Source organism: Verminephrobacter eiseniae EF01-2 (assembly GCF_000015565.1).
Classification (GTDB): Bacteria; Pseudomonadota; Gammaproteobacteria; order Burkholderiales; family Burkholderiaceae_C; genus Acidovorax; species Acidovorax eiseniae.
The window spans coordinates 4,656,465-4,713,250 of the sequence record NC_008786.1 but is presented as its reverse complement, the minus strand read 5'-3'; the positions used below and the strand labels follow the sequence as shown (position 1 = coordinate 4,713,250).

The window sequence follows — 56,786 nt, the reverse complement described above, 5'->3', positions numbered from 1 at the left end:
ACCGAGGCTGCCTCGTTGCAGCAGTCCGGCGCGGTGATCGCCCGTCACGAGGTCATCGGCGTCGCCTGCCAGCGTCATTGCCAGCAAAAACCTATCGTTCGGATCGTTGGCTTCGATTCCATCGGCCAGAGGCGGCAGCGCGTCCAGCATGATGGAGCGGCGCATGTTGTTGACCATCGTGCCGACGCGGTGCGGCTGGAGCACATCCTTGAACTTCGCATAGCGGCTTGCGCGGCGCAGTTCGTCGATTTGCGTGGTCGAAGTCACCAGATCGAAACGATCCTTCTGCCATGCGCGGTAGATGGCATCGACTGCGCCGTGTGGCGAGAGTAACGCACTGAGCAGCACGTTGGTGTCGAGGACGACCCGCATCAGCGCTCGCGTGCCCATTGCACGGCTTCGGTCACGATGGCGGTCAAATCGGCCTCGCTCACGTCGGTGTTTGCTTGTTTGGCCTGTTCAACGGCACGCTCGAAGATATAGGTACGCACCGCCTCCTCGATGAAGCGTGACAGGTCACCCTTGCGGCCGCCACCTCGCGACGCTAGGAACATGCGCACGGACTGATCCGTGTCCGATGACACGGCAATGTTCCAGCGAATGGTGTTCATGATGATCCAGAATAGAGTTTATCTGCATAGGTGTTTATACATTCATCCTGATGCGGTTGCAATGGCTCGATAGTTCAATAAAACGGTGGCAAAGAATGCCGTGCAGCCGTGCAGCCGTGCGGCGGCGTGCTGACGACCGCTTGCGCGCCGATGGCGGCGTTGATCCCCGGCTCGTTGTCCACGACCTCCGCTTGGGTCGAGCTTCCTGGATATCCGTTCGGCCACCGGGCGGGCCACGCCATCCACCGAAGCGCCCGGGTGGAAAGGCCAGATCATGCGCAACGGGCCCGACGCAAAGCGCCCGCCGGGTGCGGCCGGGGCGCTGCGCCCCGGACAGGCACCGGTGACTTGCGCGGGTGCGCGCAGCAGAAAGCCCTTGCGGCGCATGGTTTGCTCGTGCATGGCGCGGCCTCCAACCCGGCGCGCGCCGAAGGCGCCTCGGGGGTGTTGCACATCAATCAGCCCTGATGTCGGCGGCCTTGATCACGAGCGCCCATTTTTTGGCCTCGGTCGCTATCGTGTCGGCCATCTGTTGCGGGTTGCCGCCATCGACATTGAAGCCATGCCCGGACAGCCGCTGCGCGTTTTCCTTCAGCGCAGCGATGATGGCCTGGTACAGCGTTTGCACGATGGCCGGTGGCGCTCCCGTGGGCATCACGAAGCCGTACCAGGTGTCCGAGTTGTAGCCCTTCAGGCCCGACTCGGACACCGTCGGGACAGCCGGCAATTTCGGGTCGCGCTGCTCGCTGCCGATGGCTATGGCGCGCACCTTGCCCGCCTGAATCTGCGGCAGAGCCGACGGTAGTTGCACGAACATCAGGCCGATCTGGTTGGCCAACAGGTCATTCATCGCCGGGCCGCCGCCCCGGTAGGGGATGTGCAGGATGCTGGCCTTGGTCATCGACTTGAACAACTCGCCCGCCAGGTGCTGTGAGGTGCCGACCCCGGACGATCCGTAGGAGAGCTTGCCGGGGTGGGCATGCGCATAGGCGAGCAACTCCGGCACGCTCTTGACCGGCAGCGACGGGTGCACCACGACGACGATCGGCATGCGCACGGCGATCGTGAGCGGCGCGAATTCCTTGATCGGGTCGTAGGGCAACTGGCTGTAGATGCTTTGGTTCATCGTGACGATGCCGGCGGACGTCAGCATGAAGGTGTAACCGTCCGGCGCGGCGCGCGCCGTCTGCTCGGCGGCCAGGATGCCGCCGGCGCCGGGCTTGTTGTCCACCACCACGGGTTGCCCCAGGTTTCTGGACATGGTTTGCGCGATCGTGCGCGCCAGGAAGTCGGTGCTGGCGCCGGCCGCAAACGGGGCAATCAGGCGGATCGGCCGGTTGGGGAAGTCCTGGGTCTGTGCGGCACTGCCCGCCGCCAGCAGCATGACGGCTGCCAGCCACTGGCGCCGGATCCGGATGGGCTCGTAAGGCACGCGGGACTCCTTCGATTCGCAATGCCCGCGAGTGTCGGCCATGCCGCTTCCGGGATGCGCAGGGAATGGTCAAAAAATAGTCCATATGTTGATATTGATGACAGTACGAAAATACTGCTTTCGTGCACTGATAGATGCCCGTAGAAATATCGATATATGGACTGATTTTGTCCTCTGCCGGCTTGTCTTCGCAGTGGCTTGACGCCTACGATCTGCGGCACTTTTGGCCGTCATCTCCACCAGACATGCACTCCTTGATCGCCCCGGGACCTCTGCAAGGCATACGGGTTCTCGACCTCTGCCAAGGCAGCGAGCAGTACTGCGGAAAACTGTTCGCCCAACTCGGCGCCGATGTGGTGCTGGTGGAGCCCGTGGCCGGCGCTGCCAACCGCCGCGAAGGGCCTTTCCTGGGCCATGCGGCGCATCGGGAACGCAGTCTGAGCTTTGCTTACTTCAATCAGGGCAAGCGCGGCATCGCCTTGGACCTGGAGCACTCAGCGGCGTGCGAGGTTTTTCTGGCACTGGTGCGCAACGCCGACCTGGTGATCGAGGCCGAACCGCCCGGGCGCATGGGCGCGCGCGGGCTTGGGGCCGAGGTTTTGCTGCGCGCGCAACCGTCTTTGGTCGTGACCAGCATCACGCCGTTTGGTCAGGACGGCCCGTTCGCCCATTTCCAGGCCGATGATCTGGTGGCATTGGCTTTCGGAGGGCTGCTCTCGCTCGGCGGCTATCCCGGCCTTGCGCCTACCGCCGCTTACGGCAACCAGGCCGTCCTCTGCGCGGCCCAGTTCGCTGCGGTGGCGTCGCTGGTGGCGCTGTCGGTGGCGCAAGACCAGGGGGGCCGGCCGACTGGCCAACATATCGACGTGTCGGTGCAGGAAAGTGTCACGATGGCGCTGGAGAACGCGGTGCAGTTCGTCGAGCTCGAGCAGCAGATCCGCAAACGCAACGGCGGCGAGCAGCGCCAGGCGGGCACCGGTGTGTTTCCGTGCAGCGACGGCATGGTGTACCTGATGGCGGGCGGCGTTGCCGCCAACAAATTCTGGCATGCCACCACCGAGTGGCTGGTGCAAGGCGGCGCGCCGGGCGCCGAGCAACTGCGCGAGCCGCGCTGGCTCGATGCGCAATTCCTGCACACGGAACAGGCCAAGCGCCTTTTTGCCGACATCTTCCTGCCGTTCGCAGCCAGCCAAACCAAGGCCCGGTTGTATGCCGAAGGGCAGCGGCGACGCATTCCGATCTGCCCCGTGAGCACGACGGCCGATTTGCTGCAAAACCGGCAACTGGCGTTCCGGCAATTTTTCGAGCAGACGACGCATCCGTACAGCGGCGCCCGGTTTGCCGTGCCGGGCGCCCCGTACCGCTTGTCGGCTTCGCCGTGGCAACTCGGGTCTGCGGCGCCTCGGCTGGGCGAGCACAGTTGCGAGGTTCTGGGCGCGCTGGGCTACGACCACGAAACGCAGGCCGTCCTGCTGCGCGCAGGGGCCTTCGCATGAATCAGCGTCCGCTGGCGGGCATCACCGTGGCCGATTTCACCTGGCTCGGTGCCGGCTCCTACACCACCAGGATGCTGGCCGACTTCGGCGCCGATGTGATCAAGATCGAAAGCGGCGCGCGGCTCGACAGTTTGCGCGACGCCAGGCCGTTCCAGGGCGGGGTTCGCGGCGTCAACCGCAGCGGCTATTTCGCCGATCGCAACGCCAGCAAGCGCAGCATCACGCTCAACCTGAAGACCGGGGAGGGCTGCGCGCTGGCGCGGCAACTGGTTCGGTGCAGCGATGTGGTGGCCAACAACTTCACGCCCGGCACGATGGAGAAGTTCGCCCTGGGCTATGACGCGGTGCGCGCGTTCAGGCCCGATATCGTGTACATCGCAATGTCGATGCACGGCCAGGCGGGGCCGCAGGCGCAGTATCTCGGCTACGGCCTGACCATCGGCGCGGTGACGGGGCTGCACCACCTGTGCGGCCTGCCGGACCAGGAGCCTGCGGGCACGGGCACCAACTTTCCCGACCATGTGCCGAATCCGGCGCACGCCGCCTTCGCCATCCTGGCGGCCTTGCGGCATCGCCGCCGCACCGGGCAGGGCCAGTTGATCGACATGGCGCAGATCGAGCCGACCATCGCCTTGCTCGGGCCCGCCGTGCTGGACTACACCGCCAACGGGCATGTTGCCGGGCGCGTCGGCAACCAGCAGATCGCAGGTGCGCCGCATGGCGTCTATCCCTGTCGCGGCGATGATCGCTGGATCGCGCTGTCGGCCACCGGGCAACCGGCATGGGCTGCCTTGCGCACGGTGCTGGCGGATCCCGCGCTCGATCAGGATCTGCGCTTTGCCGATGTCGCCGCGCGCTGGCAGCACCGCGCAGCGCTCGATGCTGCGCTGGCCCGCAGCACGGCCCATCATGACGCGCACGAACTCGCCCGACGCTTGCAGCAGCACGGCGTGGCGGCCGGCCCGGTGCAGGACGCGGCCGATGTCCTGCTGCGCGACGCGCAGTTGCAGGCGCGCCAGCATTGGGCCTACCTGGACCACCCCGAGATGGGCCGCACCGTCTACGGCACGCTGCCGCTGCGGATGTCGCGCACGCCGACAGGCCCGCTCCGGCCGGCGCCGCTGCTCGGTCAGCACAGCGACGAAATCCTGCGGGAAAAGCTGGACCTGTCCGATGACGACATCGCGGCGCTGCGCAGCCGGGGGGTGTTGCAATGAAGGCCGCCGAGCAAATCGCTGCCTTCGTCAGCAGCTTCGGCGCCGAGCGGCTCACGCCGGCACTGGTGCAGACCTGTGGCCGCGCGCTGCTCGATACCTACGCCGTGGCCATTGCCGGCAAGGATGAGCCGGCCAGCCGGCTGGCGCTGCGTTACGCGCGCCGCAGCGGCGCGGCCATGCCGCCCTGGCAGGCCGGCTATTGGGCGACGGGCGAGTTGCTGCCTTTGGAACTGGCGGCGCTGTGCAACGGCGTGGCGGGCCATGTGCTCGACTACGACGACGTGAGCGCACCCCTGCGCGGCCACCCCAGCATTGCGCTGCTGCCCGCACTGGTCGGCCTGGCCGAGGCCATGGATGCCAGTGGCGCCGAGTTCGTCTGCGCATACGTTGCCGGGTTCGAGGTGATCTGCAAGCTCTCCAAGGCCATGGCCCTGCGCCACTACGCGCGCGGCTGGCATTCGACGGCCAGCATCGGCACGCTGGCTGCCGCAGCGGCCTGTGCGCGGCTGCTGCGGCTCGACGCCCGGCGGACCTGCCACGCGATCGGTCTGGGCGTGGCCCAGGCGGCGGGAACCCGTGCCCACTTCGGCACCCACGCCAAATCGTTCCAGGCCGGCCAAAGCAATGCCGCAGGGCTGCGCGCGGCATTGCTGGCCAGCGAGGGCTTCGACGCCGCCAGCGGCGCGCTCGATGCAGCCTTCGGCTACATGGACCTGTACGCCAACGGCGAATCACTGGCCCCCGAACTGGCGACGCTGGGGCAGGCGCCGCTGGAGTTGCTGGGCAGCGGCATCGAGGTCAAGAAGTACCCGCTGTGCTATGCCACGCACCGGGCAATCGATGGGCTGCTGGACCTGCGCCAGGCCCATGCGCTGCGCTTGGCCGATGTGGCTGCGGTGCGCATCCGCGCCAGCGCCGGCGCGCTGACGCCGCTGATCCACGCCCGCCCGCAGACCGGGCTGGAGGCCAGGTTCAGCATGCAATACGCAGTGGCGGCGGCTTTGCTCGATGGCCAGGTCGGTCTGGCCAGCTTTACCGACGAGGCGGTGCGGCGGCCGCAGGCGCAAGCCTTCTTCGCGCAGGTGCAGACCGATGACAGCGCCGGTGGCCCCGCCTTCCCGCGCTGGACCGAGATCGACATCGCGTTGCGCGGCGGCAGGCGCTTGCAGCGCCGCGTAGACCTGCTGCGCGGCTCTGCGCAGGCGCCGTTGAGTCTGGATGAACTGCGCCTGAAGGTTCGGGACTGTCTGGCCTGGGGGCGCGTCGATGCGGATGTCGATGGCCTGGTCGCTGGCGCGCTGGCGCTGGACCGGATGCCGATGCGCCAGTGGCGCGCGGCGGCCGCACTGGTGCCCACCTGAAAGACCACCGACATGCCCTTGCTCTACGAATTGCGCGCCGGCGTTGCCATCGTGACGCTGAACCGCCCCGAGGCGATGAACGCCATCGACCCGGACACCAGACTCGCGTTGCATGCAGCGTGGCAGCGTGCCGCCGGCGACGACGCGGTGCGTTGCGTGGTGCTCACCGGCGCTGGCGACAAGGCGTTCTGCACGGGTTCGGACTTGAAGAAAACCATGCCGCCGAAGGAGAGCCATGCGCAACTGACTTTCGGTGGGACTGCGCCCAGCCATCTGTTGTCCGGCATGGAGATGGACAAGACCATCCTGTGCGCGATCAACGGCTATGCGATGGGGGCCGGCATGGAACTGGCGCTGGCCTGCGATCTGCGCATCGCGTCGGAGAACGCGCAATTTGCGCTGCCCGAGGTGCGCCTGGGCAGCATCCCGGGCGCCGGCGGAACCCAGCGGCTGCCGCGGCTGATCGGGCAGTCGGACGCGATGCTGCTGCTGCTCACCGGCGCGCGCATCGACGCGCAGGAAGCCCTGCGCCTGCGCCTGGTCAGCCGGGTCGTGCCGCGTGCGCGATTGCTCGACGAGGTGCTGGGCATCGCGGCGCAGATCGCGCAGAACGCGCCGCTGTCCGTGCGTGCCGTCAAGCGCCTGGTGCGCGATGGGCAGGACATGCCCATGGACCGGGCGCTGGCGCTGGAGAGCCATGTCTTCGGACTGCTGCGCGACACCGGGGACCGCCTCGAAGGTCGGCGCGCGTTTCAAGAAAAGCGGCCGCCGGTGTACCACGGCCGCTGACGGAACCCGGGAGCAACGATGAACCCGCTCAAGGACAAGGTCGCGATAGTCGGCGTTGGCGCCACGGCGCAAGGCAAGCTGCCCGGCGCGACGCCGGTCACGCTCGGGGCCGAGGCTTTCAAGCGGGCGCTGGACGATGCCGGCCTGAAAAAGGCGCAGATCGATGGCCTGTTGACGATGCCGGGAACCGTCTCGCCCGAGGGCGCGCTCAATTACTTGCGCATGGGTGAGACGCTTGGCATCGACCCGAAGTACACCGGCAGCATGACCATGGGCGGCGGCACCTGCGGCGCGCTGATCCAGAACGCCGCGATGGCAATAGCGTGCGGCATGGCCGACTGCGTGGCCTGCCTCTTTGCCGACACCGCGCGCAGCGGCAACTACCGCTTTGCCCGCGCCTCGGGCTGGGGCGATTCCTGGGGCATCTGGGGCATGTTCGGCGCGGCCGCCAACAGCGCCATCGCCGCCAGCCGCCACATGGCCTTGTACGGCACGCGCAGCCGGCACCTGGGCAATGTCGCAGTCGCCTGCCGCAGGCACGCCGCGCTGAACCCGAACGCGGTGATGCGCGCGCCCCTGAGCATCGAAGACCACCAGGCATCGCGCTGGGTGGTGGAGCCGCTGCACCTGCTCGACTGCTGCCTGATCAGCGATGGCGGCGTCTGCATCATCCTGACCTCGGCCGAACGGGCACGCGACCTGCGGCAGCAGCCGGTGCTGATCGCCGGCATGGGACAGGCCTACACCACCCAAAACATGGAGCGCGAGGACTGGTGGTATGTGCCGCACCAAAAGGAGGCCCTCGACCGCGCCTACGCGATGGCCGGACTGGCTCCCCGGGACATCGATGTGGCCCAGTTGTACGACAACTTCACGATGAGCGTGATCCTGTGGCTGGAGCACGCCGGTTTTTGTGGCGTGGGCGAGGGCGGCCCGTTTACCGAAGGCGGTCGTATCGAACTGGGCGGACAGTTGCCGGTGAACACCGCCGGCGGCAACCTGTCCGAGTCGTACATGGAGGGCTGGCTGCATGCCGTCGAGGGCGTGCGCCAGATGCGCGGCGAGTGCGGCGAGCGCCAGGTAAGGAACGCCCGCAGCTGCCTGGTGACCGGGCGGGGCATGGCGCTGAACTGCGCCAACGCAATGATCCTGCGCGCAGCATGAGGAAAATCCAAATGACCGAAGCCGCCACCTACGGCAAGCCGCTGCCCGCGCTCGACGAGTCCAACCGCGCGTTCTGGAGCGCCGCGCGTGAGCAGCGCCTGGTGCTGCAGCATTGCGGCGGCTGCGGCAGGCCGCGTTATCCGATCAACCATATCTGCCCGCATTGCCTGGATGGCCGCTTCGAATGGCGGGCCGTGTCGGGGCGCGGCAGCGTGCATTCGAGCATCGTGTTCCACCAGGTCTACGAGGCGGCCTTTGCCGGCGATGTGCCCTACAACGTCTCGCTGATTCAGCTCGAAGAAGGGCCACGGATGATCAGCAGCGTGGTGGGCATTCCCGCGTCCGAGGTCCAGGTGGGCGACAGGGTGCAGGTCTGCTTTGACGCCGTGACAGCGCAAATCACCATTCCCCGCTTCCGGTGGATCGGCCAAGGACAGACCGATGCGCGATGAACTTCCTTTCGTCCTGATGCGCGGTGGCACCAGCAAAGGCGTGTTCCTGCGTGCCGACGATGTTCCCGGCGACCGCGACCGCTTGACCCGCGTGCTGCTGGACCTGTTCGGCAGCCCCGATCGGCGGCAGATCGACGGCCTCGGCGGCGCGGACAAGCTCACCAGCAAGGCCGCCATCATCGGGCGACCCACGCGGGCGGACACCGACATCGGCTACCTTTTCGGCCAAGTCGGCACGGTCAGGGCCGAGGTCGACTACCAACTCAACTGCGGCAACCTGATCGCCGCCGTGGGCCTGTACGCGATCGAAGAGGGACTGATTGCGGCGCATGAAGGCAGCACGCTCGTGCGCGTGCACAACGTCAACACGGACCGGGTGGTTCATGTGCAAGTGCCGGTGCAGGGCGGCAAGCCTCTGTGGCGCGGCGATCTGGCCATCGCGGGGGTGCCCGGCACGGGCGCGCCGATCTCCCTGGACTTCTCGCGCGCGCTGGGCGCGATCACCGGACGGCTGCTGCCCACGGGCAATGCCATGGACGTGATCGATGTCGAAGGTCTCGGGCCGGTGGAACTGTCCGTGGTCGATGGCGCCAACCTGGCGATTTATGTGCAGCCCGGCGTGCTGCGCATGACGGGCCTGGAGACGCCGGACGAGATCGATGCGGATGCCGGCCTCCGGTCGCGTATCGACGCCATCCGCAAAGCCGTGGCCTACCGCTGCGGCTTGCGCGGCTACTGGGATGCCCGGCAGGCCCCGTCGACGCCGATGCTGCTCGTCGTGGGTGCGCCTGCCGACTACCGCAGTTGCACGCAGGGCGATCCGGTGGCCGCTGCCGACCTGGATCTGGTGCTGCGCCAATATGCCTCCGGCGCGGCCAGCAAGGCACTGGCCGGCACGCTGGCGGCCACGACCGGCCTGGCCTGCCGCCTGCCCGGCACAGTGCCCCAGCGCTTGCTGGCCATGGCGCGGGGCAACCCGGACAGGCGTCTGGCGTTCGGCCATCCGTCGGGCATCATCCATGTGCAGGCGCAGGTGCGCTCCAGGCCGGGCGCAGCGCCCACCATCGACCGGCTCGTCGTGCAGCGCACGGCGCGCCGGCTGGCGCAAGGCCGGGCGTTCCTGAAAGAGGCTTTCCAGCGCGGTGCGTGATGCATGGCGGGGCTTGGCGCTGGTCCGCGCGACGCTCCGGCAGACACCCGGGGGACCCTGGTGTCGCGTCACCGATCATCTGTCGGTCTGCGCTAGCCATCGAAGCGCATCGCGGCGTTGCATCGCTTGCCAATACGCTATGTATTGGCTGCGCGATGCGCCTTGCGCTGCGCTCCGATGGCTGCGCGCAGCCTACGACATCTGATCCGTGACGCGACACTAGGGCGCCGCCCACCGGAGCACGCGCGCCCTGGCCGATCACCGGCCGCCTGCGTCAAAATGGCTGTCGCCCCACAGACCCAAGAGCCAGGGCAGGGGCGGCGATACGAGGAGACAAGATACATGCACACCCCCGACAACGGGCGCCGCCGATTCATGCGCGGCGCGCTGGGCGCTGCGGCGCTCGCAGTCACGGCCGGCCCCCTGCGCGCGCAGGACTGGCCCGGGCGTCCGATCAACTTCATCTGCCCCTGGACTGCGGGCGGCACCGGCGACCAGGCGATGCGCGCGTTGTGCGTGGTGGCGGCCCGCGTGCTGGGCCAGCCGATCGTGGTGGACAACCGCGCTGGCGCCTCGGGCATGATAGGCGTCAAGGCCCTGGCCTCGGCCAAGCCCGACGGCTACACCATCGGCCAGATCCCGGTCTCGGTCACCCGCTTCGCGCAACTGGGCCTGTTGCAGGCCGACCCGCGCCGCGACTTCACCTACATCGCGCGCACCTCGGGCCAGACCTTCGGCATTGCCGTGCTGGCGCAGGCGCCATTCAAAACGCTCCGGGACTTTGCCGGCCACGCCAAGGCCCACCCCGGCAAACTGACCTACGCCCATGCCGGCGTGGGCAGCGCCACGCATGTGGGCATGCAAGAGTTCGCGCTGCTGGCCGGCATCGAGCTGCACCATGTGCCCTACAAGGGCGGCGCCGAAGCGCTGCAAAGCGTGCTCTCCGGCCATGTCGACGCGCTGGCCGATTCGAGCTCCTGGGCGCCGCATGTCCAGGCCGGCACGCTGCGCCTGCTGGCGACCTGGGGCGCGCAGCGCTTCCAGGACACGCCCACGCTCAAGGAGTCGGGCTACGACATGGTCGTGGACGCGCCCAACGGTGTCGGCGCGCCGCGCGGTCTGCCCCCTGCCGTGACGGCCCGGTTGCGCGCTGCATTCCGGCAGGCCGTGGCCAGCACCGAATTCAAGGCCGTCATCGACAGGCTCGACGCGCCGCTGATGTACCTGGACGGCCCCGACTACGAAAAATACATCCACGCGGCCTATCAGCAAGAAAGCGCGCGAATCGAAAAACTCAGGTTGCGCGAGTGGCAGTGAAACACCCTGCCGGGAAAGTCACCATGAGCACCACCCCCTTGCTGCGCCTGCACCCCCGCGACAACGTGCTCGTCACCACGACGGCGCTGGCGCTGGGCCAGCCAATCGCCGAACTCGGCCTGCGTGCGCGCGCCCAGGTGCCCGCAGGCCACAAAATCGCCGCGTGCCACATCGCCGCAGGCGCGCCGGTCAAGAAGTGCGACACCGTGATCGGCGTCGCGCTGCGCGACCTGGCGCCGGGCGAGCATGTGCACAGCCACAACCTGCAAATGGCGGACTGCCACCGCGACCCGGCCTTTGGCGCCGACCTGCGGCCGGTTCAGTACCTGCCCGAGGATGCGCGCGCCAGGTTCCAGGGCTTCGTGCGCGCCGACGGCCGTGTCGGCACGCGCAACTTCATCGGCATCCTCGCGTCGGTCAACTGCTCGGCCACCGTGATCCGGCATATCGCCGCGCATTTCACGCCCGAGCGGTTGGCCGCCTTTCCCCGGGTGGACGGCGTGGCGGCGTTCGCGCAGACCAGCGGCTGCGGCATGTCATCGCCCGGCGCGCATTTCGATCTGCTGCGCCGCACGCTCGCGGGCTACGCGCGCCACCCCAACCTGGCGGGCGTGCTCATCGTCGGCCTGGGCTGCGAGCGCAACCAGGTCGATGCGCTCATCCAAGCGCAGGGCCTGCGCACCGGCCAGGCCCTGCGCACGCTGGTGATGCAGGAAATCGGCGGCACCCGCGCCACCATCGAAGCGGGCATCCGCGCGGTCGAGGAAATGCTGCCCGAGGCCAACGCGGCCCGGCGCAGCAGCGTGAGCGCGAGCCACCTTTGCATCGGGCTGGAGTGCGGCGGCTCGGACGGCTTTTCCGGCATCAGCGCCAACCCGGCGCTGGGCGCGGCGATGGACATCCTGGTGCGCCACGGCGGCACCGCCATCCTGTCGGAAACGCCCGAAATCCATGGCGTGGAGTTCATGCTCACGCGCCGCGCCATCAGCCCCGCCGTGGGCCAAAAGCTGCTCGACCGCCTGGCCTGGTGGCAGCGCTACACGGCGGGCCAGAACGTCCAGTTCAACGGCCAGGTGACCCACGGCAACCAGGCCGGCGGGCTGGCCAACATCGTCGAAAAATCCCTGGGCTCGGCCATGAAGAGCGGCACCACGCCGCTGCGCGCGGTGTACGAATACGCCGAGCCGATCACCGAAAGCGGCTTGGTATTCATGGACTCGCCGGGCTACGACCCCGTGGCCTGCACCGGCCAGATCGCCAGCGGCGCCAACCTCATCTGCTTTACCACCGGGCGCGGCTCGATGTTCGGCAGCAAGCCCGCCCCCACCATCAAACTGGCCAGCAACACGCCGATGTACCGGCGCCTGCAAGAGGACATGGACATCAACTGCGGCCTGATCATCGATGGCGCATGCAGCGTGCCCGAAATGGGCCAGCGCATCTTCGAGCAGATACTGCACCACGCCAGCGGCGCGCCCACCAAAAGCGAGCAATTGGGGCTGGGCGACCATGAGTTTGTGCCTTGGCATTTGGGGGTCGTTGGTTGATGCCGGGGGCATGGCGGCCAGTGCGGGATGGATGTTGGGGTTTTGGGGGTGCTGGCCGCAGGTTGTTGCACCGGGGACGGAATTGCCCGATCGCCCGCCCAAGCCAGAGCGGTTTGGCGGGCAATTCCATCCGCTGGGGTCGTGCTGCTCATGGCGCCATGGCCCTGGGCACCACCGACCCGCGCACCAAGCCCCGAAGCATCCGGAAGATCAAAAGCATCAAAAGCACAGGCGCAACATGCGGGGAAATGTCAACTCCCCGCCACCTTCATCCGCTCCACGAGAATCGAGCCCACGGTCTTGGCGCCGTAGTTGTAGGCATCCGCTCCCACGGCCGCTATGCCCCTGAGCATGTTCTTGAGGTTGCCGGCGATGGTGATTTCATGCACCGGGTAGGCAATCTGGCCGCGCTCTACCCAAAAGCCGCTGGCGCCGCGTGAATAGTCGCCGGTGACCGGGTTCAGACCCTGGCCCATCAGTTCGATCACGAACAGCCCGGTGCCCAGTTTTTGCAGCATCGCGTCGAGATCGTCGCCGGGTTGGGTCAGGCGCGATGTGAGTGTCAGGTTGTGCGAACCGCCGGCATTGCCCGTGGTTTGCAGGCCCAGTTTGCGGGCCGAGTAGCAAGACAGGAAGTAGCCTTGCACACGCCCGTGCTTGACCACCTTGCGGGGCGCTACGCGCACGCCTTCGTCGTCGAATGGCGCGCTGCCTTTGCCGCCCGGGACAAAGGGGTCTTCCAGGATGTCGATATGCAGGGGAAAGATCATTTTGCCGAGCGAATTGGGCAAAAAGCTGCTTTTGCGGTACAGCGCGCTGCCGCTGATGGCCTGCACAAAGCCGCCGAGCAGGCCGGCGGCCAGCGTGGCCTCGAACAGCACCGGGCATTGCGTGGTGGCGATCTTGCGGCTGCCCAGGCGGCTCAGGGCGCGTTCGGCGGCGTAGCGGCCTATGGCCTGGGGCGAGGCCAGTCGGGCGGCGTCGCGCATCGAGCTGTACCAGGCGTCGCGCTGCATTTCGGCGTTTTTGCCGGGCAGTTTGGCGATGGGGGCCACCGAAACGCTGTGGCGCGAGGAGGCATAGCCGCCGCGAAAGCCGCGCGTGTGGGCGCTGAAGAAATGGCTTTGCTGGGCCGATACGCTGGCGCCTTCGCTGTTGCTGATGCGGCGGCTGGTCTGGAGTGCTGCGGCCTCGCATTCCAGCGCCAGGCGGGCGGCTTCTTCGCTGGTGATGGGCCAGGGGTGGAACAGGGCCAGATCACGATGGCTGGCGGGCGGGGCGATATCGGCTTCGTCGGGCAGGCCGGCCATCGGGTCTTCGGCGGTGAAGCGGGCGATGTCGTAGGCGGCCTGCACGGTCTGCTCTATGGCCCGGGTGGAAAAGTCCGAGGTGCTGGCCTGGCCGCGCCGGTGGGCCATGTAGACCGTCACGCCCAGCGATTTGTCGCGGTTGCGCTCGACGTTTTCCAACTCACCTTTGCGCACGCTGACCGACAGGCCGCAACCCTCGGAGGCTTCGGCTGCGGCATCGGTGGCGCCGAGCTTTTTGGCATGGGCCAGGGCGCGGTCTACCAGCTCTTCAAAAAATGGGCGGCTGTAACTGAAGCCGCTGTCGGGACGATGCTCGGGGCGATGCTCGGGGCGATGCGCTGGCGCAGCGGCCGCCGTGCTGGGGGTGTGGTCGGTGGGTGGGTTCATGGCGGCCGCTATGATACTTGCCGCTGCGCAGCGCCTTTTTTGCGCCCGTTTCCTTGCGCCCCCGGTGTGCGTTTTCTGCGCGTTTTTTGCGTGCTGTGCCGCCATTTTCTTTGCCTCCATCCGATGTCACGCAAACTCCAAAAAGGCTATTTCGTCAAGGGCCGGTTCGTTGCCGAAGGCAGCGCGCAGGACGTTCAGTTCAAGGCCGAACGCAAAGGCCGGCCCGACGCCAGCCGCACCGATCTGAAGCGCGAAAGCGCCGGCCTGCAAGCGCTGGGCAAGGAGTTGCTGGACCTGCGCGCCGATTTGTTCGATGCGCTGGGTTTGCCTGACGATCTGGTGCAGGCCCTGGCCGAGGCCCGGCGCATCACCGACTTCGAGGGCAAGCGCCGCCAGTTGCAGTATGTGGGCAAGATCATGCGCCGGCTCGAACCGGCCCTGGTGCAGGCCGCGCGCCAGGCCTTGGCGACGCAGCGCAAGGGTTCGGCCGCCGAGAAACTGCTGTTGCACCAGACCGAACTATGGCGCGACCGGCTGGTTGCCGATGACGCGGCGCTGCTCTCCTGGATGGCCGCGCACCCCGGCACCGATACGCAGCAACTGCGCGCACTGATTCGCCAGGCCCGCAAAAGTGCGCCAGCGGCCGGCCAGGCCGCGCTGTCGCAGGGCCTGGCACCGCGCAAGGGCCGCGCTTACCGCGAACTGTTCCAACTGGTGCGCGGGCATCTGGGTGGCGCGGATGTGCCGGACATGCATCAGGAGCACGACGATGAGTGACACCCCGGGCCACCGCAGCGACCAGCACCATGGCCATGATCCGGTCAGGATCGGCATCGTCTCGATCAGCGACCGCGCGAGCAGCGGCGTCTATGCCGACCAGGGTCTGCCCGCGCTACAGGACTGGCTCGGGCGCGCACTGTGCAATCCGATCGTTTTCGAGCAGCGCCTGATTCCCGACGAACAAGCCGGCATCAGCGCCACGCTGATCGAACTGGTCGACCTCGGTTGTAGCCTGGTGCTGACCACCGGCGGCACCGGCCCGGCGCTGCGCGATGTGACGCCCGAGGCCACGCTGGCCGTGGCCCACAAACTGATGCCGGGTTTTGGCGAGCAGATGCGCCAGATCGGCCTGCGGTTCGTGCCCACCGCGATTTTGTCGCGCCAGGTGGCCGTGGTCCGCGACCGGAGCCTGATCATCAACCTGCCCGGTCAGCCCAAGGCGATTGCCCAGACGCTGGAGGGGCTGCGCGACGCCGATGGCCAGTCGCTGGTGCCGGGGATTTTTGCCGCCGTGCCTTATTGCATCGATCTGATCGGCGGGCCTTACCTCGTAACCCGCGACACGGTCTGCCAGGCGTTCCGGCCGAAAAGCGCGCTGCGCGGCGCAGCTACTTGCCCACCAGCTCGTTGAGCTTGCCGGCTTGGAACTGCTCCTTGCGCGCTGCGTCGCCGGGCACGCAGTCATCGGCCTGCACCGAGGCCGATGACAGCTTTTCGATCGCTTGCCACAGCAATGCGATCTGGTGCTCTTGCGCGGCGGCGTGATCGATCAGGCCGCGCATGGCCTGCGAGAGCGGGTCGTCCTCCTGGGTGATGCCATAGGCCGTGAATGGGTGCGCCGGCTGTGGCTCGCTCGGCTTGGCGCTGCGGCCTTGCCGGGGCATGATGATGCGGGCCGGAATGCCCACTGCCGTCGCGCCGGCGGGCACGGGCTTGATGACCACGGCGTTGCTGCCGATCTTGGCCCCGTCGCCCACCTCGAAGCCGCCGAGCACCTTGGCGCCGGCGCTGACCACCACGTCCTTGCCCAACTTGGGGTGGCGCTGGGTGCCTTTGTACAGCGAGGTGCCGCCCAGGGTCACGCCTTGGTAGATGGTGCAGCCGTCGCCGATCTCGGCGGTCTCGCCCACCACCACGCCCATCGCATGGTCGAAGAACACGCGCTCGCCGAGCTTGGCGCCGGGGTGGATCTCGATGCCGGTGCACCAGCGCGCAAGGTGCGAGATGAAGCGCCCGAGCCACTTGAACCCATGGCCCCAACACCAGTGCGCCGGCCGGTGCAGCCAGATGGCGTGCAGCCCGGGGTAGCAGGTGATCACCTCCCAGGTGCTGCGGGCCGCAGGGTCGCGGTCGAGGATGCACTGGATATCGGAGCGCAGGCGGTCAAACATCGGTTCGGCTCAGGTGGGGTGGGGCGCACAGTCTAGGGCGTGTCGACGCCAAGTCGCGCGCCATGACCATGACGCCCATGACGCGCGCAATGGATTGTCCGCTCGGTTTGTTCTCCGGAACCGGCGCGGATGCCCTAGTGTCGCGTCACCGATCATCTGTCGGTCTGCGCTGGCCATCGAAGCGCATCGCGGCGTTGCATCGCTTGCCAATACGCTCGGTATGGGCTGCGCGCTGCGCCTTGCGCTGCGCTCCGATGGCTGCGCGCAGCCTACGACATCTGATCCGTGACGCGACACTAGCCGTCAGCGGCCATGGTGTGTGCGCGGGATTCCGTATTCAAGCCGCGATGTCCGGCATGTCGACGTGGCTGATCCGTGGAACGACGGGCCATCAATCCGACGCCATTTTTGTGGGCCGGTACATGCGACCGCACGGAAAGCCGGCCAACGCTTCAGTCCGCTGCTCGCCGGAGAATACATGACCACATGACGCCTTCAGAGGTGCGGCGCGACCGGCAAGACGCGGCTGACGAGCCGTGTCCAGTACGCCATGCCATGCCCGATCAGCCGATCGTTGAAGTCGTATTTCGGGTGGTGCAGGCTCATGATGTGGTCGGCATCGTCATTGCCCATCCACACATAGCAGCCCGGGCGCTCGCGGGAGAAGAAAGAGAAGTCTTCGGCGGCCATGGACGGCAGACGGTCGCGCACGACCTTTTCCGCGCCCAGAACCGATGCGGCCACCTCTGACGCGATGTCGGCGAGCGCCGGATCATTCACCGTCGCAGGATAGTTGCGCTGGTAGCGGATGCGAACCTTTGCCCCCAAGGCCGCCGCCGCGTTCTCGGCCACCTCGTGCAGGCGGTGCTCGACCAGGGCGCGCACAGATTCCTTGTGCGCACGCACCGAACCGCTGAGCGTCACCACCTCCGGGCCGACGTGATACGCCTGGCCACCGTGGATTTTTGCAACGCCCACCACTGCCGAGTCCAATGGATGCACGTTGCGCGCGGGAATCGATTGCAGCGCGGTCACGATGTGCGCCGCAGCCAGCACTGCGTCGATGCCTTCCTGCGGCATGCCACCGTGGCAACCCTTGCCCAGCACGTCGATGTCGAAGTAATCGACTGCGGCCATGCAGGCCGTGGCGTGGATGACTGCCTGGCCAAGTGGCACTCCTGGCCAGTTGTGCAGGCCCCAGAACGACTCCACCGGAAAGCGCTCCAGCAGTCCATCGTCCAGCATCGCCTTGGCGCCGCCGGCGCCTTCTTCTGCGGGCTGGAAGATCAGCACCACCGTGCCGTCGAAAGCGCGCGTGCGTGCCAGTTCGGCGGCCGCGCCGAGCAGCATGGCGGTGTGGCCATCATGGCCGCATCCGTGCATCACGCCTTCGCAGGTGGAGCGGTGCGGCACTGGCTTGTGGTCCGGCATGGCCAGTGCGTCCATGTCGGCGCGCAGGCCGATGGACCGCTGGCTACGGTTGGTCTTGCCCGGGATGACGCCGACGACGCCGGTGCGGCCCACCTCGGTGTGCACTTCGATGCCCAAGGAGTGAAGGTAGGCGGCCACGATGCCGGCGGTGCGGCGCTCTTCGAAAGCCAATTCGGGGTGGCGATGGATGTCCTGGCGGAGTCGGGTCAACGCCTCGAGGCCGTTGAAGTTTTGCGAGTTCATGGCATGGGTCTTTCCGGTTGACGCAGCAGTCGGGCCTAGTGTCGCGTCACCGATCATCTGTCGGTCTGCGCTGGCCATCGAAGCGCATCGCGGCGTTGCATCGCTTGCCAATACGCTCGGTATTGGCTGCGCGATGCGCCTTGCGCTGCGCTCCGATGGCTGCGCGCAGCCTACGACATCTGATCGGTGACGCGACACTAGTGCGAAAAATATGAATAGTGTACGTTTAGTTAATATATTGTCAACCATTTGCCGCCATGGCAATATCCATGCATCCATCCATTCGATCCACCGACGCGCCTGACCCATGCCCCCTTCCTCCGCCGCCTCAGCACGCAACGTACCTGCCATCGACCCGTCTGCAGAGGCGGCACCCAAGCGCCGCGTTGGCCGCCCGCGATCGGAAGAGGCGGCCACGGCAGTGCTCGAGGTGGCGTACCTGCTGACGGCAAGCGATGGCCTCAAGGGCGCCACCATCGAGAACATTGCCGAGGCCTCGGCCGTGTCCAAGGTGACCATCTACAAATGGTGGGAAGACCGCGCGGCACTGCTGATCGATGCATTTCTCTGGCGCACGCGCCAGGAATTGCCGCTTTCGGAGAGCGACGAGCCGGTGCGCGCCATCCACACGCATGTGCGCCGCTATGCCGCCGCCCTCAGGGGCGATCTCGGCCGCGTCTTGCTGGCGGTGCTCGGCGAGTGCATGGCCAAGTCAGGGAGCACGGCTGCCTTCACCGAACGCTATCTGGCGGAGCGCCGCAATCTGGGCGTGCGCGTCATCTCCAACGGGCAGAGCTCGGGTGCGATTCGCTCCAGGCGCCCACCGGAGGCTCTGTATGACCAGATCTTTGGCGCGATCTTCTACCGTTTTCTGTTCGGGCTCGACGAATTGAGCAAGCCCTATCTCACAGACTTGATCGACACCACGTTCAGCGATGGACAGGCCGTCGACGCCTAGTTTCGGCATTCCCTTTTTCGCGTTTTCCCGTTGGTTTTCAGCCCGTGGCGGGGCATCACGCACCGCCATGGAGCCGGCGCGTCCGCGTGCGGGTCGGCGCCCGGGAAAGGCATGGTTTACCCTGGTTTCGTTTGACAATTACTGAACTAACAGTAAAGTAATGAGGCCGCAAACCAGTCGTTGGGCGCGTCAAACCCCATACCCCATTGCGCGAGGAACCCATGAACATCGCCAGAAGACCCTTCGGGATATCGCTGATCGCTGCTGCCCTGTCGTTGACCAGTTCCACCTTCGTCTTGGCCCAGAGCCAGCCGACGCCCGGCGGAACGCTCAACATGCTGGTGCAGCCAGAACCTCCGTCGCTGATGCTGGGGCTCAACCAACTGGGCCCAACGCAGTTCGCGGCGAGCAAGATCTACCAGTCGCTGCTGACCTACGGCCCTGATCTGAAGCCGCTGCCCTCCCTGGCGCAGTCCTGGACCATCTCGCCGGACGGGTTGACCTATGCCTTCGTGCTTCAGAAGGACGTCAAGTGGCACGACGGCAAGCCGTTCACCTCGGCCGACGTTGTGTTCTCTACCGACAAATTCCTGCGTGAGGTTCATCCGCGCACGCGCGCACTGATGAACCAGCGCGTCGAATCGGTGAAGGCGGACGGGGATGACAAGGTGATCTTCAAATTGAAGCAGCCGTTCAATGCCTTCATCAGCGCCTTCGAAGTGTCGACCATGCCGATGATTCCCAAGCACATCTACGAAGGCACGAACTACCGCACCAATCCGGCGAACAACACGCCCGTCGGCACGGGGCCGTTCATGCTCAAGGAATGGAAGCGTGGCTCCTACATCCACCTGGTGAAGAACCCGAACTATTTCAAACCCGGGCTTCCCTACCTCGACGAAATCTACCTGCTGGTGATTCCCGATGCGGCCTCGCGTGCCGTGGCCTTCGAGCGCGGGACGGTGGATGTGCTGCGTGGCGGCGACATCGAGAACTTCGAGGTCCGCCGGCTGGAGAAATTGCCCGATGTGGTCTCGACCCGCGCGGGCTGGGAGATGTTCGCGCCACCGCTGTGGCTGCAAATGAACCTGCGCAAGCCGCCGTTGGGCAACAAGAAAGTGCGCCAGGCCATCATGCATGCGATGGATCGTCACTTCATCGTCAAGAACATTTTCTTCAACGTGGGCAAGGTTGCCACCGGCCCCATCACCTCGCCCACGCTGTACTACGACAAGAACGTTCCGACGTACAAGTACGACATGGCCCTGGCCAAGAAGATCCTTGCGCAGGCGGGGATAAAGCCGGGCGACTATTCGATTCGGGTGCTGCCTATTCCCTATGGCTCGGTGTGGGACCGCATGGGCGAGTACGTCAAGCAGCAGATGGAGCAACTGGGCTTCAAGGTGACGTTGGATACGACCGACCCGGCGGGCTGGGCGAAGAAGGTTTCGGAATGGGACTTCGACATGACCATGACCTTTCAGTACGCCTACGGGGATCCGGCCATCGGCACCTCGCGCAACTACATCAGCGCCAACATCATCAAGGGCACGCCCTTTGCCAATAACCACGGCTACAGCAATCCGGAGATCGATCGGCTCTTCGAAGCTGCGCCCGTCGTGCAAAGCGCGGACGCGCGCCAGCGCATGTACAGCGAGATTCAACGCATCCTGGTCGATGATGTGGCGGCCGGCTATCTCACTGAATTGCAGTACGTCACGCTGCACAAGAAGAAGGTCCGGAACCTGATCACCACCGGCATCGGCCTGAACGAGACGCTGGACACGGTCTGGATTGCCAAGTGAAGAGACGGAAAGCCATCTTGAACTCCCTGGATTTCTTCATCGAGCGCGCCGGCAAGGCGGTCTTCGTGGTGCTTGGCGTGGTGGTGCTCAACTTCCTGCTGATCCACCTGGCGCCCGGCGATCCTGCGAGCGTGATGGCCGGCGAGTCCGGTGCGGGGGACGCGCAATTTCTCGCGCAGTTGCGCCAGCAGTTTGGCCTGGACGAACCGCTGTACGTGCAACTGTGGCTCTATCTCAAGGGGGTGCTGGGCTTTGACCTCGGCTTCTCCTACCGTAACAACCTGCCGGTGAGCACGCTCATCCTGGAGCGCTTGCCGGCGACCTTGCTGCTGACGGTCTCGGCCTTTGTTTTCTCGCTGGCGCTGGGTATCTTGCTGGGTGTCATGGCTGCGGCGCGCCGGGGCAAATTTACCGACTCGCTCATCATGTCGGGCGCACTGCTCTTTTATGCCACGCCGCTGTTCTGGGTTTCCTCGATGTCGATCCTGGTGTTCTCCATCCGCCTGGATTGGCTTCCGCCCTTCGGCATGGAGACCGTGGGCAGCGGTTTCACGGGCGCCGCGCGGGCCTGGGATGTGTTCCGGCACATGGTGCTGCCGGTGGCAACGCTGGGGCTGTTCTTCACGGCCATTTACACACGTCTTGTGCGCGCCTCCATGCTGGAAGTCGCCGCGCTGGACTTTGTGAAGACGGCGCGCGCCAAGGGCGTGCCCGCCGGGCAGATCACGCGCCGGCATGTGCTGCGCAATGCGCTGCTGCCGGTCTTCACTTTCGCCGGCATTCAAGCCGGCCAGATTCTCGGCGGCGCGGTACTCACTGAAACCGTGTTTGCCTGGCCCGGCATCGGCCGGCTGATGTTCGACGCGCTGCTGCAGCGTGACTACCCCGTGCTTCTGGGGGTGTTCCTCGTCACCTCCGTGATGGTGGTGTTGGTAAATCTGCTGACCGACGCGCTCTACCGCTTCGTCGATCCGCGTATCGAGATGAAGCCATGGGTCCGTTCATGAAGCGCTATGCGCGCAACAAAGGTGCCGTGGCCGGTCTGGCCATCGTGGGCCTGGTCATCCTGGTGGCACTGCTGGCGGGGTTCGCCTTTCCGCAAAGCCCCTGGAATTCCGTGGCCGAGCCGCTGCTCGACCCGTTGTCCGACATGGCGCATCTGCTGGGCACCGACATGCTGGGGCGCGACATTGCTGCGGGGCTGGCGCATGGGGCGCGCGTTTCGCTATTGGTGGGAGTGGTGAGCACCGCAGTGGCCACGCTCATCGGCATCACCATTGGCGCGCTGGCCGGCTACCACGGCGGGCGGCTGGACGATGTGCTGATGCGCCTGACCGAGTTCTTCCAGACCATCCCGACGCTGGCGATGGCGGTGGTGCTGGTGGCGATCTTCCAGCCGACCATCACGTCCATCATCACGGCCATCGCCGTGGTTTCCTGGCCGCCGGTGGCGCGCCTGGTGCGCGGCGAGTTCCTGTCGCTGCGCTCGCGCGAGTTCGTGCAGGCGGCCGAGGTCATCGGCCAGAGCGCGTCGCGCATCATCTTCACGCAGATACTGCCGAACACGATGTCGCCCATCATCGTGACGGCTTCGCTGATGATTGCCACCGCCATCCTGACCGAGTCCGCGCTGTCGTTCCTGGGCCTGGGGGATCGCAACCTCATGAGCTGGGGGTTCATGATCGGTGCGGCGCGCACCATGGTGCGCGAAGCCTGGTGGATGAGCTTCCTGCCGGGGGTGGCGATCCTGCTGACGGTATTGGCCGTCAATCTGATCGGCGAAGGCCTCAACGATGCGTTGAACCCGCATCTGCGCGACCGGGGTGCGGCATGAGCACCAGCATGGGCCGCAGCGCGGTGATGCCCTTGCTCCAAATCGACGGCCTGTCGATCCCGATTCCCGGAGGCGGCGACCGTCCCTTCGCCGTGCACGACATCCATCTCACACTGCAAGCGGGCGAGATCCTTTGCGTGGTCGGGGAATCTGGCTCCGGAAAATCCATGAGTGCCAATGCGGTGATGGGCCTCTTGCCTTCCTACATGCAACCCAGCGCCGGACGCATCTTGTTCCAGGGCCGGGACCTGCTGTGCATGGCCGAGTCCGAACTGCGCAAGCTGCGCGGCAGCGCCATCGGCATGATCTTCCAGGAACCGCTGTCCGCATTGAATCCACTCATGCGCGTGGGCGACCAGATCGCCGAAGTGCTCCATGTGCACGGCATCACCGATCCGGCGCAGGTGGAGCGCCGCGTGCTGGAGCTCATCGCCTATGTCGGCTTACCCGACCCGGCGCTCATCCGCCACGCCTATCCATTCCGGCTCTCGGGTGGACAGCGCCAGCGCGTGATGATCGCCATGGCGTTGGCATTGGAGCCATCGGTGCTGATTGCCGACGAGCCCACCACCGCGCTGGACGTGACCACGCAGGCCCAGATTCTGGCGCTGATCCGGTCCATCCAGCGTAGCGGCGCCGACGGCAAGGCAGGCATGGGCGTCATGTTCATCACGCACGACTTTGGCGTCGTCGCGGAAATTGCCGACCGCGTGGCCGTGATGGAAAAGGGCGTGCTGATCGAAGTGGGCAGCGCGCAGCAAGTACTGAACGCGCCGCGCTACCCCTATACGCAGCGGTTGATAGCCGCAGTGCCCAGGCGGCGCACCGATGCGCGCTCGGCGGTCGCCGCCAGCGCACCGGTGCTGGAGGTGCGCAATCTGTGCAAGACCTATGACGCCGACGGCGGCTGGTTCCGCAAGAAACGCGCGGTCAAGGCCGTGGACGGTGTGAGCTTTTCGGTGCGCCGTGGCGAGACGCTGGGCATCGTCGGCGAATCGGGGTCAGGCAAATCGACCATCGGCAAATGCCTGCTGAAACTCATCGACATCGATGGCGGCGAGATACTCTTCAACGGGCGCGACATCGCGGCACTCACCCCGCGCCAGTTCCGGCCAATGCGCAAGGACATGCAGATGATTTTTCAGGATCCGTTCGCATCGCTGAACCCCCGACACACGGTGGGCCGCATCGTCAGCGACGGTCCGCTGGCCAACGGCAAGACCCGGCCTGAGGCCCAAGCGCGAGCGCGCGAGTTGCTGGCCCTGGTGGGCCTGGATGCTTCGTCTTTCGAGCGCTATCCGAACGAGTTTTCCGGCGGGCAACGCCAGCGCGTGGGCATTGCGCGGGCATTGGCGCTCGACCCGCAGGTGCTGGTGGCCGATGAGTCGGTGTCGGCGCTCGATGTCTCGGTGCAGGCACAGGTGCTGGCGCTGCTGCATGATCTGCAGCAGCGGCTGCGTATCGCGTTGGTCTTCATTACGCACGATCTGCGCGTGGCCGCGCAGATCTGCGACTCTGTGCTGGTGATGCACCAGGGCCAGGTGGTGGAGCGGGGCAGCCCGCGCGAAATCTTTGACAGGCCACAACATCTTTATACCCGGCGCCTGATCGCGGCCGTGCCGGGCCAGCACTGGAACCCTACGGGAGGGGCGGGGGCTGAACGCGCCGCCTAGTGTCGCGTCACCGATCATCTGTCGGTCTGCGCTGGCCATCGAAGCGCATCGCGGCGTTGCATCGCTTGCCAATACGCTCGGTATTAGCTGCGCGCTGCGCCTTGCGCTGCGCTCCGATGGCTGCGCGCAGCCTACGACATCTGATCGGTGACGCGACACTAGGCGCGGGAGGCGCTACTTCAGTTCGATCTCAACGAACACGAATTCATGCGCATTGGCGTTGACCACATTGTGTTCCACGCCGGTGGGCCGCATGTAGGAAACGCCCGCTTGCAGCGGGCTTTCAAATTCTCCCTGCGGCGTTTCCAGCAGCAGCGTGCCGGTGGTCATCGGCACCACCACATAGTCCATTGCGTGGCGGTGCCAGCCGGTTTCGGCACCGGGCGCAAAGCGCCACTGCGTCACCTTTACGCGATCGTTATCGATTTGGACCGTGAAAGTGGCTCGAGCGCGTGTCATGGGTGCTGCTCCTCGATGGCAATCGTGCTGGCAGAGGTACCTGGGTTCGAGATGAATTTCCGGCCCATGGCGCGATCCTTCGCCCACCAGTTCGCCCGTGGCCGGGTCATGCACGGTCAGCACGCTGCCGTCCATGCGCCGCCGGGCAGGCAGGCATTGTGCAGCAGGTCGGGGCGGGCGAGGGGGATGATCGATGCGGCGCCCATGCTTGCAACACCGTATCGGCGATGCCCAGCGCGCGGTCGAACGGCGCATCGGAAATCGTGAGAGGGTAGAGAAAGCGGATCACGTGTTCGGCGCGGACACGCTGTCGCCGTGCTCGTCGCGAGACGGGGCGCACTCATGTTTCGTCGCTTGACGGGGATGGGCGTTGGCGGTTGGCCTGCGCCGTCGCGATGATGGCCTTGGCGATACCGCGCAGGATGTGGATTTCCTCGGGAGCCAGTTGTGCGCGGTTGAACAATTGCTGCAGGCGCGGCATGAGCTTTTTGGGCGCGGCGGGATCCAGAAAGCCGATCTGCGTGAGTGCCTGCTCCCAATGCTCCAGCATGCCCGCCACCTGCACGGCATCGGCCAGGTGGCGCGCCGGGGTGCCGTCCGGCACGGCCAAGCCGCAGCCGTCCAGGGCCATGCGCCATTCGTAGGCAATGACCTGGACGGCTGCGCCCAGGTTCAGCGAGCCGAACCCGGGTTGGGTGGGAATCGATAGCGTCACATGGCAGCGGTAGACATCGGCGTTGCTCATGCCAAAGCGTTCGGAGCCGAAGAGGAACGCCACACCCGTCGGCCGGGTGGCCGCTGGCGCAGATGAATCATGCACTGGGCGCTCTTTTTTCAGCAGCGTCTCGAAATGCGCGCGCGGCGTTGTCGTTGGCGGTCCGAAGTCGCGCGCCGTCATCGCGGTGGCGCACAGGTGGCTGATGCCATCGAGGGCCTGGTCCAATCCGGCAACGATGCGGGCCTGCCGGAGCAGGTCCAGGGCGCCGCTGGCGCGCTGTATGGTTTCTTCGTGCCGCAGCACGTTGGGCCAGCGTGGGGCCACCAGCACCAGATCGTCAAAACCCATGGTTTTCATCGCGCGGGCGACTGCGCCCACATTGCCGGCGTGGCTGGTGTTGATCAGGACGAAGCGGGTCTTCATGGGCGGGCAGGTAAGATCGCGCTGATTGTCGCCGCCTGCATTGCCGGGAAAACCCCTCCGCCGGCGCTTTTGCTTTGCAGGATGCCCTGCCCACCATCATCGTTTATGTCGTCCAACCTGCACCCCATGCTGAACGTGGCCATCAAGGCCGCACGCGCCGCCGGCGCCATCATCAACCGCGCGGCCCTGGATGTGGAGTCGGTGCGGATCGCGCAAAAGCAGATCAATGATTTTGTTACCGAGGTCGACCACGCCAGCGAGCAGGCCATCATCGAGACGCTGCTCACGGCCTACCCCGACCATGGCATCCTGGCCGAGGAGTCGGGCCGCAAACATGGCGCCAAGGATGCGCCATTCGTCTGGATCATCGACCCGCTGGATGGCACCACCAACTTCATCCACGGTTTTCCGGTGTACTGCGTGAGCATCGCGCTGGCCGTCAAGGGCCGGGTCGAGCAGGCGGTGGTGTATGACCCTGCGCGCAATGACCTGTTCACCGCCACCCGGGGCCGCGGCGCCTACCTGAACGAGCGCCGCATCCGCGTGAGCAAGCGCACCGAGCTCAAGGACTGCCTGGTCTCCACCGGCTTTCCATTTCGCCCGGGCGATGACCTCAAGAGCTACCTGGCCATGTTGGGCGACGTGATGCAGCGCACGGCAGCGCTGCGCCGCCCTGGCGCCGCAGCGCTGGACCTGGCTTATGTGGCTGCCGGCTTTGCCGATGGTTTTTTTGAGTCCGGCCTGGCGATCTGGGACATGGCCGCCGGCTCACTGCTGGTGGCCGAGGCCGGTGGCTTGGTGGGCAATTTCACCGGCGAGGCGGATTTTCTGGAACACCGCGAATGCCTGGCAGGCAATCCGCGCATCTATGGCCAACTGGTGGCGATTTTGGCCAAGTACAGCAAGTTTGCCGCTGCGGGGGACAAGGCCGCATTGCACGCCGCCACCGCCGCCGTCAAAGGCTCAGGCGGCGCCGACGGCCCGGACGCGCCGCACTGAAAGCCGCCGCCGCATCATTTGCGCACCTCATCGACCAGGGCGCGAAAGTCGTCGATGCCCTCGAAACTGCGGTACACGCTGGCAAAGCGGATGTAGGCTACCTTGTCGAGCTTCTTGAGCTCGCGCATCACCAACTCGCCAATGCGGCTGGAGGGCACTTCGCGCAGCCCGAGGTTGAGCAGCTTTTCCTCGATGCGCTCGATGGCGCTGTCGATCCGTCCGGTGCTGACCGGGCGCTTGCGCAGCGCCAGTTTGAACGAGGCGAGCAACTTGTCGTGCCCGTATTCGACGCGGCGGCCGTCTTTTTTCACGACGGCCGGAAAGCTCACGTCCGAGCGCTCGTAAGTGGTAAAGCGCTTGCTGCAGGCGGCGCATTGGCGCCGGCGGCGGATGGATGCGGCATCCTCGAAGACCCGGGTTTCGATGACCTGGGTTTCGAGGTGGCTGCAAAAGGGGCATTTCATGGCGGCTTCATGGCGGCTTCATCGGGCGGCCGGACGCAGAGCGCCATCAGCCGTAGACCGGAAAGCGGGCCGTCAGCGCGTCGACCTTGGCGCGCACCGCAGCGATGTTGGCCGCGTCGCGCGGCTTGTCCAGCAGGTCGGCGATCAACTCGGCCGTGCTGCGTGCCTGTTCTTCCTTGAAGCCGCGCGTGGTCATTGCGGGGGTGCCAATGCGCACGCCGCTGGTCACCATCGGCTTTTCCGGGTCGTTGGGGATCGCGTTCTTGTTGATGGTCATGTGGGCGGCGCCCAGCACGGCTTCGGCCTCCTTGCCGGTGATGCCCTTGGCGCGCAGGTCCACCAGCATCATGTGGCTTTGCGTGCCGCCGCTGACGATGCGCAGGCCGCGCGCGGCCAGCGTCTGGGCCAGCACCTTGGCATTTTTGAGCACCTGCTCCTGGTACAGCCTGAACCCGGGCTGCAGCGCTTCCTGGAAAGCCACCGCCTTGGCCGCGATCACATGCATCAGCGGGCCGCCTTGCAGGCCCGGGAAGATGGCGCTGTGGATGGCTTTTTCATGCGCGGCCCGCATCAGGATGATGCCGCCACGGGGGCCGCGCAGGCTCTTGTGGGTGGTGCTGGTGACCACATCGGCGTGGGGCACCGGATTGGGGTACAGGCCGGCGGCAATCAGGCCGGCGTAATGGGCCATGTCGACCATGAAGATCGCGCCCACGTCCTTGGCCACCTGGGCAAAGCGGGCAAAGTCGATATGCAGGCTGTATGCCGACGCGCCGGCAATGATCAGGCGGGGCCGGGTCGCATGGGCCTTTTTCTCCATCGCCTCGTAGTCGATCACCTCATCGGCGTCGAGGCCGTAGGAGACCGCATTGAACCACTTGCCGGACATGTTCAGCGACATGCCATGCGTCAGATGGCCGCCCTCGGCCAGGCTCATGCCCATGATGGTGTCGCCGGGCTTGAGGAAGGCCAGGAACACGGCCTCGTTGGCTGAGGCGCCGCAATGGGGCTGGACATTGGCGGCCTCGGCGCCAAAGAGTTTCTTGACGCGGTCGATGGCCAGTTGCTCGGCCACATCCACATGCTCGCAACCACCGTAGTAGCGCTTGCCGGGATAGCCCTCGGCGTACTTGTTGGTCAACTGTGTGCCCTGGGCCCACATGACCGCCGGCGAGGCGTAGTTTTCGCTGGCGATCAGTTCGATGTGTTGCTCTTGCCGGGCGTTTTCAGCCTCGATGGCGGCAAAGAGCTCAGGGTCGGTTTGCTCGACGAGAAGATGGCGGTGGTACATGACAGGCTTATGAACTGGTGTCCCTTGCAACAGGGCTGCCCCGGCGAACGGCGGAACGCAAAAGGAAACCATCCCCTTGCGGCACGCTCCCCGGTGGTTCGTTGCACAAGCGGCAAAGCCCTTGCTGGTTCCACGTCAGCGGCTGCGCCCTTGCTCATATGCGGGGGCAGCGCCTATCGCCGAGTCGCGCACCCGGCTAGTGTAGCGCCGCGAGATGGCGCAGATGCCTTCACCAGCCGCCATGGCCCGGTGCGTCACACGGCCCGTGATGCCGCCGATGGCGGCCACCGACAGGCAATGGCCACGATCGGGCGGTAGGGCGGTAGTCGTTGCCCTCGATGTCGAAGACGACGCGCCGGGTTTTTCAGGACGCTGGCGCTGCGGCACTGCGCCTCGATGTCTGCCGGCCCGCTCCAGCGGGCTGCAGTGCCATCGCGGCGCACGCTGGCGCCTACATGCGCAGCAGTCCGAACTTCGTGTCTGCAATGGGAGCATTGCGCGTGGCCGCCAGGCCCAGTGCCAGCACGCGGCGTGTGTCGGCGGGGTCGATCAGGCCGTCGTCCCACAGACGCGCCGTGGCGTAGTAGGGATGGCCCTGGTGCTCATATTGGCGCCGGATCGGGGCTTTGAAGGCTTCTTCCTCCTGCATGCTCCACTGGCCGCCCTGGGCCTCGATGCCGTCGCGCTTGACGCTGGCCAGCACCGCCGCAGCCTGTTCGCCGCCCATCACGCTGATGCGTGCGTTGGGCCACATCCACAGGAAGCGCGGGCTGTACGCCCGGCCGCACATGCCGTAGTTGCCCGCGCCAAAGCTGCCGCCGATGATCAGGGTCAGCTTGGGCACGCTGGCCGTGGCCACGGCCGTGACCATCTTGGCGCCGTTGCGCGCGATGCCCTCGTTCTCGTACTTGCGGCCCACCATGAAGCCGGTGATGTTCTGCAGGAACAGCAGCGCAATCTTGCGCTGGCAGCATAGTTCGATGAAGTGGGTGCCCTTGAGCGCGCTTTCGGAAAACAGGATGCCATTGTTGGCGATGATGCCCACCGCCATGCCCTCGATGCGCGCAAAGCCCGTGACCAGCGTGGTGCCGTAACGGGCCTTGAATTCGTCGAACTCGCTGCCATCGACGATGCGGGCGATGATCTCGCGCACGTCGAAGGTCTTGCGCGGGTCCGCCGGAATCACGCCATACAGTTCCTGTGCTGCATATTTCGGAGCGCAAGGCGCATGATCGACTTGCGCCTGCGCGTTGTTTTTATTCAGGTTGCGCAGCGCATTGCGGGCCAGTTGCAGCGCGTGCATGTCGCTGAGCGCCAGGTGATCGGCCACACCCGACAAGCGGGTGTGCACATCGCCACCGCCCAGGTCCTCGGCCGTGACGATCTCGCCCGTGGCGGCTTTGACCAGCGGCGGCCCGCCGAGAAAGATCGTGCCCTGGTTCTGGACGATGATCGACTCGTCGCTCATCGCCGGCACATAGGCGCCGCCCGCCGTGCAACTGCCCATGACCACGGCAATCTGCGCGATGCCCATGGCGCTCATTTGGGCCTGGTTGAAGAAGATGCGGCCGAAGTGGTCGCGGTCGGGAAAGACCTCGTCCTGGTTGGGCAGGTTCGCGCCCCCGGAATCGACCAGGTAGATGCAGGGCAGGTGGTTTTGCTGCGCCACCTCCTGCGCCCGCAGATGCTTCTTGACGGTCAGCGGGTAGTAGGTGCCGCCTTTGACCGTGGCATCGTTGCACACCACCATGCAGTCGACGCCGCTGACGCGGCCAATGCCGGTGATCAGACCCGCGCCGGGCGCATCGTTGTCGTACATGTCGAGCGCGGCCAGCGGCGCCAGTTCCAGGAACGGCGTGCCGGGGTCCAGCAGCATTTGCACGCGCTCGCGCGGCAGCAACTTGCCCCGCGCCACATGCTTGGCCCGTGCCGCCTCGCCGCCACCTTGGGCAACCTTGTCGAGTTGGGCACGCAGCCCGTCCACCAGCGTGCGCATGGCAGCAGCGTTGGCCAGAAAATCGGCCGAGCGGATGTTCAGTCGGGTGTCGAGAATGGTCATGCGCAGGTGCTTTCTTCAAGCCAAGGCGTCTATCGGTCATGCCAGCGGGGTCGTGGTGCGCATTGCCGCCGCTGCCCCATTCCCGGATGTCCAAGATGGTCTGCGCGCTGACGACCGCTGCGATGCGCAGATGGGGCCCCTTGAACAGTCGCGGCAAGTATAAACACGGCGCATCGAGCGGCCAGCGCCGGGTGCCGGGCAGCAAGACAGCCTGCGATATGGTGCGAGCCATGCGCGGCCGGCCGCAAGAGATCGCCGGAGATTGCCGGATGGCGCCGGCCAGCGCCGGGACAGCGCCGGGACAGCACCGGGACAGCGCAACCGGCCCGGCGACCGCCGCAGCGCGGATGCGACCTCCCACAGTGCGCGCTGCGTTGTTGGCGGCGGTGATGCCGTCGAGTGACGCTGCCGCAGCCCCCCCCCCCGAAACACCTTCAGCGCATCGGTGGGTGTTGCACCTCATCTCGCTTGGCTAAAGAAAACCGCGATCCCCCGGGCGGCGTCGACGGTGGTTGCGGCGACCGTCAAGCGGTTCTTTGACCGGTTGATGGTGGCGATGCCGCGGAACGTGGCATGGCTCCCGTCCAGGCAACGCTCATCGAACTGCACGGTGTAGGCGCTGCTGTGGGCCATTGCGGCCAGGTTGCCGGTATGGTTGCAGCCGGTGGTCGTGCTGCCCGCCATGTCGCCGCTGGCAGCCACCGTCCACTGGGTGAATCGGGCCTTGTCGCCCGTTGTCGCGCTCCAACTGCCTGCGGCGTTGGCCTGGACGGTAGCCAGGGACATGGCATCGCTTTGATCCAGCGCCAAAGCCTTGGCCTTCACGCCCGAGAAAGAAATGCGCTTGGGACTGGCTGTCAGCGCGGCCGTCACCTGGCCCGCCACGGCCTGACCCGCAGCATTGCCCGGGTGCAGGGCATAAGACATGCCGTTGACACTGCCATCGCTGCGCACCAGCAGTTTGACCAATTCGCTGGAATCGTGGGCCAACATCCAGGCGCTGGCCTGGTCGGAGGCATCGGGCAGGATCACCGCCGTCATCGCCGGAGCCTCGTTCGACGGAGTGATCCAGCGCCCTTTGAGGGCCGAGGGGTCGATGCCGGCCGCGCCTGTTGCACCACCGCTGCCACCACATGCCGCCAACATGGCGGCAAAGGCCAGCGTGGTCAGCAGAGGTGTTGCTGCACGGCGGCTGGCGCAAGGGATGGCCAAGAGGGTTTTCATACACGCCGGAGCCATCAAAACCAAAAGCCATAGTGCTCCGCGCTGGGCGCCTGGCCCACGATGGACAAAGGCATATACGCTGCGGCCCCGGTGCCGGTGATGACGCCGTCCACCTTGCCGTCTTTGTCGAACTGCCCGCCATCCTCGATCTGGAAGTCCAGCCTCAGCCGCCCGCCTTCGGTCACCATCTTGCCGCCGTAAGGCTCGCTGGCCAGGTTCACCCAATTGCCACGGCTGTCCTGCGCCCAATAGCCGTTGACACCCAATGCGGGGTCCAGGTACAGACTGAAGCTCTCGCGGCTGCCGCTGGCCGCCAGAGCCACATTGAAGCGCAGCAGTCCGATGGGTGTCTCCAGCCCCGAGGGCAACCCGGCCGGTGCGTTCTCCTGCTTCAGGCTGACGATGCGCGCGCCGCCGTCGGGGCGGACCTTGCCGTCCTGGCTGCTGACCACCAGGGACACGGAGGTGGTCGGCGCGTCCGCCGGGTTGCTTGCTCCGCTGGGGCGGATCACAACGGTGGTCGAGTCCACTGCGGCCTGCACCCTGTCCGCGATGCCATCGCCATTGCCGTCGCCGTTCATCGGAGCCTGGTTTTCGATGTTGTCCGGCGTGCCGTCGTTGTCCGTGTCCAGATCTTTGGGCGGCGACGGGCGTGTCACGGGGGCTGGTGTCTCGTTGTCCACGGCCTGGTCCGCGAAGTCGGCCGCATCGTTGCCGGCCGCGTCTTGCACGACATTGCCGGTGGTGGGTTTGGTGTAGCTGACGCTCACCACTTCGCCGATGGCCACATCACGGCTGAGGGTCAGCGTGACAGTCTTGTTTGCCGCATCCACGCTGGCGCTGATGACGGTGATGGGGGTGCTGCCGGGGCTGGCGCTGGTCACGGTAAAGCCGGCGTTGCCCGTCAGGGCGGCAGGGTCCAGGCCATTGGCTTCGGTATAGCTGAGGACCAGTTGGGTGCCATTGACCTTGGGGGCGGAATTGCCCGTGGTGATCAGTACCGGTGATGTCGTGTCTGGCGTTTCGTTGTTCACGGCCTGGCCAGCGAAGTCGACAGCGTCGTTGCCGGCTGTGTCTTGCACGACATTGCCGGTGGTCGGCTTGGTGTAGCTGACGCGGACCTGCTCGAGGTTTTCCACCGGGCGGCTGAGGGTCAGCGTGACGGTTTTGTTTGCCGCATTGACGATGGCACTGGTGACGGTGATGGGGGTGCCAGTGACGCTGGTCACGGTAAAACCGGCGTTGCCCGTCAGGGCGGCAGGGTTCAGGCCATTGGCTTCGGTGTAGCTGAGTACCAGTTGGGTGCCGTTGACCTTGGGGGCGGCAGCGCCGGTGGTGATCAATGCCGGTGGTGTGGTGTCTGGCGTCTCGTTGTTGACGGCCTGGTCCGTGAAGTCAACAGCATCGTTGCCGGCGGCGTCCTGTACGACATTGCCGGTGGTGGGTTTGGTGTAGCTGACGCTGACCTGCTCGAGGTTGTCCACGGGCCGGCTGAGGGTCAGTGTGACAGTCTTGTTTGCCGCATTCACACTGGCGCTGGTGACGGTGATGGGGGTACTGCCGGGACTGGCGCTGGTTACGGTAAAGCCGGTATTGCCCGTCAGGGTGACAGGGTCCAGGCTATTGGCTTCGGTGTAGCTGAGCACCAGTTGGGTACCGTTGACCTTGGGAGCGGAAGTGCCGGTGGTGATCAGCGCCGGGGGTGTGGTGTCTGGCGTCTCGGTATTCACGGCCTGGTCCGTGAAGTTGGCCGCGTCGTTGCCGACGGCGTCCTGTACGACATTGCCGGTGGTGGGCTTGGTGTAGCTGACGCTGACCTGCTCGAGGTTTTCCACGGCACGGCTGAGGGTCAGCGTGACGGTCTTGTTTGCCGCATTGACACTGGCGCTGTTGACGGTGATGGGGGTACTGCCGGGGCTGGCGCTGGTCACGGTAAAACCGGCATTGCCCGTCAGGGCGGCGGGGTCCAGGCTATTGGCTTCGGTGTAGCTGAGGACCAACTCCCGACCGTTGACCTTGGGAGCAGAAGTACCGGTGGTGATCAGCACCGGGGGCGTGGTGTCTGGCGTCTCGGTGTTCACGGTCTGGTCCGTGAAGTTGGCCGCGTCGTTGCCGGCGGCATCTTGCACGACATTGCCGGTGGTGGGCTTGGTGTAGCTGACGCTGACCTGCTCGAGGTTGTCTACCGGGCGGCTGAGGGTCAGCGTGACGGTTTTGTTCGCTGCATTGACGCTGGCGCTGTTGACGGTGATGGGAGTGCCGGTAACGCTGGTCACGGTAAAGCCGGCGTTGCCCGTCAGGGCGGCAGGGTCCAGGCTATTGGCTTCGGTGTAGCTGAGCACCAATTGCGTGCCGTTGACTTTGGGGGCGGAAGTGCCGGTGGTGATCAGCACCGGTGATGTCGTGTCTGGTGTCTCGTTGTTGACGGCTTGGCCAGCGAAGTCGACAGCGTCGTTGCCGGCTGTGTCCTGTACGACATTGCCGGTGGTGGGCTTGGTGTAGCTGACGCTGACCTGCTCCAGGTTTTCCACGGCACGGCTGAGGGCCAGCGTGATGGTCTTGTTTGCCGCATTGACGCTGGCGCTGTTGACGGTGATGGGAGTACCAGTGACGCTGGTCACGGTAAAACCGGCGTTGCCCGTCAGGGTGGCAGGGTCCAGGCTATTGGCTTCGGTATAGCTGAGCACCAGTTGGGTACCGTTGACCTTGGGAGCGGAAGTGCCGGTGGTGATCAGCGCCGGGGGTGTGGTGTCCGGTGTCTCGTTGTTTACGGTCTGGCCCGTGAAGTCAACAGCGTCGTTGCCGGCGGCATCTTGCACGACATTGCCGGTGGTGGGCTTGGTGTAGCTGACGCTGACCTGCTCGAGGTTTTCCACGGCACGGCTGAGGGTTAGCGTGACGGTCTTGTTTACCGCATTGACGCTGGCACTGTTGACGGTGATGGGAGTGCCGGTAACGCTGGTCACGGTAAAGCCGGCATTGCCCGTCAGGGCGGCAGGATCCAGGCTATTGGCTTCGGTGTAGCTGAGGACCAACTCCCGACCGTTGACCTTGGGGGCGGAAGTGCCGGTGGTGATCAGCGCCGGTGGTGTGGTGTCCGGTGTCTCGGTATTCACGGCCTGATCCGTGAAGTTGGCCGCGTCGTTGCCGGCGGCGTCTTGTACGACATTGCCGGTGGTGGGCTTGGTATAGCTGACGCTCACCTGCTCGAGGTTGTCCACGGCACGGCTGAGGGTCAACGTGACGGTTTTGTTTGCCGCATTCACGCTGGCGCTGTTGACGGTGATGGGGGTGCTGCCGGGGCTGGCGCTGGTCACGGTAAAACCGGCGTTGCCCGTCAGGGCGGCAGGGTCCAGGCTATTGGCTTCGGTATAGCTGAGCACCAGTTGGGTGCCGTTGACTTTGGGGGCGGAAGTGCCGGTGGTGATCAGCACCGGTGATGTCGTGTCCGGTGTCTCGTTGTTGACGGACTGGTCCGTGAAGTCAACAGCGTCGTTGCCGGCTGTGTCCTGTACGACATTGCCGGTGGCGGGCTTGGTGTAGCTGACGCTCACCTGCTCAAGGTTTTCCACGGCACGGCTGAAGGTCAGTGTGACGGTCTTGTTTGCCGCATTGATGCTGGCGCTGTTGACGGTGATGGGGGTGCTATCGGGGCTGGCGCTGGTCACGGTAAAACCGGCGTTACCCGTCAGGGTGGCAGGGTTCAGGCTATTGGCTTCGGTGTAACTGAGCACCAGTTGGGTGCCGTTGACCTTGGGGGCAGAAGTGCCGGTGGTGATCAGCGCCGGGGGTGTGGTGTCCGGGGTCTCGTTATTCACGGTCTGGCCCGTGAAGTTGGCAGCGTCGTTGCCGGCGGCATCTTGCACGACATTGCCGGTGGTGGGCTTGGTGTAGCTGACGCTGACCTGCTCCAAGTTGCCCACGGGACGGCTGAGGGTCAGCGTGACGGTCTTGTTTGCTGCATTGACGCTGGCACTGGTGACGGTGATGGGGGTGCTACCGGGGCTGGTGCTGGTCACGGTAAAGCCGGCGTTGCCCGTCAGGGCGGCAGGATCCAGGCTATTGGCTTCGGTGTAGCTGAGGACCAGTTCACGACCGTTGACCTTGGGGGCAGAAGTGCCGGTGGTGATCAGCGCCGGGGGTGTGGTGTCCGGGGTCTCGGTGTTCACGGTTTGGTCCGTGAAGTTGGCCGCGTCGTTGCCGGCGGCGTCTTGCACGACATTGCCGGTGGTCGGTTTGGTGTAGCTGACACTCACTTGCTCGAGGTTGTCCACGGCACGGCTGAGCGTCAGCGTGACGGTCTTGTTTGCCGCATTGACGCTGGCGCTGTTGACGGTGATGGGGGTGCTATCGGGGCTGGCGCTGGTCACGGTAAAGCCAGCGCTGCCCGTCAGGGCGGCAGGGTCCAGGCTATTGGCTTCGGTGTAGCTGAGGACCAATTGCGTGCCGTTGACCTTGGGGGCGGAAGTGCCGGTGGTGATCAGCGCCGGTGGCGTGGTGTCTGGTGTCTCGCTGTTTACGGACTGGTCCGTGAAGTCGACAGCGTCGTTGCCGACTGTGTCCTGTACGACATTGCCGGTGGTGGGCTTGGTGTAGCTGACGCTGACCTGCTCGAGGTTTTCCACGGCACGGCTGAGGGTCAGCGTGATGGTTTTGTTCGCTGCATTGACGCTGGCGCTGTTGACGGTGATGGGAGTACCAGTGACGCTGGTCACGGTAAAACCGGCGTTGCCAGTCAGGGTGACAGGGTCCAGGCTATTGGCTTCGGTGTAACTGAGCACCAGTTGGGTGCCGTTGACTTTGGGGGCGGAAGTGCCGGTGGTGATCAGCGCTGGTGGTGTGGTGTCCGGTGTCTCGTTGTTTACGGTCTGGCCCGTGAAGTCAACAGCGTCGTTGCCGGCGGCATCTTGCACGACATTGCCGGTGGTGGGCTTGGTGTAGCTGACGCTGACCTGCTCCAGGTTTTCCACGGCACGGCTGAGGGTCAGCGTGACGGTCTTGTTTGCCGCATTCACGCTGGCGCTGTTGACGGTGATGGGGGTGCTGCCGGGGCTGGCGCTGGTCACGGTAAAACCGGCATTGCCCGTCAGGGCGGCAGGGTCCAGGCTATTGGCTTCGGTGTAGCTGAGCACCAACTCCCGACCATTGACCTTGGGGGCAGCAGTGCCGGTGGTGATCAGCGCCGGTGGTGTGGTGTCCGGTGTCTCGGTATTCACGGCCTGATCCGTGAAGTTGGCCGCGTCGTTGCCGGCGGCGTCTTGCACGACATTGCCGGTGGTGGGCTTGGTGTAGCTGACGCTGACCTGCTCAAGGTTGTCTACCGGGCGGCTGAGGGTCAGCGTGACGGTCTTGTTTGCTGCATTGACGCTGGCGCTGTTGACGGTGATGGGAGTGCCGGTAACGCTGGTCACGGTAAAGCCGGCATTGCCCGTCAGGGTGGCGGGGTCCAGGCTATTGGCTTCGGTATAGCTGAGCACCAGTTGGGTGCCGTTGACCTTGGGGGCGGAAGTACCGGTGGTGATCAGCACCGGTGATGTCGTGTCTGGTGTCTCGTTGTTGACGGCCTGGTCCGTGAAGTTGGCCGCGTCGTTGCCGGTGGCGTCCTGTACGACATTGCCGGTGGCGGGCTTGGTGTAGCTGACGCTGACCTGCTCCAGGTTTTCCACGGCACGGCTGAGGGTCAGCGTGATGGTTTTGTTTGCCGCATTGACGCTGGCGCTGTTGACGGTGATGGGAGCACCAGTGACGCTGGTCACGGTAAAACCGGCGTTGCCCGTCAGGGCGGCAGGGTCCAGGCTATTGGCTTCGGTATAGCTGAGGACCAGTTGGGTGCCGTTGACCTTGGGGGCGGAAGTGCCGGTGGTGATCAGCGCCGGGGGTGTGGTGTCCGGGGTCTCGTTATTCACGGTCTGGCCCGTGAAGTTGGCAGCGTCGTTGCCGGCGGCGTCCTGTACGACATTGCCGGTGGTCGGCTTGGTGTAGCTGACGCTGACCGGCTCAAGGTTTTCCACGGCACGGCTGAGGGTCAGTGTGACGGTCTTGTTTGCTGCATTGACGCTGGCGCTGTTGACGGTGATGGGGGTGCTGCCGGGGCTGGCGCTGGTCACGGTAAAACCGGCGTTGCCCGTCAGGGCGGCAGGATCCAGGCTATTGGCTTCGGTGTAGCTGAGCACCAACTCCCGACCGTTGACTTTGGGGGCAGCAGTACCGGTGGTGATCAGCGCCGGTGGTGTGGTGTCCGGGGTCTCGGTGTTCACGGCCTGATCCGTGAAGTTGGCAGCGTCGTTGCCGGCCGCGTCCTGTACGACATTGCCGGTGGTGGGCTTGGTGTAGCTGACACTGACCTGCTCGAGGTTGTCCACGGCACGGCTGAGGGTCAGCGTGACGGTTTTGTTTGCCGCATTCACGCTGGCGCTGTTGACGGTGATGGGAGTGCCGGTGACGCTGGTCACGGTAAAGCCGGCGTTGCCAGTCAGGGCGGCAGGGTCCAGGCTATTGGCTTCGGTATAGCTGAGGACCAGTTGGGTGCCGTTGACTTTGGGGGCGGAAGTGCCGGTGGTGATCAGCGCCGGTGGTGTGGTGTCCGGTGTCTCGTTGTTGACGGACTGGTCCGTGAAGTCAACAGCGTCGTTGCCGGCGGCATCTTGCACGACATTGCCGGTGGCGGGCTTGGTGTAGCTGACGCTGATCTGCTCGAGGTTGTCCACGGCACGGCTGAGCGTCAACGTGACGGTTTTGTTCGCTGCATTGACGCTGGCGCTGTTGACGGTGATGGCGGTGCTGCCGGGGCTGGCGCTGGTCACGGTAAAGCCGGCGTTGCCAGTCAGGGCGGCAGGGTCCAGGCTATTGGCTTCGGTATAGCTGAGGACCAGTTGGGTGCCGTTGACCTTGGGGGCGGAAGTGCCGGTGGTGATCAGCGCCGGGGGTGTGGTGTCCGGGGTCTCGTTATTCACGGTCTGGCCCGTGAAGTTGGCTGCGTCGTTGCCGACGGCGTCTTGCACGACATTGCCGGTGGTGGGCTTGGTGTAGCTGACGCTGACCTGCTCGAGGTTTTCCACGGCACGGCTGAGGGTTAGCGTGACGGTCTTGTTTGCTGCATTGACGCTGGCACTGGTGACGGTGATGGGGGTACTGCCGGGGCTGGCGCTGGTCACGGTAAAACCGGCGTTGCCCGTCAGGGCGGCGGGGTCCAGGCTATTGGCTTCGGTGTAGCTGAGGACCAGTTGGGTACCGTTGACCTTGGGGGCGGAAGTACCGGTGGTGATCAGCGCTGGCGGTGTGGTGTCTGGCGTCTCGGTATTCACGGACTGGTCCGTGAAGTTGGCCGCGTCGTTGCCGGCGGCATCTTGCACGACATTGCCGGTGGTCGGCTTGGTGTAGCTGACGCTGACCTGCTCGAGGTTGTCCACGGCACGGCTGAGCGTCAACGTGACGGTTTTGTTTGCCGCATTGACGCTGGCGCTGTTGACGGTGATGGGGGTGCCGGTAACGCTGGTCACGGTAAAACCGGCGTTGCCCGTCAGGGCGGCAGGGTCCAGGCTATTGGCTTCGGTGTAGCTGAGGACCAATTGCGTGCCGTTGACTTTGGGGGCGGAAGTGCCGGTGGTGATCAGCGCCGGTGATGTCGTGTCTGGCGTCTCGTTGTTCACGGCTTGGCCAGCGAAGTCAACAGCGTCGTTACCGGCGGCGTCCTGTACGACATTGCCGGTGGTGGGCTTGGTGTAGCTGACACTCACTTGCTCGAGGTTTTCCACGGCACGGCTGAGGGTCAGCGTGATGGTCTTGTTTGCTGCATTGACGCTGGCGCTGTTGACAGTGATGGGGGTGCTGCCGGGGCTGGCGCTGGTCACGGTAAAACCGGCGTTGCCCGTCAGGGTGGCAGGGTCCAGGCCATTGGCTTCGGTATAGCTGAGGACCAGTTGGGTGCCGTTGACCTTGGGGGCGGAAGTGCCGGTGGTGATCAGCGCCGGGGGTGTGGTGTCCGGGGTCTCGTTGTTTACGGCCTGGCCCGTGAAGTTGGCTGCGTCGTTGCCGGCGGCATCTTGCACGACATTGCCGGTGGTCGGCTTGGTGTAGCTGACGTTGACCTGCTCCAGGTTTTCCACGGCACGGCTGAGGGTTAGCGTGACGGTCTTGTTTGCTGCATTGACGCTGGCGCTGCTGACGGTGATGGGGGTGCCGGTGACGCTGGTCACGGTAAAGCCGGCATTGCCCGTCAGGGCGGCAGGGTCCAGGCTATTGGCTTCGGTGTAGCTGAGCACCAGTTGGGTGCCGTTGACCTTGGGGGCGGAAGTGCCGGTGGTGATCAGCTCGGGGGGTGTGCGGTCCGGGTTGGTCACGGACTGGTTCGCGAAGTCGGCTACGTCGTTGCCGGCTGCGTCTTGTATGGTCGTGGGGTTGTTGCCGGCAGGTTTGCGGTAGGAGACGCTCACCACCGACTGATCGTTGCTTACGGGGGAGTTCAGCGTCAGCGTGACGGTCTTGGCCGTGGCGTCCACGAGGACACCACTGATCTGCCGGGATGCTCCATCGACGAGCACCGTAAAGCCTGCGTCACCCTGAAAGTTGGCACTCTTCAGGTTGTCCGCATCGGTATAGGTGAGCACCAGCCTGGAGCCGTCGTCGTTGAGTTTGGGGGCGGTAGCGCCTTCGGTGATCAGCCTCGGTGCCAGGGTGTCCACCACAAAGTTGTCGGAGCGCGCGGACGTGCCTGCTGCGCCGAAGTTGTCCGCAGCATCCTTTACTTGACTGATATCCAGCTCGATGTTGTAGGTGCCGCGATCGAGCCGGGGCGTGGGCGTGAATGTGGCGCTCCAGGTCTTGCCGCCGTCGCGGGTGCTCAGTGCCCCCAGCGTGCCACCGGCGGTCGGGCGCACGGCGGCGGCGACATTGGTCACCGCTTCGGTGAAGGTGAAGGTGACAGTGGCAGTTTCTCCGGCGGCCAGTACGCCGTCGCCATTGGGGTCTGTGATCGTGATGCCGCCGGGGATCAGCGCGGGCCGCTGGGTGTCCACGGTGTAGGTTGGGCTGGCGGGGATCGGCCCTACGGCCTGGTTGCCGGCAATGTCCCTCACGCCGTTGATGTCCACGGTGATGGAGTTGGCTCCCGTCGCCAGGGTGTTGTCTGCCGGGGTCAGCGTGCCGCTCCAGACTGTGCCGTCTGCCGAGGATGTCAGGGCCGACAGGGTGCCGTAGGGCGTGGTCACCTTGTCACTGCCAAAGCCCTGCACCGCTTCGTCGAAGGTGAAGGTGACGGTGGCTGTGTCGCCGGACTTGAGGTTTTGGTCCGAGATGGCAATCGATATCAGCCGAGGCGGTACCGGGTCGATGGTGAAGTTGAAGGATTGGTCGGAGCCCTGCTTTATTTCGTTGCCTGCCGCGTCCTTGATGCCCCGGTTGTTGACATTCAAGGCGATGCTGGCCTGGGTGACTGCGGTGGTGCTGACGGAACTCGGGGGGACCAGTGTGGCGGTCCAGGTCTTGCCGGTGAAGTCGACGGCGAGATTGACGCTCAGATTGGTCAGAGTAAAGCCGTTGCTCAAGACAAAGTTCGTTGCATCGAGGCCGGTGATCACATCGGTGAATTTGATGGTGAGTCGGGGGCTTTGGGCTAATTCATTCGTTGTCAGGTTGGCGTCGTTCAGCCCGAATTGAGTGACGCTGGGCCTGGCGAGGTCGACGTTGTATTGGACTTGCTCACTGGGGATCGTCGATGTGCCGCTGCCAGCGTTGCCCTCGGCATCACGGACGCCGGCAAGGTTCACGGTGATGCGGTTGTCATTTCTTGAGGTGGCGCCAGCCACCTTGGCCGTTAGCGTGACCTGCCAAGTGTCGCTCCCGCCATCGGCATCGGGGGTCACTGCGGTCACCGAAGTTGCATCGGCGCCATTGCCGGGGATCAAGACCACATCGCTCGTATCGAAGCCCCTGACCACCTGGTTGAATTTGATGGTGACGACGGTGGTTCTCTCATCGAGTCCGATGTCTCTGCGGGTGATGCTGCAGCCGGCGAAATCCAGTTGGATGGGAGTGGACATGGTGATTCAACTCTCTTGAGTGGTTGGCATGCATGGGTTTGCGGATTGCGCTGTGGCCCCGCTTGCCCCCTGGTGGACAGGGGTGCCAGTGCTTTGCATCACTGCGTGCGGGCGGTGATGGCTGGCTGGCCGACTGCGGCGGTATGGGATCGCTGCGCCACACTGGGGGCACCCCGTTTCATGGGGATGCACCGGCGCCGATGCCGTATGCCTGCTCAGCCAAATGGCATCCCGGTTACACGGTGGAGTGAACAGTTTTAGCAATTTGGCACACCTGTTCACGGCATTAGAACGACTGTGTGCGCGATTGCCGGTCACCTTTGTGACTGGCGTGACTGGCAGCGAGCGCTGCCTGGCCCCTCGTTTCTGGCGCCTGGCATCTGTCGAGCAACTGACAGGAAAGCCGGATTTCGCGTTGCCGTGGCGCGCCGGGTGGCGGCTGAAACGGTTGCTGAAACTGCGCTGTTTCAGTCCATTCCTAAATCATCCGTGCACTTTGTCGGCTTCGCGTTCACGAACGATTTGAAAATGGCATAAGGCCGTCATTCAGGGATGTCTGCGAGCCAGTCCCGGCGCACCAGAAATCGTTGCGTGAGCGCCGCTTCGGCCGAGCCGGTGGCGTCCCGGCGCTGGTACGACCACGCTGCCAGCGGCGGCATCGATAGCAGGATGGATTCGGTGCGCCCGCCCGATTGCAGCCCGAAATGCGTGCCCCGGTCCCACACCAGGTTGAACTCGACATAGCGGCCACGGCGATACGACTGGAAGTCGCGCTCGCGCTCGCCATAGGGCGTGGCCTGGCGCTTTTGCACGATGGGCAGGTAGGCCGGCACGAAGGCTTCGCCCACCGATTGCGTCAGCGCCAGGCTTTGCTCAAAGTCCGGTTCTGCCAGGTCATCGTAGAACACGCCGCCTGCGCCGCGTTGCTCGTTGCGGTGCTTGAGGTAGAAGTACTCATCGCACCACTGCTTGAAGCGCGGGTATTTGTCCGCGCCAAACGGTGCCAGCGCAGCACGGCAATGGCGGTGAAAGTGCACCACGTCTTCCTCGAAGCCGTAGCAGGGCGTCAGGTCCATGCCGCCGCCAAACCAGCAACTCGGCGCCTGGCCCGGATGCGCGGCGGCGATCATGCGCACATTCATGTGCACCGTCGGCACATAGGGGTTGCGCGGGTGTAGCACCAGCGACAGGCCCATGGCCTCGAACGGTGCGCCCGCCAGCGCGCTCCGGTGCGCGCTGGCCGAGGGCGGCAGATGCGGCCCGCGCACATGGCTCAGGCCGCAGCCTGCGCGCTCGAACACGCGGCCGCCCTCCAAAATCAGGGTGTTGCCGTCGCCTGACAATGACGCGCCGGGCGGTTTGCTCCAGGCATCGGCCCGAAAGCGCGCGCCGCCCTCGGTTTCCAGCGCTTGCAGCGCATCGGTGATGCGCGCCTGCAGGCCCTGCAGGTAGCCGCGCACGCGGGCGACGCTGTCGGCCGGGTGCAGCACCGGATGCGGGGGAGCGCCTGCCATCAGTTTCTGACGACCCGAAAGCCGATGTCGCGGCGGTACTGCGCTCCATCGAAATGGATGCCGCGCACCATGTCATAGGCGCGCTGCTGCGCCTGCCGGGCGCTGTCTGCCAGCGCGGTCACGCACAGCGCGCGGCCGCCGGCGACGCGCAGCACGCCGTCCTGCAAGGCCGTGCCGGCATGGAACACCATCGCGTCATCGGCCTCGGCGGGCAGGCCGGTGATGGCAGCGCCCTGGTGCGGGCTGTCGGGGTAGCCCTGGGCCGCCATCACCACGCCCAAGGCGGTGCGGCGGTCCCATTGCAGTTGCATCTGGTCGAGCTTGCCATCGAGCGCGGCGAGCAGCAGATCGAACAGGTCGCTCTTGAGCCGCATCAGGATCGGTTGCGCCTCGGGGTCGCCCATGCGGCAGTTGAATTCCAGCGTCTTGGGGTGGCCCTTGGCGTCGATCATCAGGCCCGCATACAGGAAGCCGCTGTAGGGTATGCCATCTTTTTCCATGCCACGGATGGTGGGCAGGATGATCTCGCGCATGGCGCGGGCATGCACGTCGGCCGTGACCACCGGCGCCGGCGAATAGGCGCCCATGCCGCCGGTGTTGGGGCCTTCGTCGCCGTCCTTGAGGCGCTTGTGATCCTGGCTGGTCGCCAGGGCCAGCACGTCCTTGCCATCGCACAGCACGATGAAGCTGGCCTCTTCGCCTTCGAGGAACTGCTCGATCAGCACACGGGCGCCGCCTGCGTTGTGCGTCACGCCGTAGCGGTTGTCCAGCAGCATGCTGTCGATGCCGGCATGGGCCTGTTGCAGCGTCAGCGCCACCACCACGCCCTTGCCTGCGGCCAGGCCGTCGGCCTTGATGACGCAGGGCGCCCCCAGGCGGTCGACGAAGGCGTGGGCGGCGGCCGGGTCGGTGAAGCTGTCGTAGTCGGCCGTGGGAATGCCGTGGCGCTGCATGAAGGCTTTGGCGAAGACCTTGGAGCTTTCCAACTGTGCCGCGGCCTTGGTGGGGCCAAAGATGCGCAGGCCGTTGGCCCGGAACTCGTCGACCACGCCTGCGGCCAAAGGGGCCTCGGGGCCGACCACCGTCAGCACGATCTTCTCGGCCTGGGCCCACTGGCGCAGTTCAGGCAAAGTCGGGATGGACACATTTTCCAGCTTCGGGCCCAGGGCCGTGCCCCCATTGCCGGGCGCCACATACACCCGGGAGACTTTGGGCGACTGGCTCAGTTTCCAGGCGATGGCGTGTTCACGGCCGCCGCCGCCGAGTACGAGAACTTTCATGCCAGGCTCCCACATGCCGCACCGGGCAACAGGGATACTCCATGCAGGGGCAAGAATCGATGACGACCGGAGCACTGGGGATGGGAACTGGTCTTCATAGCGTAGCGTTGTGATAGACCGCTTGGGTGTCGTCGAGATCTTCCAGCGCGTCGAGCAGTTTTTGCATCCGGGCCGCGTCCTCGCCTTGTAGTTCGATGGTGTTTTCGGCCCGCATGGTGACCTCGGCCAGTTCGGGCCTGAGGCCGGCGGCCTGTAGCGCGTTCTTGACGGCTTCAAAGTCGGCGGGGAGGGTCAACACCTCGATGGCGCCGTCCTCGCCCATGATGACATCTTCGGCGCCGGCCTGAAGCGCCACCTCCATCACCTGGTCTTCGCTGCTGCCAGGAGCATAGACCAACTGGCCGCAATGCTTGAATTGGAACACCACCGAGCCTTCCGTGCCCATGTTGGCGCCATGTTTGCTAAAGGCGTGGCGCACCTCGGCCACGGTGCGCAGGCGGTTGTCGGTCATGGTGTCGACGATGATCGCCGCACCGCCGATGCCGTAGCCCTCGTAGCGGATTTCTTCGTAGCTCTGGCCCTCTGCATTGCCGGTGGCCTTGTCGATGTTGTACTTGATGCGCTCGGCCGGCATGTTGGCCGCCCGGGCCTTGTCCAGCGCCAGGCGCAGGCGCGGGTTGGCCGACAAATCGCCGCCACCGGCGCGGGCCGCCACGGTGATTTCGCGCATGATGCGGGTCCAGATCCGGCCGCGTTTTTCATCCTGCCGTCCCTTGCGGTGTTGGATGTTCGCCCATTTGCTGTGTCCTGCCACGGAATGTCCTTTACGGGATTGATTTAACCTACGGCGCGAGTTTACTTTTTTTGCTTTTTTGTCCGCCCCGATCCGACCCAAGCGCCACCGGGATGTGCGCGGCGCGGGGAGCGGGCAATACTTTTCCCCTCAGGAACATCTGGCAAAGGCCTATCGGATATGAGCAACCTCACCGTCATCACCCACCCTCTGGTCCAGCACAAGCTCACGCTGATGCGCAGGAAAGATGCCAGCAGCAACAGCTTTCGCCGCCTGTTGGGCGAACTGAGCCAGTTGATGGCATACGAGGTCACGCGCGACATGCCGCTGTCGCCGGTGCAGATCGAAACCCCGCTGGAGACCATGACCGGCCAGATGATCGACGGCAAGAAACTGGTGCTGGTTTCGATCCTGCGTGCGGGCAACGGCTTTCTCGACGGCATGCTCAACGTGGTGCCCGGCGCCCGTGTCGGCCACATCGGCCTGTACCGCGACCCGGCCACGCTGCAAGCCGTGGAGTACTACTTCAAGATGCCCGCCGGGATCGACGAGCGCGACACCATCGTGGTCGACCCGATGCTGGCCACCGGCAACTCGGCCGTTGCCTGCATGGCGCGCCTGAAGCAGCTCAAGCCCCGCTCGATCAAGTTCGTCTGCCTGCTGGCCGTGCCCGAGGGCATCGCCAGACTGCAACAAGCCCACCCCGATGTATCCATCTTCACCGCCGCCATCGACCGCGAGCTCAACGAGCATGGCTATATCCTGCCGGGTCTGGGCGATGCCGGGGACAGGATTTTCGGTACCAAATAGGTACTGGGCGATTGGGCGGCCGGACCAGCCAGGGATCAACCGCCCCGCCGGCGGGGCCGGGGGATGGGTGCAATGGGTTGGTAAGCCTTCAAGCCCTGATCTCCTGTCATTATTTCAACGGCGTATCCAGCCTTGGCGTAGTACTCGGCAACATGTTTTATCGTTGCATCGCCAATACTGGTGCCACCGGCAGCCAATGCAGGCCAGGTGCGGGCCATCAGGATTTTCTCAGGCATTGCCAAACTCGCTCAGGCCTTCGAAATCAAGAGATCGCTGCAGCGATCGTTCAATCAATCCCCGGCTTGACAAGTGCCCGGTCGTTCCTTGTGCCAATAGTGCTGGCAGTCGTTTCATGTCTTCCAGCAAGGTCAAGACGCTGTGGCCTGTTTTGCTGTCTCTATGCGCTACGGTGATGAATGCAATCATCTCGGTGCCCATGGCGTCGAGCAGTGCCGGATTGTGCGTGGTTGCCAGCACGTCGATGCTGCGCTGCTTGCCAACGGTCTGGAGCATCTCCAAGAGCATGTTGGCGCGTGAAGGATGCAGGCCATTGTCGATTTCTTCGATGATCAACAAGCTCTTTTCCGGGCGCGTAAGAAGCGCAGTCAAGATCGCCAAAAATCTCAAGGTCCCATCCGACATGCCACGGGCATCGACCGTATGCGGCGCATCTGCTGGTTGCCAATTTTCTTCGCAATACAGCATCGCATCGGAGTTGAATTTACCCACGGTTTCCGCATAAACCCGGCGTATATCGCGTTCGGGCAGTTTGCCCGCATATCGTGTGAGCACTGCCTCTCAACACGGTCAACGGATCGATATACAGGGAAGATTGCGCGTAGCTTTTCCAGTTTTCCATGCGCAGCTCAGTAATCACTTGATTTCCCCCAGGAATCCTTCAATCCGACCGCCAGATTGAATACCGGCCGGCCTGGCACATGATCGACCCGGTCTGCGACAAAGTACCCATGGCGCTCGAATTGGAACTTGTCGTCCGGCTTGGCATGGGCCAGTGAGGGCTCGACGATGGCGCTCACTACCTTCAGGCTGTCGGGGTTCAGGCTTTCGATGAAGTCTTTGCTGCCGGCGTCAGGGTGCGCGTCCAGGAACAGGCGGTCGTACATGCGCACCTCGGCGCGCACGCCGTCGGCCACGCCGACCCAGGTGATGGCGGCTTTGACCTTGACGCTGTTGGCGCCGGGGGTGCCGCTCTTGGTGTCGGGCACCACGGTGGCCTGCACTTGGACGATGGTGCCGGTGGCGTCCTTGGTGCAGCCGGTGCATTCGATGACGTAGCCGCCCTTCAGGCGCACGGTGCTGCCGGGCAGCATTTGACCGTCGGCGCCGGGCCGGGGTGGATATAGGCGCTTGTAGCCCTTGGGGGGATGTTCTTCGAAGTCTTCGCGCTCGATCCACAGTTGCTGGCCGATGCAAAAGTGGCGCAGGGGGCTGGCCTGGCCTTCGATCGGGTGGGGTAGCGCGGGCAGGGTGCCGGGCTCCAAATGGCCGGCGCCCATGACCGCATCCCAGTTGGTCAGCACCAGCTTGACGGGATTGAGCACGGCCATGCCACGGTGGGCTTTGGGCTCCAGGTCTTCGCGCAGGCAGCCTTCCAGGGTGCTGTAGTCGATCCAACTGTCGCTTTTGGTCACGCCTATGCGTTCGGCAAACAGTTGCAGCGCGGCGGGGGTGTAGCCACGGCGGCGCAGGCCCGCGAGGGTGGGCATGCGGGGGTCGTCCCAGCCGTCGACCTTGTGGTCGTACACCAGTTGGGCCAGTTTGCGCTTGCTGGTGACCACGTAGGTCAGGTTCAGGCGCGCAAATTCGTACTGGCGCGGGGGCGGGCTGGCCAGCAGGCCGCCCACGACCCGCCCGTCGGGGAGCCGGGTGGTTTCGATCAAGCGCTCCAGCAGCCAGTCGTAGAAGGGGCGCTGGTCTTCAAATTCGAGCGTGCACAGGCTGTGGGTGATTTGCTCCAGCGCGTCCTCGATCGGGTGCGCGTAGGTGTACAGGGGGTAGATGCACCAGGTGTCGCCCGTGCGGTGGTGGGTGGTGCGGCGGATGCGGTAGATGGTCGGATCGCGCATGTTGATGTTGGGGTGGGCCATGTCGATCCTGGCGCGCAGCACCATCGATCCGTCTTCGTGCTGGCCGGCACGCATTTCGCGCAAGCGGGCCAGGTTTTCTGCCGGGCTGCGGTTGCGAAAGGGGCTGTCCACGCCGGGCTTGCTGAAGTCGCCACGGTGGATGCGGATTTGTTCCACCGTTTGTTCGTCCACGTAGGCGTGGCCGGTTTCGACCAGGTGCTCGGCGGCGCGGTACATGAAGTCGAAGTAGTCGCTGGCCTGGTAGGGCTGGCCGTTGCCGCCCTGGCGCCAGTCAAAGCCGAGCCATTGCACCGCGTCGATGATGCTGTCGACGTATTCGGGGTTTTCTTTTTCCGGATTGGTGTCGTCAAAGCGCAGGTGGCACACACCGCCGTAGTCGCGCGCCAAGCCGAAGTTCAGGCAGATGCTTTTGGCGTGGCCGATGTGCAGGTAGCCATTCGGCTCGGGCGGGAAGCGGGTGCGTATTTTGGCGGGGTCGGGGCCGCCCTGGGCGTGGTGGGCGGCGTCGCCGGGGCTGCCGGCCCAGCGGCGGCTGGCGTAGGTGCCTTTTGCCAGGTCGGATTCGATGAGCTGGCGCAGGAAGTTGCTGGCTTTGGGGAGGGCGGGGGTGTGGGCCGGGGATGCGGAGGGGATGTGGGCGCTCATGGGGCCGATTTTAGGCCGGGGCAAGCACACTATGATGGCCGCATCCTTTGCCAAATGAGAACGGCCATGCAGACGAATGTTTCCGACCGCATCGTTCTGGAGCGCAGCGATGTGCTCGCCGCCGCCGATGACGGGGTGATCACCCAGGCGCAGGCGCAAAGCCTGTGGCAGCGCTGGTCGTCGGCCCCGGCCATGGCACCGGGCGTGCCTGCGGGCCGGCCCGGCGGGCCGACGTTTGGCTTTGTGAATGTGCTGTATTACTTTGGCGGCCTGCTGGCCATAGGCGCGCTGACGCTGTTCATGACGCGCGGCTGGGAGCGTTTCGGCGCCGCCGGCCTGCTGGTCATCAGTGTGGTCTATGCGTTGGGCTGCCTGATGGTGGCGGACCATTTCCGTGCGCGCAGCCTGCCCGTGCCGGCGGGCATATTGGCTGCGCTGGCGGTGTGCCTGGTGCCTCTGGCCGTGTGGTGCGTGCAGCGTCTTCTGGGTCTGTGGCCGCCCGGTGACGGCTTCTTCTACCGCGACTATCACACGGTGATCAGTTGGCGCTGGATGACGCTGGAGCTCGCCACGCTGGCCATGGGTGTGGTCATGCTGTGGCGCTACCGCCTGCCGTTCATGGTGATGCCGATTGCCATCACGATCTGGTACATGAGCATGGACATGGCCAACGGGCTGATGCAGCGCGAGGGCTTCGACTGGGAGTTATCCCGCGATGTGTCGCTGCTGTTCGGCATTGCCACTTGCTGCGTCGCCATATGGGTGGACATGCGCTGCCGCCGGGCCACGCAGGCCCGGGAGCGGCAGGACTTTGCGTTTTGGCTGTACTTGGTGGGCGCCATCATGTTCTGGGGCGGTTTGAGCTTGCGCGACTCCGCTCGTGAACTGGACAAGTTCATCTATGCCTTGATCAATGTCGCACTGGTGCTGTTCGGCGCGGCCATCGGGCGGCGCGTGTTCACCATTCTGGGAGGGCTGGGTGTGGCGTATTACCTGGGACATCTGTCGTACCGGGTATTCAAAGACAGCCTGCTGTTTCCGTTTGTGCTGACGCTGCTGGGGTTGGGCGTGGTCTGCCTGGGGGTGTGGTGGCAGCGCCATGAGGGGGCCATCAACGCGCGGCTGAGCCGCTTTGTGCCGCAAGGTTTGCGGCGCTGACAAAGCGCCTTTTCAGATGCCCCGGACGATTTCCCCGTCGGCCATGCGGCAGCGCTGCCGCATGGCGATGAAGGGCGCGGCGCGCTGGCGCAATGGCGCAATGGCGCAATGGGACGCCGTGCGGGCGGGGCCACGCCCCGTTGCCCCGTTCTTGCGCCCCTCCCCATGCGGCTCTGGCTTGTGCCGCTTCATGCGCTGCTACGGCGGCTTGCAGGGCCTGGGGCGCCGGGCAGGTGCCGGGCAGCCCAATGCCATTGGCCGGGGCATCACGCATCGTCTTTGCCGATGGTTTTCAGAATCTGCCGGCCACCGGACTCCGGCGGCGCGTGATTCGAGCGTGATTTGAATCCGTACATGCAACGGCAAACGGCCATATGCCGGCCATATGCCGGGCGGTGCGCGCGTGCGGATCTGTCGTTCGCCGCAGCGCTTTGCTGCCATCCTTTTGCCGGCTTGCTGCGTTATGTGCTGGTGTCTTCGATCAAAGGGAGGTTTCGATGACGACAATCCGTTGGGTCGCTGCGGTGACTGTGGCGCTGGCATGCGGGGCTGGCGCAGGTTCTGCCTGGGCCCGTGACGTTCATTGGTCGATCGGCGTGGCTGTGCCGGGCGTGGTGCTGGGGGCCGGCGTTGGTGATGTGGGTGATCCCGTCTACCGACCGGCCCCGGTGTATGTGGCACCGCCGGTGTACATGGCGCCACCGGTGTATCTGGCACCTCCGCCGCCGGTGTACTACGTGCCACACCGGCCCATTTACTACAGCGCCCCGCCGGTGTATTACGCGCCCCCTGTGGTGGTGTACGGCGGCCATGGCCCGGGCATCTATCACCATGGTTTCCACCGGGTTCGCTGATCGGCGCTGAAGGCCGATGGCTTCAGTGGTAACGTTCGGCGCCGCGCCGAGGCTGTCCGCACGGGCGCAGCGGGACGGACATTGATTGGTCGCCATTTTTTTTCAAGGAGTGATTGGATGATTCGCACAAGAAACTCGGCCCTGGTGCTTGCCGGTATTGCGCTGACTGCTGTTTTCAACATGGCAAGCCCGGTTCAGGCGCAGCAGGCACAGGGGGTGCCGGCGGCGCAAGAGGCGCCCAAAGTCAAACTGGCCACGTCCATGGGGGACATCGTGCTCCAGTTGGAGCCGGCCAAAGCGCCCAAGACGGTCGAGAACTTCCTCGCCTATGTCAAGAGCCGGCACTATGACGGCACCGTGTTTCACCGTGTGATCGACGGGTTCATGATCCAGGGCGGCGGCTATACGGCCGATATGACGGCCAAGCCCACCTTGCCGCCGATTCCGCTCGAAGCCAATAACGGCCTGAAGAACGAGCGCTACACCATCGCCATGGCGCGCACCGGCAATCCGAATTCGGCCACCGCGCAGTTCTTCATCAATGTGAAGGACAACGCCATGCTCAACGCCCCCAACCCCGATGGCCATGGCTACGCCGTGTTTGGCAAGGTGGTCAGCGGCATGGCCGTGGTCGACAAGATCAAGGCCGTCGCCACCGGCAGCAGGGCCGAGCACCAGAATGTGCCCACCACCCCTGTCACCATCGACTCCGCCACCCTGGTGCAGTGATTTTTCCGGAAGAACCCCTGCCATGAGCCACCCCCAAGTCGAACTGCACATCACCGGTTACGGTGTCATCACGCTGGAGCTTGACGCCGCCAAGGCGCCCAAGTCGGTCGAGAACTTCCTCGCCTATGTGCACCAGGGCCGCTACGACAACACCCTCTTTCACCGGGTGATTCCCGGCTTCATGGTGCAAGGCGGCGGTTTCGAGCCGGGCATGAAGCCCAAGCGCTCCGATGCGCCGATACACAACGAGGCCGACAACGGCCTGAAGAACGCCAGCTACACCGTGGCCATGGCCCGCACCAGCGACCCGCATTCGGCCACTGCGCAGTTCTTCATCAACCTGGTCGACAACGGCTTTCTGGACCATACCGCGCCTTCGGCCCAGGGCTGGGGCTATGCCGTGTTCGGCAAGGTGGTCTCGGGCACCGCCGTGGTGGACAAGATCGAGGCCGTGAAGACGGGCCGCAAGGGCTTTCACGACGATGTGCCCAAGGAGGATGTGGTGATCGAAAAGGCCGTGGCCCTGTAAAGGCCATGGCTGCCATGCCTGCCGCTGCGCGCGCCATGCGGGCCGGCCTGCCCCGGTTCGGGGAACTGGCCGCTCCAGCGCATTGGCGCAGGGTCGATGTCGTTTCCGACCTGCATTTGCAGGCCAGCGATCCGGCCACCCTGGCCGCATGGCAGCATTATTTGCAGACCACACCCGCCGACGCGCTGTTCATTCTGGGCGACCTGTTCGAGGTCTGGGTCGGCGACGATGCCATCGATGACAGCAGCGCCGGGCAGCCGAGCTTCGAGGCCCGGGGCTGCGCTGCGTTGCAGGCCCCGGCGCAGCGCCTGGCCATGTACTTCATGCCCGGCAACCGCGATTTTCTGGCCGGCCCGGCGTTCCTGGCGCATTGCGGCATCACCGGCCTGGCAGACCCCAGCGTGCTGGTGTTTGGCGGCCAGCGCATCCTGCTCAGCCATGGCGACCGGCTGTGTGTGGACGATGTGGACTACCAGCGCTTGCGCGTGCAACTGCGCAGCGCCCGGTGGCAGCAGCGCTTTCTGGCCCAGCCCCTGGCCATGCGCCGGGAGCAGGCACGCGCGATGCGCCAGCAGAGCGCGGCGCGCAAGCTGTCGGGCCTGTCCTATGCCGATGTCGATGACCTGGCAGCCGTCGCCTGGCTGAACGCCGCTGCGGCCCGCACCCTGATCCACGGCCACACGCACCGCCCGGCCGAGCACCCACTGGGGGGCGGCTTGCGGCGCGTGGTGCTCAGCGACTGGGACGCGGCCGCCCGGCCTGCGCGCGCCCAGGTGCTGCGGCTGGCGCTGACGGGTGCTGCGGCGCCGGGGTGGGAACGGCTGGCGCTGCTCTGAGCGCGCCGGTGCCATTCAGCGCCATTCAGTGGCACTCAGGGAGCGTGCTGCTCCAGCCGCTGCAACACCGCCTGCACCAGTTGGGCCACGGCCTGGGGCTGGTCGCAGGCCGTGGTGTGGCGCTGCGGCATGCTGCGCAGCCAGGTGATTTGGCGCTTGGCCAGTTGGCGTGTGGCGGCCACGCCGCGCTCGCGCACCGCGTCCATGCCGCGCGCATGCAGCGGGGCCCCATGCAACGGCGGGCCGCCGGCGTGGCGGGCTTGCCAATCGAGCGCCTCCCAGACCTGGCGATAGCCCACGCAGCGCATCGCGGGCAGGTCGGGGTGCAGGTCGCCGCGCGCGCGCAGGGCCTGCACTTCGGCGATGAAGCCGGCGGCGAGCATGGCGTCAAAGCGTCGGGCGATGCGCTCGTGCAGCCAGGCACGGTCTTGCGGTTCCAACGAAAACAATGCGCAGGCGCAAGCACCATATGCGCCGGCAGCTCCTTTTTCGATGGCATGAAAGCTCGACAGCGGCTGGCCCGATATCTGCCACACCTCCAAAGCGCGCTGTATGCGCTGGCTGTCGCCGGGGGCCAGTCGGGCGGCGGTCACGGGGTCGACGCGGGCCAGTTCGGTGTGCAGCGCGGGCCAGCCCTGCTCGGCGGCCCGGGCATTCAGCCGCGCGCGCACGGCGGGGTCGGCGGCGGGCATGGCGTCCAGGCCGTCGAACAAAGCCTTGAAGTACAGCATGGTGCCGCCCACCAGCAACGGCAACGCGCCACGGGCACGGATTTCGCCGATGAGCCGGCGGGCGTCTTGCACGAACTCGGCGGCGCTGTAAGCCTGTAGCGGGTCGCGGATGTCGATCAGGTGGTGCGGCACGGCGGCGCGCTCGGCCGGCGTGGGCTTGGCGCTGCCGATGTCCATGCCCCGGTAGACCAGGGCCGAGTCCACGCTGATGATCTCCACCGCTTGGCGCCGGCCCAGCGCCGCCGCCAGCGCCAGCGCCGCCGCCGTCTTGCCCGCCGCCGTGGGGCCTGCCAGGGCGATGTTCGGGAGCCGGCTGTCAGGCGCGGCCACTGCGGTCTCCGGCCGAGGTGCCTGCGGCCGTGCTGTCACCGAACTTTTGCACCAGTGTCCACGCGACCAGTGCCAGCAATACCGACCAGAACCAGATGCCGTTGACCAGCGGCCAGATGCTGCCGTCCAACCGCAGGCCCAGCCACCCGCCCATGGCAAAGGCCGCCAGCATCGTCATGCAGCCGCTGAGCGCAGAGGCCACGCCGGCCGCCTTCGGGAACGGCCCCACGGCGCCGCTTTGCCCGCAGGGCTGGTGCATGCCATGGCCGAGCATGAACAGGTAGAACGGCAGCAGCAGCGCCCAGGGCTGGTGCCAGCCCAGCAGCGCCACCAGCGCCAGCAGCGTGCCGCCGCTGACGCTCAGGCCACCGGCAATCGCCACCGTGCGCAGCAGCCCATGGCGGCTCAGCAGGCGGCGGCACAGCAGGGTGCCGGCAAAATAAGCCAGGCAGGCCGAGGCCATGACCCAGCCGTACTGCGTGCGCGTGAGTCCCAGCACATCGATGTAGACAAACGGCGACGCCGCGAGAAAGGTGAACAGGCCGCCGTAGGAGGTCGTGGTCAACAGCGAGAAGGCCCAGAAGGTCGGATTGCGCAACACCTGCTGCCAGGTCCTCAATAGCGTGCGCGGCTGCAACGCCTGCGGGTTGCGCTGCACCAGGGTCTCGGGCAAGCGCCATGCCACCAGGGCCAGCGTGACCAGGGCATAGCCGGTGAGCACCAGCAGCGCTGCGCGCCAGCCCAGCCATTGGCTCAGCAGCCCGCCCAGCGGCGCGCAGACGCAGGCCACGATGCCCAGCCCGGTGAGGGCCTTGGACATGGCGCGCGCGCCTTCCAGCGGGGTATACAGGTCGCGCACGATGGCCCGCGCGCACATCACGGCGGCCCCCATTGCTGCGCCCTGCGCAATGCGCCACAGCACCAGTTGGGCAATGGTGGATGCGAACGCGCTGCCCAGCGAGGCCAGGGTGTAGATGCACAGACCCGTCAGCAGGATGGGGCGGCGGCCAAAGCGGTCGGACAGCGGCCCCCAGACCATCTGCGAGCAGCCAAACGCCAGCAACAGGCCGCTCAGCGTGAGTTGCGCGGCGGCCATCGGCGCGGCCAGGCTGTTGGTGATGGCGGGCAGGGCAGGCAGGTACAGGTCGGTCGTGACCGGCTGTATGCTCAGCAGCAGGGCCAGCACCAGGATGGCCAAGCCCGGATGCAGGCAGATGGGGGCGGCCGCAGATGTCGCGCTGGCGCAAGGGGCTGGCATATCGGCCCGAGCGTACCAGAAGGCAAGAAGGGCGCTATCGGCGGCGGGTTCCGCCCCGGCAGGCCATGGCGGGTTCCGGAATGCGAGTGTCGCGTCACCGATCATCTGTCGGTCTGCGCTGGCCATCGAAGCGTAGCGCGGCGTTGCATCGCTTGCCAATACAGCCCGGTATGGGCTGCGCGCTGCGCCTTGCGCTGCGCTCCGATGGCTGCGCGCAGCCTACGACATCTGATCGGTCAGCGTCCGCGCAGGAACAGCGCGTCCAACTCTTTCATCGATAGCTGCCGCCATGTCGGGCGGCCATGGTTGCATTGGTCTGAGCGCTCGGTGGCCTCCATCTGGCGCAGCAGGGCGTTCATCTCGTCGATGGTCAGGTGCCGGTTGGCGCGCACTGCGCCGTGGCAGGCCATGGTGCCCAGCAGTTCGTTGCGGGCGCGCTGCACCACGGTGCTGGTGTCGTGCGCGGCCAGTTCGGCCAGCACGCTGCGGGCCAGTTCCACCGCATCGCCCTGCGCCAGCACGGCGGGCACGGCGCGCACGGCCAGGGTTTTGGGCGAGAACGGAATCACTTCCAGTCCCAGTGTGGCCAGCACCTCGGCCGATTCTTCGGCGGTGGCCACTTCCTCGGCGGTGGCGGCGAAAGTGCCGGGGATCAGCAGGGGTTGGCTGGCCATGCGCGCACCGCTGTCCAACTGGGCCTTCAGGCGCTCGTAGACGATGCGCTCGTGCGCGGCATGCATGTCCACGATCACCATGCCCTGGGCGTTCTCGGCCAGGATATAGACGCCATGGATCTGGGCCACCGCTCGGCCCAATGGCCAAGCGACTTCCTGACCTTCCTGGCCCAGTGGCCAAGCGGCCTCCCGGCCTTCCTGGTCCAAAGACCGGGCAACCTCCTGACCTTCACGGCCTGAAGGCAAGGCATGGCCCTGCTCCTGGCTGCCGGGGGGCAGGGTCGGGCGCTGGGCCTCTGTGCCGATGTCCCGGGCGGCTGTGCCCGCCGGGCTGAGCGGCGGCGCGGGTGCGCGCTGCGCCAGGCGTGGTCCGGCCCACGGTTCGCTGCTCTGTCCGTGGGCCTGCCCGCTGTCGGGTGGAGGGTCTTTTTTCGGCCCCCACAGCGCTTGCAGATCCGCCACATGGTGGCCGCGCTCCTCTAATCGGAGGGCAGACTGCGCACGCCAGGCATGCG

At 65.6% G+C, this 56,786-nt stretch carries 49 protein-coding genes (2 of these 49 cut by a window edge); 26 read left to right on the top strand and 23 right to left on the bottom strand.

All coding sequences use genetic code 11. The features are described 5' to 3' along the window. From VEIS_RS20675 to VEIS_RS20665, 4 genes are all read right to left on the bottom strand, one after another. Nucleotides 1-372 carry the 5' portion of a putative toxin-antitoxin system toxin component, PIN family gene (locus VEIS_RS20675; RefSeq protein WP_041951122.1) on the bottom strand. The gene continues 48 nt to the left of window position 1, outside the view, so 372 of the gene's 420 nt are visible here — the first part of the coding sequence; its start codon is at nucleotides 370-372; its stop codon lies off the left edge, out of view. After that, nucleotides 372-611 carry a ribbon-helix-helix domain-containing protein gene (locus VEIS_RS20670; RefSeq protein ID WP_011811965.1) on the bottom strand — a complete coding sequence of 80 codons (240 nt, stop codon included), beginning with the start codon at nucleotides 609-611 and terminating at the stop codon, nucleotides 372-374. The genes VEIS_RS20675 and VEIS_RS20670 overlap by 1 nt, the downstream gene beginning before the upstream one ends. A gap of 42 nt (nucleotides 612-653) precedes the next feature. Further along, nucleotides 654-998, bottom strand: a complete 345-nt coding sequence (locus VEIS_RS29950) for a hypothetical protein (RefSeq protein ID WP_198137906.1) — start codon at nucleotides 996-998, stop codon at nucleotides 654-656. 67 nt (nucleotides 999-1,065) lie between these two features. Beyond that, nucleotides 1,066-2,085: a Bug family tripartite tricarboxylate transporter substrate binding protein gene (locus VEIS_RS20665; RefSeq protein WP_011811963.1), complete on the bottom strand. Its 1,020-nt coding sequence runs from the start codon at nucleotides 2,083-2,085 to the stop codon at nucleotides 1,066-1,068. A gap of 203 nt (nucleotides 2,086-2,288) precedes the next feature. On the opposite strand from VEIS_RS20665, the gene VEIS_RS20660 reads away from it, so the two are divergent. From VEIS_RS20660 to VEIS_RS20620, 9 genes are all read left to right on the top strand, one after another. Then, nucleotides 2,289-3,539: a CaiB/BaiF CoA transferase family protein gene (locus VEIS_RS20660; RefSeq protein WP_011811962.1), complete on the top strand. Its 1,251-nt coding sequence runs from the start codon at nucleotides 2,289-2,291 to the stop codon at nucleotides 3,537-3,539. Further along, on the top strand, nucleotides 3,536-4,756 hold the full coding sequence (locus VEIS_RS20655) for a CaiB/BaiF CoA transferase family protein (protein ID WP_011811961.1): 1,221 nt from the start codon (nucleotides 3,536-3,538) through the stop codon (nucleotides 4,754-4,756). The genes VEIS_RS20660 and VEIS_RS20655 overlap by 4 nt, the downstream gene beginning before the upstream one ends. Further along, complete coding sequence (locus VEIS_RS20650) at nucleotides 4,753-6,117, top strand: MmgE/PrpD family protein (protein ID WP_011811960.1); 1,365 nt, start codon at nucleotides 4,753-4,755, stop codon at nucleotides 6,115-6,117. Before VEIS_RS20655 ends, VEIS_RS20650 begins: the two co-directional genes overlap by 4 nt. Nucleotides 6,118-6,129: 12 nt before the next feature. Beyond that, nucleotides 6,130-6,906: an enoyl-CoA hydratase/isomerase family protein gene (locus VEIS_RS20645; protein ID WP_011811959.1), complete on the top strand. Its 777-nt coding sequence runs from the start codon at nucleotides 6,130-6,132 to the stop codon at nucleotides 6,904-6,906. Nucleotides 6,907-6,924: 18 nt separating this feature from the next. Then, nucleotides 6,925-8,070, top strand: a complete 1,146-nt coding sequence (locus VEIS_RS20640; protein ID WP_011811958.1) for a thiolase family protein — start codon at nucleotides 6,925-6,927, stop codon at nucleotides 8,068-8,070. An 11-nt stretch (nucleotides 8,071-8,081) separates the two neighbouring features. Next, the gene (locus VEIS_RS20635) at nucleotides 8,082-8,522 is read left to right on the top strand and encodes a Zn-ribbon domain-containing OB-fold protein (protein WP_011811957.1); all 441 of its coding nucleotides are present in this window, start codon (nucleotides 8,082-8,084) and stop codon (nucleotides 8,520-8,522) included. Next, nucleotides 8,512-9,672, top strand: a complete 1,161-nt coding sequence (locus tag VEIS_RS20630) for a PrpF domain-containing protein (protein WP_011811956.1) — start codon at nucleotides 8,512-8,514, stop codon at nucleotides 9,670-9,672. The genes VEIS_RS20635 and VEIS_RS20630 overlap by 11 nt, the downstream gene beginning before the upstream one ends. Nucleotides 9,673-10,014: 342 nt before the next feature. Further along, a complete protein-coding gene (locus VEIS_RS20625; protein WP_011811955.1) occupies nucleotides 10,015-10,989 on the top strand; it encodes a tripartite tricarboxylate transporter substrate binding protein in 975 nt (324 codons plus the stop codon). Between the two features lie 23 nt (nucleotides 10,990-11,012). Next, nucleotides 11,013-12,536 carry a UxaA family hydrolase gene (locus VEIS_RS20620; protein WP_011811954.1) on the top strand — a complete coding sequence of 508 codons (1,524 nt, stop codon included), beginning with the start codon at nucleotides 11,013-11,015 and terminating at the stop codon, nucleotides 12,534-12,536. A gap of 251 nt (nucleotides 12,537-12,787) precedes the next feature. Here VEIS_RS20620 and pmbA read toward each other — a convergent pair whose 3' ends face one another. Continuing rightward, nucleotides 12,788-14,233: a metalloprotease PmbA gene (gene pmbA / locus VEIS_RS20615; RefSeq protein ID WP_011811953.1), complete on the bottom strand. Its 1,446-nt coding sequence runs from the start codon at nucleotides 14,231-14,233 to the stop codon at nucleotides 12,788-12,790. A gap of 123 nt (nucleotides 14,234-14,356) precedes the next feature. Here pmbA and yjgA point away from each other — a divergent pair, with 123 nt between their 5' ends. Beyond that, nucleotides 14,357-15,010: a ribosome biogenesis factor YjgA gene (yjgA, locus tag VEIS_RS20610; RefSeq protein WP_041950234.1), complete on the top strand. Its 654-nt coding sequence runs from the start codon at nucleotides 14,357-14,359 to the stop codon at nucleotides 15,008-15,010. Continuing rightward, on the top strand, nucleotides 15,003-15,644 hold the full coding sequence (mog, locus tag VEIS_RS20605; RefSeq protein ID WP_011811951.1) for a molybdopterin adenylyltransferase: 642 nt from the start codon (nucleotides 15,003-15,005) through the stop codon (nucleotides 15,642-15,644). Before yjgA ends, mog begins: the two co-directional genes overlap by 8 nt. Here the strand turns inward: mog and cysE are convergent. Beyond that, nucleotides 15,622-16,404, bottom strand: a complete 783-nt coding sequence (gene cysE / locus VEIS_RS20600; RefSeq protein ID WP_011811950.1) for a serine O-acetyltransferase — start codon at nucleotides 16,402-16,404, stop codon at nucleotides 15,622-15,624. The two genes, mog and cysE, sit on opposite strands and share 23 nt — an antisense overlap. A gap of 62 nt (nucleotides 16,405-16,466) precedes the next feature. On the opposite strand from cysE, the gene VEIS_RS30805 reads away from it, so the two are divergent. After that, entirely contained in the window at nucleotides 16,467-16,886 is a 420-nt protein-coding gene (locus VEIS_RS30805) for a hypothetical protein (RefSeq protein ID WP_232287764.1), read from the top strand. A gap of 13 nt (nucleotides 16,887-16,899) precedes the next feature. On the opposite strand, the gene VEIS_RS20595 is transcribed toward VEIS_RS30805, so the two are convergent. Further along, the gene (locus VEIS_RS20595) at nucleotides 16,900-18,078 is read right to left on the bottom strand and encodes a M20 aminoacylase family protein (RefSeq protein ID WP_011811948.1); all 1,179 of its coding nucleotides are present in this window, start codon (nucleotides 18,076-18,078) and stop codon (nucleotides 16,900-16,902) included. 38 nt (nucleotides 18,079-18,116) lie between these two features. Between VEIS_RS20595 and VEIS_RS27030 the strand changes: the two genes are divergently transcribed. From VEIS_RS27030 to VEIS_RS20570, 6 genes are all read left to right on the top strand, one after another. Next, the gene (locus VEIS_RS27030; RefSeq protein ID WP_157048615.1) at nucleotides 18,117-18,293 is read left to right on the top strand and encodes a hypothetical protein; all 177 of its coding nucleotides are present in this window, start codon (nucleotides 18,117-18,119) and stop codon (nucleotides 18,291-18,293) included. Between the two features lie 92 nt (nucleotides 18,294-18,385). Then, entirely contained in the window at nucleotides 18,386-19,036 is a 651-nt protein-coding gene (locus VEIS_RS20590) for a TetR-like C-terminal domain-containing protein (RefSeq protein WP_011811947.1), read from the top strand. Nucleotides 19,037-19,257: 221 nt separating this feature from the next. Continuing rightward, nucleotides 19,258-20,841: an ABC transporter substrate-binding protein gene (locus tag VEIS_RS20585; protein ID WP_011811946.1), complete on the top strand. Its 1,584-nt coding sequence runs from the start codon at nucleotides 19,258-19,260 to the stop codon at nucleotides 20,839-20,841. A gap of 17 nt (nucleotides 20,842-20,858) precedes the next feature. After that, nucleotides 20,859-21,848 (top strand): ABC transporter permease, encoded by a 990-nt coding sequence (locus VEIS_RS20580; RefSeq protein WP_041950233.1) that lies wholly within the window; start codon nucleotides 20,859-20,861, stop codon nucleotides 21,846-21,848. Continuing rightward, nucleotides 21,833-22,675, top strand: coding sequence for an ABC transporter permease (locus tag VEIS_RS20575; protein WP_041950232.1), 843 nt, complete (start codon nucleotides 21,833-21,835; stop codon nucleotides 22,673-22,675). The genes VEIS_RS20580 and VEIS_RS20575 overlap by 16 nt, the downstream gene beginning before the upstream one ends. Further along, nucleotides 22,672-24,348: an ABC transporter ATP-binding protein gene (locus VEIS_RS20570; protein ID WP_011811943.1), complete on the top strand. Its 1,677-nt coding sequence runs from the start codon at nucleotides 22,672-22,674 to the stop codon at nucleotides 24,346-24,348. The genes VEIS_RS20575 and VEIS_RS20570 overlap by 4 nt, the downstream gene beginning before the upstream one ends. 174 nt (nucleotides 24,349-24,522) lie before the next feature. On the opposite strand, the gene VEIS_RS20565 is transcribed toward VEIS_RS20570, so the two are convergent. Together VEIS_RS20565 and VEIS_RS20560 are read right to left on the bottom strand one after the other, a co-directional pair. Next, nucleotides 24,523-24,807, bottom strand: coding sequence for a cupin domain-containing protein (locus VEIS_RS20565; protein ID WP_011811942.1), 285 nt, complete (start codon nucleotides 24,805-24,807; stop codon nucleotides 24,523-24,525). Nucleotides 24,808-25,147: 340 nt separating this feature from the next. Continuing rightward, complete coding sequence (locus VEIS_RS20560; protein ID WP_011811941.1) at nucleotides 25,148-25,948, bottom strand: RNA methyltransferase; 801 nt, start codon at nucleotides 25,946-25,948, stop codon at nucleotides 25,148-25,150. 105 nt (nucleotides 25,949-26,053) lie between these two features. Between VEIS_RS20560 and VEIS_RS20555 the strand changes: the two genes are divergently transcribed. Beyond that, nucleotides 26,054-26,947, top strand: a complete 894-nt coding sequence (locus VEIS_RS20555; protein WP_011811940.1) for an inositol monophosphatase family protein — start codon at nucleotides 26,054-26,056, stop codon at nucleotides 26,945-26,947. 14 nt (nucleotides 26,948-26,961) lie between these two features. On the opposite strand, the gene nrdR is transcribed toward VEIS_RS20555, so the two are convergent. The 8 genes from nrdR to VEIS_RS20515 all read right to left on the bottom strand — a co-directional run bounded on the left by nrdR (nucleotide 26,962) and on the right by VEIS_RS20515 (nucleotide 45,630). Next, nucleotides 26,962-27,411, bottom strand: a complete 450-nt coding sequence (nrdR, locus tag VEIS_RS20550) for a transcriptional regulator NrdR (RefSeq protein WP_011811939.1) — start codon at nucleotides 27,409-27,411, stop codon at nucleotides 26,962-26,964. Nucleotides 27,412-27,457: 46 nt separating this feature from the next. Next, nucleotides 27,458-28,702: a serine hydroxymethyltransferase gene (gene glyA / locus VEIS_RS20545; protein ID WP_041950231.1), complete on the bottom strand. Its 1,245-nt coding sequence runs from the start codon at nucleotides 28,700-28,702 to the stop codon at nucleotides 27,458-27,460. Between the two features lie 451 nt (nucleotides 28,703-29,153). Further along, nucleotides 29,154-30,761: a carboxyl transferase domain-containing protein gene (locus tag VEIS_RS20540; protein WP_011811936.1), complete on the bottom strand. Its 1,608-nt coding sequence runs from the start codon at nucleotides 30,759-30,761 to the stop codon at nucleotides 29,154-29,156. A gap of 459 nt (nucleotides 30,762-31,220) precedes the next feature. Then, nucleotides 31,221-31,985, bottom strand: a complete 765-nt coding sequence (locus VEIS_RS20535; RefSeq protein ID WP_041950230.1) for a hypothetical protein — start codon at nucleotides 31,983-31,985, stop codon at nucleotides 31,221-31,223. Nucleotides 31,986-31,999: 14 nt separating this feature from the next. Continuing rightward, nucleotides 32,000-42,022, bottom strand: coding sequence for a beta strand repeat-containing protein (locus VEIS_RS20530; protein WP_011811934.1), 10,023 nt, complete (start codon nucleotides 42,020-42,022; stop codon nucleotides 32,000-32,002). A 542-nt stretch (nucleotides 42,023-42,564) separates the two neighbouring features. Further along, nucleotides 42,565-43,536: an oxygen-dependent coproporphyrinogen oxidase gene (gene hemF, locus VEIS_RS20525; protein ID WP_011811932.1), complete on the bottom strand. Its 972-nt coding sequence runs from the start codon at nucleotides 43,534-43,536 to the stop codon at nucleotides 42,565-42,567. Then, on the bottom strand, nucleotides 43,536-44,816 hold the full coding sequence (purD, locus tag VEIS_RS20520; RefSeq protein WP_011811931.1) for a phosphoribosylamine--glycine ligase: 1,281 nt from the start codon (nucleotides 44,814-44,816) through the stop codon (nucleotides 43,536-43,538). The genes hemF and purD overlap by 1 nt, the downstream gene beginning before the upstream one ends. Before the next feature lie 94 nt (nucleotides 44,817-44,910). Continuing rightward, the gene (locus VEIS_RS20515) at nucleotides 44,911-45,630 is read right to left on the bottom strand and encodes a YebC/PmpR family DNA-binding transcriptional regulator (RefSeq protein ID WP_011811930.1); all 720 of its coding nucleotides are present in this window, start codon (nucleotides 45,628-45,630) and stop codon (nucleotides 44,911-44,913) included. A 159-nt stretch (nucleotides 45,631-45,789) separates the two neighbouring features. Here VEIS_RS20515 and upp point away from each other — a divergent pair, with 159 nt between their 5' ends. Then, the gene (gene upp, locus VEIS_RS20510; RefSeq protein ID WP_011811929.1) at nucleotides 45,790-46,419 is read left to right on the top strand and encodes a uracil phosphoribosyltransferase; all 630 of its coding nucleotides are present in this window, start codon (nucleotides 45,790-45,792) and stop codon (nucleotides 46,417-46,419) included. A 35-nt stretch (nucleotides 46,420-46,454) separates the two neighbouring features. On the opposite strand, the gene VEIS_RS27865 is transcribed toward upp, so the two are convergent. From VEIS_RS27865 to VEIS_RS20500, 3 genes are all read right to left on the bottom strand, one after another. Then, nucleotides 46,455-46,655, bottom strand: a complete 201-nt coding sequence (locus VEIS_RS27865) for a hypothetical protein (protein ID WP_086014376.1) — start codon at nucleotides 46,653-46,655, stop codon at nucleotides 46,455-46,457. Beyond that, nucleotides 46,648-47,211, bottom strand: a complete 564-nt coding sequence (locus VEIS_RS20505; protein WP_011811927.1) for an AAA family ATPase — start codon at nucleotides 47,209-47,211, stop codon at nucleotides 46,648-46,650. Before VEIS_RS20505 ends, VEIS_RS27865 begins: the two co-directional genes overlap by 8 nt. A 74-nt stretch (nucleotides 47,212-47,285) precedes the next feature. Continuing rightward, nucleotides 47,286-49,172: a glutamine--tRNA ligase/YqeY domain fusion protein gene (locus VEIS_RS20500; RefSeq protein WP_011811926.1), complete on the bottom strand. Its 1,887-nt coding sequence runs from the start codon at nucleotides 49,170-49,172 to the stop codon at nucleotides 47,286-47,288. Between the two features lie 66 nt (nucleotides 49,173-49,238). On the opposite strand from VEIS_RS20500, the gene VEIS_RS20495 reads away from it, so the two are divergent. From VEIS_RS20495 to VEIS_RS20475, 5 genes are all read left to right on the top strand, one after another. Further along, nucleotides 49,239-50,330 (top strand): DUF2157 domain-containing protein, encoded by a 1,092-nt coding sequence (locus tag VEIS_RS20495; RefSeq protein WP_011811925.1) that lies wholly within the window; start codon nucleotides 49,239-49,241, stop codon nucleotides 50,328-50,330. Nucleotides 50,331-50,827: 497 nt separating this feature from the next. Next, a complete protein-coding gene (locus tag VEIS_RS20490; protein WP_011811923.1) occupies nucleotides 50,828-51,184 on the top strand; it encodes a hypothetical protein in 357 nt (118 codons plus the stop codon). Nucleotides 51,185-51,301: 117 nt separating this feature from the next. Beyond that, nucleotides 51,302-51,913, top strand: a complete 612-nt coding sequence (locus VEIS_RS20485; RefSeq protein ID WP_011811922.1) for a peptidylprolyl isomerase — start codon at nucleotides 51,302-51,304, stop codon at nucleotides 51,911-51,913. Between the two features lie 22 nt (nucleotides 51,914-51,935). Further along, nucleotides 51,936-52,442 (top strand): peptidylprolyl isomerase, encoded by a 507-nt coding sequence (locus tag VEIS_RS20480; protein ID WP_011811921.1) that lies wholly within the window; start codon nucleotides 51,936-51,938, stop codon nucleotides 52,440-52,442. A 5-nt stretch (nucleotides 52,443-52,447) separates the two neighbouring features. Further along, nucleotides 52,448-53,278 (top strand): UDP-2,3-diacylglucosamine diphosphatase, encoded by an 831-nt coding sequence (locus VEIS_RS20475; protein ID WP_011811920.1) that lies wholly within the window; start codon nucleotides 52,448-52,450, stop codon nucleotides 53,276-53,278. 35 nt (nucleotides 53,279-53,313) lie between these two features. On the opposite strand, the gene miaA is transcribed toward VEIS_RS20475, so the two are convergent. Together miaA and VEIS_RS20465 are read right to left on the bottom strand one after the other, a co-directional pair. Then, nucleotides 53,314-54,339, bottom strand: coding sequence for a tRNA (adenosine(37)-N6)-dimethylallyltransferase MiaA (gene miaA / locus VEIS_RS20470; protein ID WP_011811919.1), 1,026 nt, complete (start codon nucleotides 54,337-54,339; stop codon nucleotides 53,314-53,316). After that, nucleotides 54,326-55,597: a multidrug effflux MFS transporter gene (locus VEIS_RS20465; RefSeq protein WP_049773982.1), complete on the bottom strand. Its 1,272-nt coding sequence runs from the start codon at nucleotides 55,595-55,597 to the stop codon at nucleotides 54,326-54,328. Before VEIS_RS20465 ends, miaA begins: the two co-directional genes overlap by 14 nt. An 86-nt stretch (nucleotides 55,598-55,683) precedes the next feature. On the opposite strand from VEIS_RS20465, the gene VEIS_RS27860 reads away from it, so the two are divergent. Then, nucleotides 55,684-55,878: a hypothetical protein gene (locus VEIS_RS27860; RefSeq protein WP_232287763.1), complete on the top strand. Its 195-nt coding sequence runs from the start codon at nucleotides 55,684-55,686 to the stop codon at nucleotides 55,876-55,878. On the opposite strand, the gene mutL is transcribed toward VEIS_RS27860, so the two are convergent. Continuing rightward, nucleotides 55,834-56,786 carry the 3' end of a DNA mismatch repair endonuclease MutL gene (mutL, locus tag VEIS_RS20460; RefSeq protein ID WP_011811917.1) on the bottom strand. The gene runs 1,111 nt beyond the window's last position, so the window shows 953 of its 2,064 coding nt (coding positions 1,112-2,064); its start codon lies off the right edge, out of view; its stop codon occupies nucleotides 55,834-55,836. The genes VEIS_RS27860 and mutL overlap by 45 nt on opposite strands.

Excerpts from the sequence above, each read along its gene's own strand:
- VEIS_RS20670 (WP_011811965.1), bottom strand. The coding sequence starts at position 611 with ATGAACACCATTCGCTGGAACATTGCCGTGTCATCGGACACGGATCAG.
- VEIS_RS29950 (WP_198137906.1), bottom strand. The coding sequence starts at position 998 with ATGCGCCGCAAGGGCTTTCTGCTGCGCGCACCCGCGCAAGTCACCGGT.
- VEIS_RS20665 (WP_011811963.1), bottom strand. The coding sequence starts at position 2,085 with ATGGCCGACACTCGCGGGCATTGCGAATCGAAGGAGTCCCGCGTGCCT.
- VEIS_RS20660 (WP_011811962.1), top strand. The coding sequence starts at position 2,289 with ATGCACTCCTTGATCGCCCCGGGACCTCTGCAAGGCATACGGGTTCTC.
- VEIS_RS20655 (WP_011811961.1), top strand. The coding sequence starts at position 3,536 with ATGAATCAGCGTCCGCTGGCGGGCATCACCGTGGCCGATTTCACCTGG.
- VEIS_RS20650 (WP_011811960.1), top strand. The coding sequence starts at position 4,753 with ATGAAGGCCGCCGAGCAAATCGCTGCCTTCGTCAGCAGCTTCGGCGCC.
- VEIS_RS20645 (WP_011811959.1), top strand. The coding sequence starts at position 6,130 with ATGCCCTTGCTCTACGAATTGCGCGCCGGCGTTGCCATCGTGACGCTG.
- VEIS_RS20640 (WP_011811958.1), top strand. The coding sequence starts at position 6,925 with ATGAACCCGCTCAAGGACAAGGTCGCGATAGTCGGCGTTGGCGCCACG.
- VEIS_RS20635 (WP_011811957.1), top strand. The coding sequence starts at position 8,082 with ATGACCGAAGCCGCCACCTACGGCAAGCCGCTGCCCGCGCTCGACGAG.
- VEIS_RS20630 (WP_011811956.1), top strand. The coding sequence starts at position 8,512 with ATGCGCGATGAACTTCCTTTCGTCCTGATGCGCGGTGGCACCAGCAAA.
- VEIS_RS20625 (WP_011811955.1), top strand. The coding sequence starts at position 10,015 with ATGCACACCCCCGACAACGGGCGCCGCCGATTCATGCGCGGCGCGCTG.
- VEIS_RS20620 (WP_011811954.1), top strand. The coding sequence starts at position 11,013 with ATGAGCACCACCCCCTTGCTGCGCCTGCACCCCCGCGACAACGTGCTC.
- pmbA (WP_011811953.1), bottom strand. The coding sequence starts at position 14,233 with ATGAACCCACCCACCGACCACACCCCCAGCACGGCGGCCGCTGCGCCA.
- yjgA (WP_041950234.1), top strand. The coding sequence starts at position 14,357 with ATGTCACGCAAACTCCAAAAAGGCTATTTCGTCAAGGGCCGGTTCGTT.
- mog (WP_011811951.1), top strand. The coding sequence starts at position 15,003 with ATGAGTGACACCCCGGGCCACCGCAGCGACCAGCACCATGGCCATGAT.
- cysE (WP_011811950.1), bottom strand. The coding sequence starts at position 16,404 with ATGTTTGACCGCCTGCGCTCCGATATCCAGTGCATCCTCGACCGCGAC.
- VEIS_RS30805 (WP_232287764.1), top strand. The coding sequence starts at position 16,467 with ATGACCATGACGCCCATGACGCGCGCAATGGATTGTCCGCTCGGTTTG.
- VEIS_RS20595 (WP_011811948.1), bottom strand. The coding sequence starts at position 18,078 with ATGAACTCGCAAAACTTCAACGGCCTCGAGGCGTTGACCCGACTCCGC.
- VEIS_RS20590 (WP_011811947.1), top strand. The coding sequence starts at position 18,386 with ATGCCCCCTTCCTCCGCCGCCTCAGCACGCAACGTACCTGCCATCGAC.
- VEIS_RS20585 (WP_011811946.1), top strand. The coding sequence starts at position 19,258 with ATGAACATCGCCAGAAGACCCTTCGGGATATCGCTGATCGCTGCTGCC.
- VEIS_RS20575 (WP_041950232.1), top strand. The coding sequence starts at position 21,833 with ATGGGTCCGTTCATGAAGCGCTATGCGCGCAACAAAGGTGCCGTGGCC.
- VEIS_RS20570 (WP_011811943.1), top strand. The coding sequence starts at position 22,672 with ATGAGCACCAGCATGGGCCGCAGCGCGGTGATGCCCTTGCTCCAAATC.
- VEIS_RS20565 (WP_011811942.1), bottom strand. The coding sequence starts at position 24,807 with ATGACACGCGCTCGAGCCACTTTCACGGTCCAAATCGATAACGATCGC.
- VEIS_RS20560 (WP_011811941.1), bottom strand. The coding sequence starts at position 25,948 with ATGAAGACCCGCTTCGTCCTGATCAACACCAGCCACGCCGGCAATGTG.
- VEIS_RS20555 (WP_011811940.1), top strand. The coding sequence starts at position 26,054 with ATGTCGTCCAACCTGCACCCCATGCTGAACGTGGCCATCAAGGCCGCA.
- nrdR (WP_011811939.1), bottom strand. The coding sequence starts at position 27,411 with ATGAAATGCCCCTTTTGCAGCCACCTCGAAACCCAGGTCATCGAAACC.
- glyA (WP_041950231.1), bottom strand. The coding sequence starts at position 28,702 with ATGTACCACCGCCATCTTCTCGTCGAGCAAACCGACCCTGAGCTCTTT.
- VEIS_RS20540 (WP_011811936.1), bottom strand. The coding sequence starts at position 30,761 with ATGACCATTCTCGACACCCGACTGAACATCCGCTCGGCCGATTTTCTG.
- VEIS_RS20535 (WP_041950230.1), bottom strand. The coding sequence starts at position 31,985 with ATGAAAACCCTCTTGGCCATCCCTTGCGCCAGCCGCCGTGCAGCAACA.
- VEIS_RS20530 (WP_011811934.1), bottom strand. The coding sequence starts at position 42,022 with ATGTCCACTCCCATCCAACTGGATTTCGCCGGCTGCAGCATCACCCGC.
- hemF (WP_011811932.1), bottom strand. The coding sequence starts at position 43,536 with ATGGCAGGCGCTCCCCCGCATCCGGTGCTGCACCCGGCCGACAGCGTC.
- purD (WP_011811931.1), bottom strand. The coding sequence starts at position 44,816 with ATGAAAGTTCTCGTACTCGGCGGCGGCGGCCGTGAACACGCCATCGCC.
- upp (WP_011811929.1), top strand. The coding sequence starts at position 45,790 with ATGAGCAACCTCACCGTCATCACCCACCCTCTGGTCCAGCACAAGCTC.
- VEIS_RS27865 (WP_086014376.1), bottom strand. The coding sequence starts at position 46,655 with ATGCCTGAGAAAATCCTGATGGCCCGCACCTGGCCTGCATTGGCTGCC.
- VEIS_RS20500 (WP_011811926.1), bottom strand. The coding sequence starts at position 49,172 with ATGAGCGCCCACATCCCCTCCGCATCCCCGGCCCACACCCCCGCCCTC.
- VEIS_RS20495 (WP_011811925.1), top strand. The coding sequence starts at position 49,239 with ATGCAGACGAATGTTTCCGACCGCATCGTTCTGGAGCGCAGCGATGTG.
- VEIS_RS20490 (WP_011811923.1), top strand. The coding sequence starts at position 50,828 with ATGACGACAATCCGTTGGGTCGCTGCGGTGACTGTGGCGCTGGCATGC.
- VEIS_RS20485 (WP_011811922.1), top strand. The coding sequence starts at position 51,302 with ATGATTCGCACAAGAAACTCGGCCCTGGTGCTTGCCGGTATTGCGCTG.
- VEIS_RS20480 (WP_011811921.1), top strand. The coding sequence starts at position 51,936 with ATGAGCCACCCCCAAGTCGAACTGCACATCACCGGTTACGGTGTCATC.
- VEIS_RS20475 (WP_011811920.1), top strand. The coding sequence starts at position 52,448 with ATGGCTGCCATGCCTGCCGCTGCGCGCGCCATGCGGGCCGGCCTGCCC.
- VEIS_RS20465 (WP_049773982.1), bottom strand. The coding sequence starts at position 55,597 with ATGCCAGCCCCTTGCGCCAGCGCGACATCTGCGGCCGCCCCCATCTGC.